Raw genomic sequence first — 54,075 nt, forward strand, 5'->3', positions numbered from 1 at the left:
TTCCTGGTGCGCTCCGGCGTCCTGACCTCGGTGCATGCCTTTGCCAGCGACCCGAGCCGCGGCGTCTTCATTCTCTGCATCCTCTTGATCTTCATCGGCGGGGCGCTGTCGCTCTTTGCCTTCCGCGCGCCCCTCCTGTCGGCCGGCGGCCTGTTTGCACCGATCTCGCGAGAGGGGGCGCTCGTCGTCAACAACCTGATCCTGACGGTTGCCTGCGGCACGGTCCTGACCGGCACGCTCTATCCGCTGGTCTTGGAGACGCTGACCGGCGACAAGATCTCCGTCGGTCCGCCCTTCTTCAACCTGACCTTCGGCCTGTTGATGGCGCCGCTCTTGATCGTCGTGCCGTTCGGGCCGCTGCTTGCCTGGAAGCGCGGCGATCTGCTCGGCGCCCTGCAGCGGCTCTATGTCGTCGCCGGTCTGGCTTTCGTCGCAGCCCTCGTCTTCTTCTATCTCGAACATGGCGGCCCGGTCATGGCCGTGCTCGGCATTGCCGCCGGCCTGTTCCTGATCTTGGGCGCTGCTGCCGACCTCTGGTATCGCGCCGGCATCGGCAAGGTGAAGGCGGATATCGCCTGGCGGCGGTTCTCCGGCCTGCCGCGCTCGGCCTTCGGCACGGCACTTGCCCATGCCGGACTTGGCGTGACAGTGCTCGGCATTGTTGCCGTCACCACCTTCCAGACCGAACATGTGGTCGAGATGAAGCAGGGCCAGTCGACCGATGCCGGCGGCTACAGCATTGTCTTCGACGGCATGCAGCCGGCCACCGGCCCCAACTATACCGAGGACCGCGGCCATTTCTCGATCCGCCGCGGCGGCGCAGAAGTTGCCGATGTCTGGTCGGCCAAGCGGCTCTATACCGCAAGGCAGATGCCGACGACGGAGGCAGGCATCCTGACCTTCGGCCTCAGCCAGCTCTATGTCTCGCTGGGGGACGCCACCCATGATGGCGGCATTGTCGTGCGCATCTGGTGGAAGCCGTTCATCCTGTGCATCTGGGGTGGGACCTTGATCATGGCCCTCGGCGGCTTCGTCTCGCTGACCGACCGGCGTCTGCGTGTCGGTGCGCCGAGCAGGAAGCCAAAGGTGAAGCCGGCGGCCCCCGCCATGGAGCCGGCGGAATGATAAGGCGTTTCCTCCTCGTCCTGGCGCTCATGCTGGCGGCCGCACCGGCCTTCGCGGTCAACCCCGACGAGATGCTCTCCGATCCCGCCCTCGAAGCCCGGGCGCGAACACTGTCTGCCGAACTGCGCTGCATGGTCTGCCAGAACCAGTCGATCGACGATTCCAATGCCGATCTCGCCAAGGACCTGCGCCTGCTGGTGCGCGAGCGCATCACCGATGGCGATAGTGACGAACAGGTGCTGAACTACATCGTCTCGCGCTACGGGGAATTCGTGCTGCTCAAACCGCGCTTCAGCCTGCGCACGCTGCTGCTCTGGGGGGTACCCGTGCTGCTGATCCTCGCAGGTGGCGTTTCGCTTATCGTCTTTGCCCGCAAGCGGGCCGGCAAACCCACCGGCAGCAAACTCACGGACGAAGAGCAGGCCAGGCTCGCCGAGCTGCTCAATCAGACACCGCGACTTTGAGGGAGGTCAAGGTCAGCTCGTCCAAGCCATCCTACTCTCATGGCACCAAATGTTTCCGGAAAGGGAGGTGCACACATGCAGGCCAAGGACATTATGACGAGCAACGTGGTTTCGATCAGCCCTGCGGCAGGGATCCGCCATGCCGTCGCAGTGATGATGCAAAACAACATCAGCGGGCTGCCTGTCGTTGACGACGAAGGGCGGATCTGCGGAATTCTGACCGAAGGCGACCTGCTGCTGCGGCGCGAGATCCGGCTTGCGCCGCGCACCGCGCGTAACGCGGAAATCACGTCCGATGTCGATCTCGACCGCTACATTCGCGGCAACGGCTGGTCTGTCAGAGATATCATGTCACGCGACGTCATCGTCGCCAGCCCCGACAGCGAGGTTTCGGATATTGCCGAAAGCCTCGAGGTCCATCGCATCAAGCGTATTCCGATCGTCGACGCCGGACGGCTCGTCGGGATCGTCAGCCGGCGCGATATCCTCGCTTTGATCGCGGACGCACCGACGCTCAGGTTGCCGCGCGAGGACGACGCGATCCTTCTGGCGGTTCGCGCACGCCTGAAATACGATCTCGGCCTGACGCCGCAAAGGATCCGCGTCTCCGTCCATAACGGGCAGATCACGCTCGAAGGAAATGTGGAGACCGATTTGCAGCGCCGCGCTGTACTGGCGCTCGTCGAGAATCTCGGATCGGGAGGCTGCCTCGATCGATTGCAGCTTGCCGCAGATTGAGATCCGGAAAAGCGGTCGCAACAGGCTTAAGCCAAAGCCACTGATCAGTCGCAGACCAAGGGCTTCCGGTCAGCCGCCGGCAGCCAATGCCTTGTCGAGTGCAGGACCGATGCCTGCCGACAGGGCCTTGTCGTCGAGTGGACCGACCTGCTTGAACAGAATGCGGCCGTCGCGGTCGATGACGAAGGTCTCCGGCACGCCGTAGACACCCCAATCGATCGCCTCCCTTCCGGTCGGATCGACCCCGATGGCAGCATAGGGGTTTCCGTTGTCGCGCAAGAAGGCGGCGGCCTCCTCGGCATTGTCCTTGTAATTGATGCCCATCAGCCTGACGCGGGGGTCCTTCGACAGCCGCATGAGCGCGGCATGTTCCTGCCGGCAGGGATTGCACCAGGACGCGAACACGTTGACTATCGCGACCTGGCCGGCAAGCCCGCCATCTTGAAGTCCGGGAGACTGTAGCCCGGCAAGCGGCGGCAGATCGATCGCGGGATGTGTCTGACCGATCAGTGCGGAAGGGAGGGCGGAGGGCGAATATCCTTCCATCGCCTCCCGATAAAGCATGCGCCCCGCGGCTCCGGCGATCGTCGCAAAGACGAGCAGCGGCACGGCGGCCAAGACATAGCGCCGCATCCAGCGAGCCTCGCGACCAGCGCGATGCCTGATCTTCGCGACCGCCTTGACCTGCCGGCGATAGGTGCGGCCGCGAAACCAGGTTGTGACGCTGATGGCGATCATGACGGAGAATGCGACCATATAGGCTGCCAACACATATTCCTGATGTGTCATTTCAATGTTCCCTTTCTGCTGCGACCCGTGCGGCCAAGCGGTGATGCGACATGAGTTTCCGCCGCCAGATTTCGTTCCTGATCGAAGCCATGTGGAGGGTGAAAAAGAGTGCCGTGAAGGCCAGGCCCATGGTCAGGAGCGGGCGAAGGAATTCGATGTCGAGAGCGGGGCCATCCAGCCTGAGCACGCTTGCCGGCTGATGCAATGTGTTCCACCAGTCGACCGAGAACTTGATGATCGGAATATTGACGAAGCCCACGAGAATGAGAACCGCCGTGACACGAGCGGCGCGCGTCGGTTCGTCGATTGCGCGGTTGATCGCCAATAGCCCGAGATACATCAGGAAAAGCACGAACATCGAGGTCAGGCGTGCGTCCCACACCCACCAGGTTCCCCACATCGGCTTGCCCCAGATCGCGCCTGTGACGAGCGACACGAAGGTAAAGGCAGCGCCGATTGGCGCAGCGGCGCGCGCGGCGACATCAGCAAGCGGATGGCGCCATACCAGGGAGCCAACGGCGTTTGCGGTCATCACCGTATAGCAGAGCATTGCCATCCATGCCGCCGGGACATGGACATACATGATCCTGACGGTCTCGCCCTGCTGGTAATCGCCATCGGAGACGAAACTTAGATAAAGGCCGATGACGAAACAGAGAGCTGTTACCATGCAAAGTCCTGGTAAGGCCCGGTCGGCCAGTTCCAGGAATCTCGCAGGCTGCGCAAGCCCGGTTATGATGTCTTTGATGTGTCCGACGTAGGTCATGGCCCGCTCTAGCGTCCATCGTCGTCAGGCCAATTGACCCGGATCAAACTGGATCAATGGTGCGCTCATGTGGCTCTTATTTTGCTTTTCTGCCATTACATTCCGAGCTCGGACCGCGGGCGCACCAGCGCCTGTCGCGACATATCGGCGAGACTTTCCGCCGCGGCAACGCTCTGGCGGAACCGCCGGGTAGTTGATCGCGATCAAAGACGGCCGCCGCGCCAGGGCCAAAAAGAAGGCATTTCAGTCCCGGAGATCTTCACCTTGAAGATTGCCGCGCACGACCGATCCGCCACTCATCCCGCCGACGCGACTGTCGGCTCCCCACAGCGGTCCGAAAGGAAAAAACGCCGTTTCAGGTCTTGTCCGGCTGCTGCCCCCGTTGCGACCACATCGGGGCTTTGCTCTTATGCGCTCTGGTTTCGCTCGTGGCTGCAGCACTGATTTCGCTTGCGCTGCCGAGAGCGGTCCGCGGGATGATCGACCACGGGTTCGGCCAGTCCGACGATGGCTTCGTCAATAGCTATTTCCTGATGCTTCTCGCTCTTGCCGTCGCGCTCGCCATAGCATGCGCGTGCCGATATTACTTCGTCACCACGTTTGGCGAGCGCATCGTCAGCGACCTGCGCGTTAAGACCTTCCGGAACGTGACACGTCTGCCGGCGCGCTTGTTTGACGCCAGCAAATCGGTCGACATCGCATCCCGGCTGACGGCGGACACCACGCAGATCAAGTCCGCATTGTCGTATCGATCAGTTCGTTTAATTCGGCTGTTATTCGACGCTCAATCATCCTTGCATTTATGGAGAAGCACTCCGCAATTGCCAGGATAGTTCCGCGATTTTCCTTCGAAGACCGATGAAAACGGCTTCTGGCGGTTTAAGCATAGCCGCGCGTCGTCGCATTCCTCGCCGATCTCGCAAGCGACGGTGCAGCGGACCTGTTCATCGACAGCTTGGATTTCTTTACAAATGCGGGAGAGAGTGCAACCGTCGTTGATCTTGTACTGAGGGCGGTCGACGTCCCGGGGTCCGCCTGGCAGGGCCGGAGCAATCTGCTGCTGTCGTAAAGAAGCTCCTGAAAGGGGAGAACTTCTGGCTGTTCGGATGTGAGCCAGCTTGACAAGCGTGCTCGTCGATGAGAACAAAGAGCGAACCAACCGGAAGGTCACCATTCATGATACGTTTCGCGCCGAAGATAGAGCAGGACGCTGCCCCAGCAATCAAAATTGCAAAGTCGAACGCCAACACACGATCCGACATCAAGCTCTCGGACACTTCCACCACGGCCGTTGAGAACGAAGCCGACAGGATAGACGGCCAGGCTGCCACGACGATATCAGGAACTGCGGTGCCTTCTGCAAAACTCCTTGAGCTATCAGCGGAACTCCCTGCGAAAGGCAGAAAGGCGGGTTCCAGGAAGCGCAAAGAGGTAACAAGCCCCAAGCCGCTCGAAGTCAGCAACCGGGGTCACGATCAAAGCGTTGGCGATTTGCTGCTCGACCTCTGACGATATGCTTCGAGTGCCAGTGCTGAAGAGCGTTCGCGCGGTCTATAATCCTCCTCGGATTTTTCAGGGCTCACGCAGCTTGCGTAGAATGACCCGCGATCAATTCCATCTTGCAAAGCTCATCGATAGTTTGGCGCCGGCGGATAAGCCGGGAGTTTTCTCCGTCCATGAGATATTCGGCAGCATGAAGCCGGCTGTTGTAGTTTGACGACATCGACGCGCCATAGGCACCCGTTCCGTGGAAAACGAGCAAGTCGCCGACCTCGGCAGGAGGGAGCGCCCGCGTCTCAACCACGCCATCCGCCCCTTGCGTGAATACGTCTCCCGATTCGCAGAGCGGGCCTGCTACGACAGTAGGACGTAGCTTAGATGGGCTGAGGCTTCGACCATCGTGGGGTAGCACCGAGATCTCGTGATAGCTGCCATAGAGGGCAGGGCGCATCAAGTCGTTGAAACCTGCGTCAACGAGGGTGAAGTGATTTCTGCCGACCTGCTTGGTGGCGCGGACCTCGGCCAGCAGCAAACCGGCTTCTGCCACAAGGAAGCGCCCCGGCTCTATCTCCAGGCGCACGGCATGGCCGAGCCTGCTTTCTGCTTGCCTGCGCACGCTGTCCCACAAGTTGAAATAATGCGCAGTATCGATCGCCCTGTCCCCGTCGCGATAGGGAACTGACAGGCCACCCCCGGCAGAAATCGCCTCGACATCGTGATCCAGATCGCTCAGGAGACCGGTCATCGCATGACAGACCCGCTCGAGATGGCCGTAATCGACGCCGGAGCCGATATGCAGGTGAAGCCCGACGAGATGCAGGCGATAGCGGCGAACCAATTCGACAGCCTGGTTAAGCTCCGCATGCCAGATGCCATGCTTGCTGTTTTCGCCACCCGTATTTGTCTTGTTGCTGTGGCCGTGGCCGAAACCCGGATTGACGCGAAGCCAGACGCGGTGACCGGGCGACAGCTCCCCGAGCTGGTGCAGCATGTCGATGGAGCCGATATTCACCTCGACCTTGTCGTTGACGACGCGGCGCAAAGTCGGGCGGTCGAAAATATCGGCGGTGTAGACGATGCCCGCTGCACCTGAGACGGTCGGGCCGGTGGAAAATCCGGCCCGCTGCGCGCGATCGATTTCGCCGAGCGACACGGAGTCCACAAGCACACCCGCCTCGCGCATGAGGGAGAGGATATGGATGTTGGAGCACGCCTTCTGCGCATAGCGGATCACGTCGAACGCGCCGAGCTGCCTTATCCGATCGCGGATCGTCGGAGCGTCGTAGACCCATAAGGGCGTCCCATGCTGGTGGGCGAGGGGGGTGAGGTCATTGGCAGAGATGATCGGCATGGCGCTGGTTGTCCGTAGATGGCAGCCCACCGAACCGAAGATCGTTTCAAGTTGGGCAATGCGGTTTTCACATGCGGGTTGACCACGAAACCGGGCATATGAAAAATATCAAATTTTCCAAACTATACTCAATTCTGATATGAGGTGGACGTGGCTGTTACCCTTCGACATATCGAGGTCTTCAGGGCTGTGATGACGACAGGCAGCGTCACGGACGCAGCCGTGATGCTGAGTACTTCCCAGCCGACGATCAGCCGGGAGCTGGCACGGTTCGAGCATCTCATCCAGATGAAGCTTTTTGAGCGCGTGCGCGGCCGCCTCCGCCCGACTGCGCACGCTCTGCAATTGCTCGAGGAAGTGCAGCGCGCCTATTTTGGGCTGGACCGGATCATCAGCACGGCGGCGGCGCTGCGCCAGTTCGAGCAGGGGCAGCTCTCCATCGTATGCCTGCCGGTTTTTTCTCAATCGCTCCTGCCGCAGACCTGCCGGCATTTCATCGACCGGTTCCCGAGCGTAGGCATCAGTATCGTTCCGCAGGAGTCGCCTCTGCTGGAGGAATGGTTATCGGCGCAACGCTATGACTTCGGACTGACGGAGGTCGATCATGCCCCCCAGGGCACGGAGGTAACTCCACTCCTGACGCTCGACGAGATTTGCGTGCTGCCGGACGCTCACCCGCTTCTTGAAAAGACCGTTCTCTCACCAGGTGATTTCGAGGGGCAATCCTTTGTCAGCCTGTCGGCGATGGATAGCTACCGGCGGCAGATCGATCAGATTTTTCGAAACGCCGTCATCATGCGGCGCATGATCATCGAGACCCATAGCGCGGCATCCGTATGTTCGATGGTGCGGGAGGGAATTGGCCTGGCCATCGTCAATCCCCTGACGGCCCTGGATTATGCCGGCCACGGCCTACATCTTCGCCGGCTGTCGTTCTCCATCCCGTTTTCGGTCAACATCGTGCGGCCGATCCATCGGCCGCAGTCGCAATTGGTCGAGGTTTTCGGGGCCGAATTGGCCCGGCAAGCAGGGCTGATCGAAAACCGGCTTGCCACCCTCATTGATCCTCGATGACCTCCTGAAGGCGCATGAGATAGCGGCGCGTTGCCGATGCCCTGTCACACGTCATCAGTTCAGCACCGGTTCGCCGGCAGTGATGCGCTGCTCGCCTTCGTCGAACAGGTGGACGCTATCATGGAGCGGAGCGATCCGCAGCACGTCGCCGGGGGCTGCTCTGATCCGCTCCCGGAAGACGCAGCTGATTGTCTGAGTACCAAGACGGGCAACCACCAATGTCTCGGACCCCGTCGGCTCGACAACGGCGGTTGTCACCTCGATGCCGTCGGGGTCGAGTGTGATGTGCTCAGGACGAATGCCGTAGGTGACGGCACCGGACGGGCGCCGCTCACTCGGCAGGATAAGCCCGTCTTCGGTCCGGAAGCCCTCATTCGTCATGTTTCCCTTGATGAAGTTCATGGCAGGGGAGCCAATGAAACCGGCCACGAAGAGGTTGTTGGGGCGGTCGTAGAGTTCGAGCGGCGAGCCCGATTGTTCGATCAGGCCGTCCTTCATCACGACGATCTTGTCTGCCATTGTCATCGCCTCGATCTGGTCGTGCGTGACATAGATCGTCGTGGTCCTCAGCCGCTGATGCAGCTCCTTGATCTCGGATCGCATCTGGACGCGGAGTTTGGCATCGAGGTTCGACAGAGGCTCGTCGAACAGAAAGACGGCGGGATCCCGAACGATCGCGCGACCCATGGCAACACGCTGCCGCTGGCCGCCCGACAGCTGCTTCGGATAGCGCTCCAGGAGCGCCTCCAGGCCGAGGATCTTGGCCGCATTGCCGACACGCTGATCAATCTCCGTCTTCGGCATACGCTTCAGTCGCAGTGAGAAACCCATATTCTTGGCGACCGTCATATGCGGGTAAAGCGCATAGTTCTGGAACACCATGGCGATGTCGCGATCCTTCGGTGCCAGCTCGTTGACGATATGCTTGCCGATCTGGATCTCGCCCGAGCTGATATCCTCAAGACCGGCGATCATTCTGAGCAGGGTGGATTTGCCGCAGCCCGAGGGGCCGACGAGGACGACGAACTCGCCGTCGCGGATATCGACCGATACGCCTTTGATGGCTTTGAACGCACCATAATCCTTGCGCGCACTATTCACTCTAACATGGGCCATTTCCGTCCTCCCAGGTCGCTATCAAAGCTTGTCCAACACGCTTCTGAGGTAGGCGAGGCCAAGGCGTTCACCCTCTTTTCTGGCCTCGAGATCCTTACCCGGCCATCCGTAGGCTGCGTCCTCGTGCTCGATCGAAAGCGTGCCGTCGAAGCCGTTAGTCCGCGCCTGACGCAGGAAGCGCGGCCAGTCGAGAAGGCCCTGACCCGGCAGCTTGTATTGCCACCAGCCCTTGCCGTGATAGCCGACCGCCTGCTGTGTGGCCGCATCGATTGCGGTGTCCTTGGCGTGGAGAATGGCGATGCGGTCCTTGACCGCGTCCATTGCGGCATAGGGATCGACGCCGATGCGGATGAGGTGCGAAGGATCGAATTCGAGACCGAAACGCCGGTCGGGTATCCGCTTGAAGAGTTCCTGCCAGCCCTTTGGCGTGGTTCCGACGAAATTGTCCTTGGGCCCTGGCCAGTTTTCGATCGCGAAGATCAGACCGCTCGACGTCGTCTTGCTGATCAACCGGTTGGTGAATTCGGCAAAATCATCGTAGTTGGTTTCGTCGTCGGCATTGTCGTTGCGTCCGGGAAAGATCACGAAGATCGGCACGCCCGCTTCGCCGATCGCTTCGGCAAATTCCTGCGTGCGGGCGCGAAGTTCGCTGCGCTTGCCGCTGTCGGCATCGAGCTGATTGCCGAAATAGGTGATCGAGGAGACGAAGAGGTTATGGTCGCGGGCAAGTGCTACGGCAGACTGCACCTTGTCCGGTGTCTTGATATGGCCGCCGACATCGATTTCGATTGCATCGAAACCGGCCGACGCTGCGAAATCCACCACTTCCTCGAGCGGCCGGTCGTTGAATGTCGATGTATAAAAACCAATCCTCATCAAATTCTCCCAGTGGCCTTGCCGGCTGTTTCAGTTGTTCAGGCGATCCATGAATTTGAGGGGCGAACGGGTGCGTTGCACAGCATCGGCGGATGCCAGCATCAGGGCCGCCCCCATCGGCATCGCCGCCGCGCCGAGCGCCGAAGCGTCCTCGCCGATCGAAGCGCGATGCAGCGAAGGCAAAGTGGTGTCTCCAGCCGTCAGATGGTCGTGAACGTAGCGTAGCAGCTCGTCGATCATACGGATCGGCAGCCGGCCGCCGATGATGATGGCGTCAGGATCGACGATCATGCCGATATGCTTGACCGCAACGGCAAGGTGCGCGCTCATTTCCTTCAGCCACTTTGACACCAGAGCTTTGCCGTGTGCATCGAGTGTCAGGAGGTCTTGAGGCACGCTTGCATGGACGCCGTGTTCTCCAAGAAACTTGTAGAGGAAAAACATCGTCACCATCTCACCGAGAAGATCGACCTTTGGAGCGGTCTTGTCCCGGTCGTCGGCAATCGGCAGCCATCCGATTTCGCCGCTCAGCGCCATGGCGCCGCGATGGCCATTGCCGTCGAGAACGAGCCCTCCGCCGAGACAGGCATTGATGGCGATATAAAAGAAACTGCGGCTTTCCGCCCCGAGGCCGTAGTCAAGCTCGGCAAGTGCTGCGGCATTGGTCTCATTTTCGATGAAGACCGGATGCTGCGTCAGGTTTTCGATTGCTGCACGCACGTCGAATTCCATCCATTCCGAATAGTCGTCGGGCATGCCGAGGAAGGGAATCTCGCCGAGCCAGTCGGGCATCGCAAGCCCAATGCCGGCCAGGTGCGCGTCGTCGATCAGGCGGCTTCGCTGGAAATGCGATATCGCATCGGCCGTCAGCTGCATGAACTCGGCCGGCCGCACGTAGCGCTTTTCGTGGTGGACGCGGGCACGCACGTTACCGACGGCATCCACAGCCACAATCGTCAGGTGATCGCGATCGATGTTGATGCCGATCGCGAAGAACGCATCGGGGTTGATCTCGAGCTCGATTGCCGGCTGGCCCCTCAGCCCATGCCGCCGGCGGGCCTCGATGATCAGGCCCTCGTCGAGCAGGCGATCGACGATCCGGGCGATCGCCGGCTTGGTGAAGCCGGTCTGCCTGGCGATCTCGGCGCGCGAAATCGGCGCCTGCCGATGGACACAACGCAGCACGACGGCTCTGTTGTGCTCGCCCGCATCCTCGACATTGGCCCCGGTCAGGTCGGAAGACAATCTGGCGCCGGTCGTCTGGTTCATGGGTCGAAATCCTCTATCAGCCACGGACACGCAAACCGACCTTACCCCTTCACCGCGCCACTGGTCATGGCGCCAAGGATCAGCCGCTGGAGCGACAGGAACGCCACGATCGCCGGTACGACGGAGATCAGGCAGGCGGCCGCAAGCAGCTGGATGGACGAGTCGGTCTGCATGCCACGGAAGTTAAAGATCCCGACGCCGATCGGCATCAGATTGTTTTGCGTGAGCAGAAGAAAAGGCACGAGGAATTGCGACCAGCCGGCAATCACGGTGATGATGAAGACCGATGCAATACCCGGCGCCGATAGCGGCAGGACGATCCGCCAGAAGACCGAGAACCGGTTGCATCCGTCGATCATCGCAGCCTCGTCGAGACTGCGCGGAATGCCGTCTATCGTGCTCTTCAGCAGCCACGTTGCGAGCGGCACACCGAGGGCAATGTAGACCATCGTCACCGCAAAATGCGTATCGAGCAGGCCGAGCCGGTTCATGTAGCGGTAGAGCGGCACCATGATGACCAGCGGCGAGATCATCTGGAACAACAAAAGCCCCATCATCGACAGACCTTTGCCCCTGAACTGGAAGCGGGAGAATGCGTAGGCTGCGGGCAGGGCGACGACCAGAACGCCGAAACCACTGAAGGCGGCAAGCTTCAGTCCGTTCCAGAGATAGATCGGGAAGTAGCTGTTGTTGAGGACGGTGACGAAATTATCGATGGTCGGATTGTGCGGGATGTAGCGCGCCACACCACGATAGATTTCACGCCTGTCACGCAAGGCCATCGACAGGAGATAGGAGAGGGGACCGGCAAAGAAGATGAACATCGCCAGCATGAAGAGATAGCTCAGGAAATCGCCGAAGCGCGTGCCGGTACGCCTGCTCATTGCTCTTCCTCCTTCGGCAAGAACGATGCGTAAATGAAGGCAAGTCCGAGGCTGATGATCAGCATCAGCACGGAGAGCACACTTCCGCCGGAAAGGTCGTAATTGCGGAAGACGATGTTGAACACATAGAGCGAGATCACTTCGGTCGCCCGCCCCGGTCCGCCGCCCGTCAATGTGATGATCGCATCGAAAGTGTTGAGCGTCATGATCGTGATGAGGATCATGTTGACGAGCATGGCTGCGCGCAGCTGGGGGAGGGTGATGAAGAGGAACTGTTGCGGGCCTGTTGCGCCGTCGACATCAGCCGCCTCATAGAGCGAGGGGTCAATCGATTTGAGGGCTGCGTACATGACCACCATCGAGAAGGCCGTGCCGCGCCAGATATTCGAGATCAGCGCCGACCACGGGGCGATCGCAGGGTCGGAAAGCCAGGCGACCGTCGGCAGGTGCATGAGCCGCAAGATGCTGTTTAGCGCCCCGTAGGGGGCTTCGGAAAACAGCATCTGCCAGATGATGCCGCCGGCAATCCCCGGTACAACCCAGGCGATGAGCGCCGTGGTGCGCAGGATCGTCGTGCCGAACAGGCCGCGTTTCTCGCCTCTGATGACGACCACGGCAACGGCTAGACCAAATATCTGCTGTCCGATGACGCTGCCGCCGACGAAGATAAGGGTCGCCCACATGATGTCGGGCAGCTGCGGCGAGCTCAGCGCATTCGATATCGTGCCGAGCGTGTAGACCGGATTGTCACCGATCAGCGTCGCATTGGTGAACGAAAGGCGGAAAACGTCGATCACAGGATAGAGGTAGAAGATGCCGATGACGATGATCACAGGCATGATCCAGGGCAACGGAGCCCCGGCAAAACGGCGCATGAACGATCTGCTGTGAGGCGGGCTGGCAACCTCGATGGCAATGGGGCTCATAGGGCTTCTCTGTCCGGGTTTGACATGACCGGCGACGCCCGTCACGGGCGCCGCCGCGATCTCAATCGTTAGAGACGCTTGTAAGCCTCCATCGTCGCGTTGAACGCGGCGTCCAGAGCCTCTTCCGGCTTCTTGGTGCCTGAGAGAACGTCACCCATCATGATCTGGATCTGGTTGGAGATTTCCGGATAGATCGGGGCGCCCGGGCGGGCCTGACCATCGACGAGAGCACCGGCAAAGGTCTTGTTGGCTTCGGTTGCGAAGACATCATATTTGTCGAAGAGCGACTTGCGCGTCGGCAGCTGCTGCTGCAGCGCGTTGGCCGGCCCCATGTAGACTTCGCGGGCAAGGTTGGCGCACATCTCCACCTTGTCCTTGTCCTTGCTGAACGAGGCGATCGTCCATCCGCCGGTGCCTGTGGAGCGCTGGTCGGCGGTCGGGCCGGGGATCGGCGAGAAGGTCCAGTTCTTGAACTCGTCCTCGTCGAGCGTGACCTTCAGCTGGGCATATTGCCAGTTGCCGCCGATGAAGAGTGCAGTCGTTCCGGCTGCCGCTGCGGCGTTGAGGTCGTCATAGTTGCCGATGGTTGTCACGCGCTTCGGCGCTGCACCGGAGTCAACGAGGTCCTTGTAGTAGTTCAGGGCTTTTAAGAACTTCTCCTTGTTTTCGCCCTCACCGAAGATCGGCTTGCCGGAATCGTCGACGAGCTTACCGCCGAGCGCCCAATAGTTGGCCAGCCAGTCGAAAGTGGACCCTTCGTAACGGCCGGCGTTGAAGAGAATACCTTCCATGCCCTGCTCAACGGAGGAGAGCCCGGCCTTTTTCAGGTCATCCCAGGTCTGCGGCGCATCGGCAATGATGGACTTGTTGCGATAGAGCACGCGAAGGTCGGTATCCCACCACCATGCACGGATCGACTGATCCTTGTCGGTAATGCCGCTGCGAATGAAGGGGAACAGGTCGGCGACCTCTTCCTTCGAGAAGTAAGGCTTGAAGTCGGCGAGCACATGGTTGACCATGAACTGCGAGAGCACGAAGGAGTCGACCGCGGCGCAATCCGGAGCGTTACCGGCCTTGGCCTGTTCCAGCATCTTGGCCTGTTCGGTACCGATATCGGCCGACATGAACTGCATCTGCAGTTTCCAGTCGGGATGCTTCTTGATGAAATCGACGAAGAGTTTCTGATAGCCTTCGGCAATTGCCGGATCGGCATTGTTGGGACTGTCGTTCGTGAGCCGGACGACCAGGGTTTTTGGCGCATCGGCAGCGCCGATCCTGTCCTTTGTCGCAAGCTCCTGGGCAAATGCGGTAGGCACTGAAAATAACATTGTGCTCAGCGCTAACGCGCTGATGAACGCTCTCTTCATGATGGGTCTCCTCCCCATTTTAAACGGATACAGCCTGGTGGTCGGTTGACCTCTCCTCATTTCCATGCTGCATTAATTAGATTAAGTTACTTTGATTTGATGTCAAGCCGCAGCTTGGGAGGATTGAGATGCCGGCGACATTCAACACAAGTTAGCGGACCGCAGTCGCATTTCCCGATCACAAAAAATCGAGCCATTTCGGGCATCCGCGATGGCACGGTGAGGTTTTGCCTCGGCTACGTGAGGTGGCCGAACCCGACATCTATGGAGGATCAGATGCGCTTACTCATTCTCGGCACTGGTGGAATGGCCAACCAGCATGCCGCAAATTTCAAGGCGATCGAAGGCGTGAGCGTGGTGGGCGGGGTCGATGTCGTACCCGAGCGGCTGGCGGCCTTTTGTTCGGAACATGGCATCCCCAACCACTTCAGTACACTTGAGGAAGCCCTTGCCTGGGGCGAGTTCGATGCCGTTGCCAATGTCACGCCCGACCGCATTCACCATCCGACGACGCTTCTGGCGATTGCAGCGGGCAAACATGTCTTCTGCGAAAAGCCGCTCGCGACCGATGCCATCAAGGCAATGGAAATGACCGATGCCATCGAAAAAGCGGGCAAGGTCGGCATGGTCAACTTCACCTATCGCAATTCTCCCGCCCTGCAGAAGGGCCGGCAGATGGTGCTTGCCGGCGAGATCGGCGAGATCAGGCATGTCGAGGCATCGCATCTGCAGAGCTGGCTTGTCGGGCGCCATTGGGGCGACTGGAAAACCGAGAGCAAATGGCTCTGGCGCCTCAGCAAGAAACATGGGTCGAACGGCGCGCTCGGCGATATCGGCATCCATATCGTCGATTTCGCGTCCTACGGTTCGGGGCTCGATGTCGCCCACGTCTTCGCGCGGCTGAAAACCTTCAACAAGGCGCCGGGAGACAAGATCGGCGAATATGATCTCGATGCGAATGACAGCTTCACGATGAATGTCGACTTCACGACCGGTGCGATCGGCACCATCCAGGCGACGCGAACGGCGGCCGGCCAGATGGATCAGCTGCGTCTCAGGGTCTATGGTGAGACGGGTTCGATCGAGATGATCTACGACACTGGAAAGTCGACGCTTCGCGCCTGCCTCGGCGAAGATGTTCACACCGCAACATGGCGCGACATCTCCTTCGATCCGGTGGAAACGAATTATCAGCGCTTCGTGCAGGCAGTCAGGGCAGGCAGAACGCAAGAACCCTCGTTCCGCAGGGCGGCGAATATCCAGAAAGTGCTCGACAAGGCGCTTGCCTCGGATGTCAGCCACACGGACGAGGCGCTTGCCTGATCCGATACTAGGACGTCAGGCGGAAACTGGTGGCAGCAGGGTGTTGAGGAAGGGCAGCAGTGCCGCCCCCAGCGCCACGCCGCCGCCGCTGAAGCTTGCCGGCTTCATCGGCGAAATCCACGGTGTCAGGAAGGGGCGCTTGGATGTGTCGCGGCGTTCGACGGAGAGCTGGTGGATCAGTGCTTCGATGACGCTTCGCGGCAGGTCGCTGCCGATCATGATGACACCAGGCGCGATAAAGCCGGCCATGGCTATGATCGGGTCGAGGAGGTGGCTTGCCGCATCGCGGATCCACTGCGTCAACTGAGGGGAAGACGGCTCTTCGCCCGAAATGAGGCGCTTGAACTCGTCATCGCTGACCAGTGCTCGCAGCGCGCCGAAACCGACCACCGCGTTCAGCCGGACATTGTCGGGGCCGGTCAGCATCTCACCGATACTGCCCGCGCGTCCGTGGACGCCCGAATAAGGAATGCCGCGAACGAGGAAGCCGGCCTGGACATCTTCGTCGATGATGATCATCGCCAGTCCGCCTTCGGGGGCAGGCGCGCCGATAGTGCGTTCGGCAAGCAGGCTTGCGGTGCACTCGTTTTCCACGTGACTGACGGGAAGCGTGGATGCCGCATCGAGCTCATCGTTTTCCTGCGTGGTCCAGTCGTTTGACCCGATCCCCAGGCCGATGATCGGCATGCCGGCATGCCGACCGATCATCTTCTGGGTGGCTGAAAGAATTGACGGCACGCGCGTTGCCGCGTCGAGGGAAAAGTATTCGCGATCGTGGACCTGGCCGCTGAGGTCGATAAGAACGGCTTCGCCCCGGCTCTGGCGAACCCTGATGCCGATCGAGAATGCCCCATCGGGGCGCAAGGCAAATTCGGTGGCGGTCGCGCTGTTGCCCGCGCCGTTGCGGCGGTGCGACGTCACCAACCCTCCCTCGCCGAGGCGGCGTAGAATATTGGTGATGCCCGGCCCGGTAAGTCCGGAATGCTGGCCAAGTTCCATACGGGTCAATGGACCGTGCCGGCGGATAGCCTCCAGAATGACGCGGATATTTCTGTCGGCGATTTCTCCCGATCGCAGACCAATTGTTTTACCCCGCGTAACGGCCGTTTCCTCTGTCTGACGTCGCCGCGGCCCGGATCGAAGATACCGCATGACCGTCTTCCCTAACCACCTCGATGCTTGTGTATCACAGGTAAAACTCTCGCAACCTATTTCTTGTGCGCTTGACTGCAAAACAAAGTTACTTAATCTAAGAGTCGCCACGCGCCTCGGTTGGAGGAGACGGGACGCGTCGCCTGCGGCCTATTTGCGCGACCAGGTTTTCTCCCCGCCCGTCACTTGCTTATTTTCCGATAGGACCCGCCATGTCTCTCACCATTGCCCAACGCCTCGATCGTCTGAAGGTCCGCACAGCCGAGCTCGCTCACTGGCGCGACAGGCAAAGCATCGCGATCGACGGCTGGACCTTCGACGGTGAGCCGATCGCCCATCATCAGGACTGGCCGCACCGCAAGGGGATGGTCCATTTCGCGGTATCGGCCACGGTGCCACGCGACTGGCCAATCGAGGAGATTCGCCTGCAGCTCGATCTCGGCGGCGAGAGCCTGATCACGCTGCACTATTCGGGCGGCCAGGCAGAGACATTCGGGCTCGACCCCTATCATCAGGAGTTCCCGATCAAGGCCAGGGAATTCTCGATTACCACTGACAGCGTCGCACGCTTTCCCTTTGGGGAGCCGAACCGGGCACCGAAGCTCAACAAGGCGCGGCTGATCTGGCTGGACGAACCGGTCCACAGGTTGCACCTCCTGTTGCGGCAGATCGGAGAGGCTGCCGACGTGCTCGAAAGCCATGAGGTCGTCCCGCACCTGATCGAGGCGGCCGAACAGTCGCTGCGCAGCCTCGACTGGCCTTCGGACACGTCAGCCTATATTTCACGCACAGCCGGTTCGGTGATGCAGCAGAAGATCTGGGAACTGCCGGAGCTTGAGGCAAACCCGGCCGGCCTTAATGAAGCGCAGAGCGCTTCGGCCGGTGCCGCCTATGATCAGCTGATCGCGCGATTGAAAGAGCTTCAGAAGCGTTTTCCGCCGAACGGTGAACTGCTGCTGACCGGCCATGCCCATATCGACCTCGCATGGCTTTGGCCCTACGGTGAGACGCGCCGGAAGATGCGCCGCACCTTCAACACCGCGCTCTCGCTGATGGAACGGTCGGACGACTTCCGGTTCAATCAATCGACCGCCCATTATTATGCGCAGATGGAAGAGGATGATCCCGAACTTCTCGAGCGGATCAAGAAGAAGGTCGCCGAGGGCAAGTGGGAAACCGTCGGCGGCATGTGGGTCGAACCCGACACCAACATGCCGACCGGTGAAAGCCTTGCGCGGCAGGTGCTCTACGGACAGCGCTATTTCGAGAAACACTTCGGCCTGCGCCACACGGTCTGCTGGCTACCGGACTGCTTCGGCTTTTCCGGGGCTCTGCCGCAGATCCTCCAGCTCGGCGGGATCGACAGTTTCTTCACGATCAAGGTGAACTGGAGCGAGACCAATCACATACCGTCCGACTTGTTCTGGTGGAAGGGGCTCGATGGAAGCAAGGTTTTGACCCATACTTTCGACAATCCTATGCATGGGTACAACGGTTTCGTGCAGCCGGATTGCTTCGTGCCGACCTGGAAGAATTTTCGCGCCAAGACACAGCATGACACATCGCTGCTCGCTGTCGGCTACGGCGATGGCGGCGGTGGCGTGACACCTGAGATGGTTGAACGCGAAGTGCAACTGCGCGACTTCCCGGCAATTCCCAGGGCACGTTGGGGCACAGTGAAGGGCTTTTACGAGGAGGCCCATCGCACTGCGGCGCAAAAGGGGCTTCCCGTCTGGGATGGCGAAATCTACCTCGAACTGCACCGCGCGACGCTGACGTCGCAAAGCGGCGTCAAGCGCAAGCACCGTCAGGCCGAGCGGGCGCTGATTACGGCGGAGACGATCGCTTCGCTCGCGTATCTCTTGGGTGCCGGCAAACCACAAAGCCTGGAAGCGGATTGGCGCGTCGTCCTGAAGAACGAATTCCACGACATCCTGCCGGGCTCGAGCATCCGCGAAGTCTATATCGACGCCGAACGGGAGCTCGATGGCGCTATCGGTAATGCCAAGGCGGAGCAGGCCAAGTCTCTGAAGACGCTATCAGCTCATCTTCCGGCAGGTGGGGTGACGGATGCGCTGATTGTGGTCAACCCGTCGCTTGCGCCGCGGCCGCTGATCGCCAAGCTTTCCGATGGGACGGTCCTGTCATCTGTTGAAATCGTCGCGCCTCTTTCCGTTGCGGTCTTTGATCGCAAGACACTCAAGCCCGCCGGTATGCTGAAAGCCGATACGCACAGCCTCGAAAACGAGCATCTGTCTGTTGTCATCGGCAAGGATGGCGCCGTTTCGAGCCTCGTTCACAAGGCAACGGGCAGGGAGGCGATCGAAGGTGCTGCAAATCAGCTCTGGGTCTATCCGGCCGATAAGCCGCGCAATTGGGATGCCTGGGACGTCGATGCCGATTATGCCGAAAAGGCTGTCCGTCTCGACAGGCCCGAGAGCATCATACTTGCCGAACAGGGACCAGATCGTGCCGCGATCCGCGTCGTTTACCGATACCGGAACTCGACCGTTACGCAGCTTTACGTGCTAACGGCCAACGCCCGCAGGCTTGATATCGAGACGACGATCGACTGGCATGACCGGCGCACCCTCCTCAGAACACTGAACCCGGTCGCCGTTCGTTCACGCACAGCCACCTTCGAATGCGCCTTCGGTATCGTCGAGCGGCAAACGCATACGAACACGTCCTGGGAACAGGCAATGTTTGAAGCTGCCGCACATCGTTTTGTCGATCTCAGCGAACCGGGCTTTGGCGTCGCTTTGCTCAACAACGCCAAATACGGGCACAGTGCACGCGGCAATGTCATCGGCATGAGCCTCGTGCGCTCACCGGTCTATCCCGATCCGCTCGCCGATGAAGGCGAGCAGAGCTTCACCTACGCGCTGATGCCGCATGAAGGCGCCTGGCATGAAGGCGACGTCCTCCAGGAAGCGATCGATCTCAATCAGCCGCTCGTCACCATTGAGGCCAGTGGCCTCTCGGCAGGCACGCTGTCGCCTCTCGGCGTTGAAGGCATACCAGTCGCCTTTTCGGGACTGAAGCCGGCGGAGGAGGGGGAAGGCCTTATCCTGCGGCTTTACGAACCGGCGGGCCGGCGCGGTCGGCTTTCGCTCGCCTTGCCCTCGGGCTGGCAGGCTTCGGGACCTCTGAACATCCTCGAAGAGCCGATCGAGCGTGCAGGCCCTGCCGACATCATGCCGTTTGAAATTCGGACCTGGAGGCTGCAGCGAAGCTAATCTCGTCAGTATCTGGAAAGTTGTCGCTACGCGTTCCGAACCCATTGTCGATCGCTATGCGGAGGGATCGCGGTGGCTAGCGTGGATCGCGGCATCGAGCGATTTAATCGTTGGATGAGAGATCCCGGGAAAAGTTTCAACATGTCGCAGTGGCCCGGCTCGCGCCGGGCCCTATCTTCCGGCTGGTCTTTCACCAGCTCCCGAGGAAACGATCATGACGGAATCCGTGAAGTCCGTACCGGCGCCCCGCGATCAGCACCTGCGCAACATGGCCAATTGCATTCGGTTTCTCTCGATGGACGCCGTCGAGAAGGCCAAGAGCGGCCACCCCGGCATGCCGATGGGCATGGCCGACATCGCTGTCGTGCTCTTTTCCGACTTCCTGAAATTCGATGCCGAAGACCCCTACTGGTTCGATCGGGACCGTTTCCTGATCTCCAACGGGCACGGCTCGATGCTGCTCTACAGCCTGCTCTATCTGACCGGTTACCGGGATATGACGATCGACCAGATCGAAAACTTTCGTCAGGTCGACAGTAAAACGGCAGGTCATCCCGAATATCGCCACGCCACCGGTATCGAGACGACCACGGGTCCGCTCGGACAGGGCATTGCCAATTCGGTTGGTTTTGCACTTGCCGAGCGCATCATGAACGCCAGGTTCGGCGACGATCTTTCAAACCACTACACCTATGTGTTCCTCGGCGACGGATGCCTGATGGAAGGCATCAGCCAGGAGGCCATATCGCTCGCGGGCCACTTGAAGCTCGGCAAGCTGATCGCGTTCTGGGACAACAATTCGATATCGATCGACGGAGCCACAAGTCTGGCGGAATCCGACGATCAGCCGGCGCGTTTCCGCGCATCGAACTGGCATGTGCAGGAGATCGATGGACACGATACCGATGCGATCCGAAACGCGATCGTCGAAGCCCAACGGATCACCGATCGCCCGTCGCTGATTGCCTGCAAAACCATCATCGGCTTCGGCTTTCCGACCCGCGCCGGCACGCAGAAAGCCCACAGTGATGCTCCGGGTGAAGAGGAGATCGCCGGCGCCCGCAAACTTCTTGACTGGAACGCACCACCCTTCGAGATCCCGTCCGACCTTTTGGATGACTGGAGGAAGATCGGCGCCAAGGGACGCAACACCCGGATGGCCTGGGCGGTTCGGGTCCAGACGGCGAAGGCGGATACCCGGGGGGAATTTGAACGCCGCATGAAAGGCGAACTGCCCTCGGACTGGACCAGAGCAATAGAGGCGGCAAAGCAGGAGCTTCTGTCTGCTGAAAAGGACCTGGCAACAAGGCAGGCGAGCGGGATTGTTCTCAACCACCTTGCTGAGACCATCCCCGAGCTCATCGGCGGATCGGCGGACCTGACACCGTCGAACAACACGAAGGCCAAATCCATGATCGAGATTGCGCCCGGTCAGTATAATGGATCCTATGTCCATTACGGCGTGCGCGAACATGGGATGGCGGCTGCCATCAACGGCATTGCCCTTCATGGTGGGCTGATCCCTTATGGCGGCACCTTCCTGACCTTTTCCGATTACGCCCGGCCGTCAATCCGGCTGGCGGCGATGATGGCGGTGCGTTCGATCTTCGTAATGACGCATGATTCGATCGGTCTCGGCGAGGATGGTCCAACCCACCAGCCTGTCGAACATCTGACGGCCCTGCGCGCCATTCCGGGTCTTGCCGTGTTCCGTCCGGGCGACCCGATTGAGACGGCCGAATGCTGGCAGGCAATCCTCGATGCTCCGCGGCAGGCAGCCTTGATCGCACTGTCCCGCCAGCCCATGCCGCTTCTGAGAAAGCAGCCGGGTTCTCTCAACCTGTCTGCAAAGGGCGGATACGTTCTGCTTGAAGCCGAGGGCGGCGCTCGCGAGCTGACGATCATGTCGACCGGATCGGAATTGCACCTCGCCGTCGAGGCAAGGGCGAAGCTCCAGACGGAAGGCGTTCCAACCGCGGTCGTCTCCATGCCGTGCCGTCTGCTGTTTGAGGCGCAGGCACCGGACTATAAGCGTGAGGTTCTCGGAGACGGAACTGCGCGTGTCGCCGTGGAAGCAGCCGTCCAGGATAGCTGGGACCGATATCTCGGGCTCGACGGCCGGTTCGTCGGCATGCACAGCTTCGGAGCGTCGGGCAAGATCGACGACGTCTACAAGAAGTTCGACATCACCACCGACGCCGTTGTGAAAGCCGCGCAAGGGGCATTGGGTCTTCGCCGTCGGTGAGTAGTTCACGGTGATCGCGGATGGCTTGCGGTCTCTAACTGCTCATGGTGCAGCCGAAGCTCCTGCGGCTGCCCTTGGTCACGCCCTCATGTGACGCGAATTCCCGCTCTAGCCGGCGCGGCGCGTGGGTTGGTAGCCCTTGCTGCCGTCGAGAAGCGTGTGCGTATAGGAATGTTCAACATTTCCGCTGAGCAAAGCCTCTCTTGAGGCGATCTCCACGAACATCCCGTCCTGCATGACGGCGACCCGATTGCACAGATGAGCAATCACAGCCATATCGTGGCTGACGAGAATGTAGGTCAGTTTTTCCCTTTCGCGCAGGTCCTTCAGCAGATTGAGGATCTCGGCCTGGATGGACACGTCGAGTGCGGATGTCGGCTCGTCGAGGAGAAGCACGCGCGGTTTCAGTATCAGGGCACGTGCGATTGCGACACGCTGGCGCTGGCCGCCCGACAACTGATGCGGAAAACGATGATAGAATGATGCGGGCAGGCCGACGTCACGTAACACATGTTCTACGCGCTCCCTGCGCCGGTCGACGCCATGGATTTCAAGGGGTTCGAGGAGCGTACGGCCGATCGTGTGACGCGGGTGAAGCGAGCCGAATGGGTCTTGGAAGACCATCTGCTGCTTGGCGAGCTGCGATTTTGAGCGATTGGCGGTGATTGCCTCTCCGTCGATCGCAATCGAGCCGTCCCATGCTTTGATCCTGCCGGCCAACGCGCCGAGAACAGTGGATTTGCCGCATCCGCTTTCCCCGACGAGGCCGAACGTCTCGCCCGCAGCGACGTCAAAGGAGACATCCTTGACCACCTGCTTGGCGGAACGACCGCTGCCGAAGGAAACGGCAAGATTTTTGACTGACATCATCATGCTCATGCCTCCGCCCAGCTCGGGTCTCGCCTCAAGATTTCAAGGCGGTCTCGAGGGTGGTCGAGGCTCGGCAGCGCCTGCAAGAGACCCCGTGTGTAGGGATGGGTTGCCTCTTCGAGCTTTGCGGCTTCAAGCTCTTCGACGATACGCCCGGCATACATGATGATCACTCGATCGCAGAAGCTCTTCACCAGGTTGAGATCGTGCGAGATAAAGATCAGCCCAATGTTGCGCTCGGCGATCAGATCGTCGAGGATCGACAGAACCTGCTGGCGCACGGTCACGTCGAGAGCCGAGGTCGGCTCGTCGGCGATGATCAGCGATGGGGAGGAAATCAGCATCATCGAGATCATGATGCGCTGTCCCATGCCGCCCGAGACTTCATGCGGATAAAGGTTGAAGACACGTTCTGGATCGCGAATGTTGACCCGTTCCAGCATGGCGAGTGTGCGTTTGTGCGCGTCGCGGCGGCCGACGCGTTCATGCAGGATGACGGTTTCAGCAATCTGCTCGCCGACCGTCATGACCGGGTTGAGCGAATATTTCGGGTCCTGCAGGATCATCGAAATGCGCCGCCCGCGGATCGAGCGCATATCGGCCTCGCTTGCGCGAACGAGATCGACGTCCTCGAAGCGCATTTCGTCGGCAACCACTTTGGCGGTCGCCGGCTGCAGCCGCATGATGGCGCGTCCCGTCGTGCTCTTTCCGGAGCCGGATTCGCCGATGATGCCGACTTTTTCGCGCCCGACATTGAATGAGACATTCTTCACGGCCGTCACGACGCCCGAAAGGGTGGGGAACTGGACCGACATGTTTTTGACCGAAAGGATGGGCTGGGATTGATCAGGCATTTCGGGGATCCATGATGTCGCGCAGGCCGTCGCCGAGCAGATTGAAGGCAAGGCTGACCACAAGGATTGCAATGCCCGGAACCGTCGTCAGCCACCAGGCATCGAGCAGATATTGCCGGCCCGACGCTGCCATCGCACCCCATTCGGGCATTGGTGGCTGGGCGCCGAGACCGAGGAAGCCGAGGCCGGCCGCCGTCAGGATGACGCTCGACATGTTGAGCGTCAGTCGGATGATGATCGAGGGAGCACAGAGCGGCACGATGTGATGGAGCAGGATGCGGCCCATGCCAGCGCCCTGCAGCTCGGCGGCGACCACGAAGTCGGCAGCGCGAAACGTCAATGTTTCGGCGCGCGCCAGGCGGGCAATTGGCGGCCAGACGGTCAGCGCAATGGCGATGACGGCATTCTCGATCCCAGGTCCGAGCGCTGCAGAAAAGGCGAGTGCGAGAACGAGGCTCGGGAAGGACAGGAAGATATCGGTGATGCGCATCAACACAACATCGACCCAGCCGCCGAGGTAGCCGGCAGTCGCACCGATCACAAAGCCGATCGGCGCCACGATGACCGTCACCAGGATGCTGATATAGAGCGTTGTGCGTGCGCCATAGACGAGACGCGAATAGACGTCGCGGCCGAACTCATCGGTTCCGAACCAGTTCGCGGCAGATGGCGGCTTAAGCGCCATCGTCAGATCCTGGTCAATGGGGTCGTAGTTGGCAAGCATCGGCGCGAAGGCGGCGACCAGCACCAGCGCAAGCACAACCAAAAAACCCACAAAAGCCAGCGGATTTGCAAGCAGGCTCAGCCACAGGACATAGGCCTTGTGGAAGCGTGCCTGCCGGGTCGAGGAAAATTCCTCGTTGATCAGCCAATTGTGGAGATCGTTGAAATAACGTGTCGCCATGATGTCACCGGGTACGCGGATCGAGGAAGCGGTAGGCGATATCGGACAGCAGGTTGATGACGATCGAAATGATGCCGATCAGGAGCACGCTGCCGAGGATCGCGTTCATGTCCGCGAAGAAGAGAGCCGAGGTCAGATATTGCCCGAGGCCGGGCCAGGCAAAGACGGTCTCGATGAGAACCGTGCCGTCCAGCAGGCCGCAATAGGCAAGGGCAACGATGGTCAAAAGCTGCACCCGGATGTTGCGGAAGGCATGGCGCCAGATGATGGCGCGCTGGCCGAGACCCTTTGCCTTCGCCGTCAGCACATATTCTTGCCGAAGCTGTTCCAGCATGAAGCTGCGGCTCATGCGGCTGAGATAGGCCGTGGCCGCATAACCGAGGATCAGGGCAGGGGCTGTGACATGCAACAAGGCATCGCGGAAAACCTCCCATTCGCCGGCAATGATCGCATCGACGAGAATGGAGTTGGTCGGCCCTTCGACAAGCCCTTCATTGTAGACGTCCAGTCGGCCGCTGCCGGGGATGAGCCCGAACTTGGCGTAAAAGACCAGGATGACGATGGTGCCGAGCCAGAAAATTGGCGTTGAATGCCCGAGCAGCCCGACGACACGCGCGAGATGATCGACCCATGTTCCCTTGCGAACAGCGGAGATGATGCCGAGCGGAATGCCGAGGCCGGCGCCGATGATCGTTGCGAGCGTCGCAAGCTCCAGTGTCGCCGGGAAGACCCGGGCAAGGTCACTTGCCACCGGGTTCTTGGTCACATGGGACTGGCCGAAATTCAGCTGGGCGACATTGCCGAGATAGGTCGCGAACTGGACATAGAGCGGCTGGTCCAGCCCCATCTCCTTGTAGACCCGCTCATAGGTCGCCTGGTCGGCCTGGTCCCCGATCACGGCAATGACTGGATCAGCCGGGACCATGCGGCCGACGACGAAGGTGATGATCAAGAGGCCGAGCAGCGTCGTCAGGATGACACTGAAAGATGTCGCCACCTTTCGCACTGCGTCGAGCACGACTGCTCCGCCGCTCGATGCGGCCCCGGATGTTTGTGAGATGCTCACGTCATTCTCCCTTGGAGGAGGTCACTCGCCCTTGGAAACCGTGTCCCAGCGCGTCAGCCATGTCGAATGGCCGATATAGCCTTTGACTTCCTTGCGAACCGCCTTCGCGTCGGTGCGCAGGAAGGAGGTGATCAACGGCGGAGACGATTCGAGATAGGCCTTGTTGATCTTCGCATAGAGATCAACCCGCTTCTGCTGATCAGTCTCGTGGGCGGCCGCAGTCACCATATCCTGAATGTCCTTCGGCACATCCCAGGCGGTGCGCCAGGCATTCAGGCCCGTCAGCTTGGCGTCGTCGGAATTATTGGCATTGGTTGCATAGGACTGGAGGATCGCGTGAGGATCCGGCAGGCGTTCACCCGATCGCGCCGAAAAGATCTCGAATTCACGCGTGCGGAACTTGCCGATATGGTCGCCGCCCTGAAGATCGAGCTTGATGCCGGCCTTTGCGGCATTGGCCTGCAGGGACTGCGCAACCTCATATTCCGGGGTGACCGGCGTTGCGTAATAGACCTTCGAGAAACCGTTCGGATAGCCGGCTTCAGTCAGCAGCTGCTTGGCCTTTTCGATGTCGAGCTTGTAGGGATTGACCTCGCTTGCACCCGGCAGGCCGGCCGGAATGATGGTCTGCTGCTTGATGCCGTAATATTTCATGACGGTGTTGGCGAGGCCGTCATAGTCGATCAGGTATCGGAAGGCTTCGCGAACCTTGGGATTGGAAAGAATCTCGTCCTTCTGGTTCAAAGCGAGGTAATAGAAGCCGAAGCCCGGCGTCTTCTGAATGCCGGCCTTGCCGCCGGACTCAACCGCTGCAAGGTCGGTGGAGGACAGACGGGTCGCGACATCGACGTCACCCGCCTCAAGCTGCAGACGCTGGCCAGAAGATTCCGGCATATGGCGGAGAACGACGCGCCGCATCTTGGGGGCGCCCTGCCAGTAATCCTTGTTAGCATCGGCGATTAGCAAGTCGTTCACGCGCCAGGTGCGCAGCGCATAAGGGCCCGAGCCGGCGTCGTTGGCCTGCAGGAACTCGCGCCCCATATCGCCGTCCTTTTCATGTTCGACGAGGAACTTGCTGTCCAGGATCGAGGTCGAGAAGCTCGCCAGCGAATAGAGGATCAGGTTGGGATTCCAGAGGCTGGGCGTCTGGAGGACCACGGTGCTGTCGTCGCTCGCCTTGATCAGATCGTCGACATTCTTGTCCGTAAAGCCCCACTGGCGAAGGTCGACGGATGGCGCGAGCCCCAACTTGACGAGACGCCGCAGCGACCACTCGACGTCCTTTGCCGTCAGCGGATTGCCGGAATGGAACTTGATGCCGGAGCGGATCTTGAATGTGAAGGTCTTGCCGTCGGGAGAGACGCTCCAGCTTTCGGCAACACCCGGAGCCGGCTTGGTAATGTTGTCGGCCGGCAGCACGATCAGCCGCTCATAGAGGTTCGCGACGATTTCAGCCGCTTCCAACTGATTGATTTCGTTTGGATCGAGGCCACGCATCGACGACATATTCGTTGCAATGACCAGCTGGTCCTTCGGGGTGGCTGCGGCCGCGGCCAACGGCATCATCAGGCTCGCGGCAACAAGCGCCGACGAGATCAATAGCCCGCGTCTTTGGATCTTCATTTTCTTCCTCCCAAGCATCTCTGCAATCACATCAGAGCGAATTTTGATATCGACATCGATCTGAAATCTGGTATATCAGATCTCACAAAACGATTTTGTCGTCAACGGGAGAATTTTCGGCCTATGGAAAATAAGATGGAGGGTGGGGCGGGCGACGACCGCATCGAAAAGATCGATCCGCGATTCCTGACGACCCTTCGTGATCATGTTCATAAGACGCTGCGGGCGGCGATCCTGTCCGGCCGCTTTCGCGCTGACGAGCGCGTCAACGAGCGCCAGCTCGCCGAGCAGCTTGGTGTTTCCACCACTCCAATCAAGGAGGCGCTCCGGCAACTCGAGACCGAAGGATTGGTTGAAACCCTGCCGCGTCGCGGGGTGCTGATCCGGTTCAACGCCGGATGGGCGGAGGAAATGATCCTTGCGCGCGCCGCGCTGGAATCGATGATCGCGCATCTCGCCGCCAAGCGGATTACCAAGGAAGAAGCCAGGAAGCTTAGCGATACGGTCGCATTGATGAAGGCGGCCACGGCCGATGGCGTTGCGGACGATCTCATTGCGCTGAATGAGACCTTTCACGAGCAGATCCACCTCGCCTCGCGCTGCCAGTACCTGTCTCGCATGATCGAGCGCCAGCAATTCTACGACGCGAGCATTCGCCGCGTCATTCATTCTGACACCAAGGAGCGCGACAAGGCTCTCGCCGAGCATACCGCCATCGCCGTCGCCATCGTCTCGAACGACAGCGACAAGGCCGAGCGGGTGATGCGTGATCACGTTGTCCGCTCCGGCGAAACCTACCTCAACATCGTATTCAGGAAGAAAGAGGACATTTGACGTGACCGTGGCAATGGACAAGATACGCAAAGCCCTGACGGGCATTTCCGGCGTTCCGGTGACCCCCTACAAGGCAGATGGCAGTATTGATCTCGCCAAGCTTTCCGCTTTGATCGCGCGCCTCGCCAGCGCCCGGGTCCACAATCTGATGGCCGCCGGCAATACGGGCGAGTTCTTCACGCTGACGATGGATGAGGTAAAGGCGGTTCACAGCGCAACGATCAAGGCCGCCGATGGCAAGGCTCTGATCAGCGCCGCTGTCGGGCGTTCGCTGACGGAAGCCAAGGAGCTCGCCCGTAACGCGATTGCCGAGGGCACCGATGCGATCATGGGTCACCACCCGATGGATCCCTTTGCAGGCCCGAGCTACCAGGCGAAATATTTCCTCGAACTTGCCGAGGCGTCCACTGTCCCTGTCATTGCCTATGTCCGCAGCGATACATTCTCCGTCGCCGATTTCCGCAAGCTTGCCCTGCATCGGAACATTGCCGGTATCAAGTTCGCTTCCGGCAACCTGATGCTGCTTGCCGAGGTGATCCGCTCGACGAAGGATGCGCCGGCGATCTGGGTCTGCGGGCTTGCCGAGGGCTGGGCACCTGCCTTCTACGCCATGGGTGCTCGCGGCTTTACCTCGGGGCTCGTCAACGTTTTCCCCGAGCGCTCGCATGCCATCCATCAGGCGCTGGAAGCCGGCGACTACGCGGCTGCCCGCGCTCTTATCGACGACATCGCCGGTTTCGAAGCGCTGCGCACCAAATATCTGAACGGCGCCAATGTCACGGTGGTCAAGGAGGCGCTCGGCATGCTCGGAACCGATGTCGGCCCTGTTCGCCTTCCCGGCGTTGAAAGTCTGACGGACGCGGAACGCGCGGAACTGCGCGCAATCGTCGACAATGTAAGCGGCAAGAACCGCGCCGCCTGAGGAAGAATGTCAATGCATATCACCGGCTTCAAGACCTACATGCAGCGCGTCGACGACCGGCCGCGACTGCTCCTGAAAATCGAGACGAGCGAAGGCATTTCCGGTTGGGGCGAGTGCTACAATCACGGCCCCGACTGGGCGCTGCCGCCGCTTTTCGACTATCTCTTCCATCAGATCGAAGGGGAGGACCCCCGCCGAGTGGAATTCCTTGTGCTGAAACTCAATCAGCAGTGCCGTTTTCCGCCGGGCGCGCTGGGGCTTGCAGCGATTTCGGCGATCGATCACGCGCTCTGGGATATCGCCGGCAAGGCCGCCGGCTTACCCGTTTACATGCTGCTTGGCGGCAACGTTCGGGATCGGGTGCGCGTCTATTGCGGTGTCTATACCGCGCCGGATCCGCGGACGGCGCAGGACCAGACCCTCGAGCTGAACGAAAAATACGGCTACACGGCTTTCAAGCTCAGCCCCTTCCGCCGCGACCTGCATGCCGGTCGCTGGGGCGAGCTTGTAAAGGAAACCGGTGACTGGTTCGCCAAAATACGCGAGATTACGCCGTCGCATTTCGAATTCGCATTCGACGCTCATGCTAAGATCTTCGAGCCCTATCAGGCGGTGCAGCTTGCTGCAGCGATTGCGCCAAGTGATCCTCTCTTCTACGAGGAGCCGATCCGGCCGGAGCACATTCCAGCATGGGCCGAGCTGAAGTCGAAAGTCTCCGTTCCGCTGGCGACGGGAGAATCTCTCTACAATCGCTTCGAATTCCTCTCCCTGTTGTCGGCCCGTGGCGCAGATATAATCCAGCCCGACATATGCGTTGTTGGCGGCGTAACAGAAATGCGCAGGATCGCAACAATCGCTGAAGCCCACTATGTAACCGTCGCGCCGCATAACCCGATGGGGCCGCTCGCGACCGCGGTCAACATCCACTTCTGCGCCGCACAGCCGAACTTCAAGGTCCTTGAGTTCAAGCCCCATGTCCACGCGCCATGGGCAGCCGATCCGTATATGCCGGTCGATGGCCATATGGAATTGCGGCCCGACCGTCCGGGTTGGGGGCTGGAAATCGATGAAAAGGCATTGCAGACGGAAGACTACATTCATTGGGAGCGGAAAATAACCCGCAAGCCGGACGGATCGACGGCTTATCCCTGATTGGTTCCGTTGAAATGACAAGCTTGCTTTAAAACGCTAGGGAAGCGCGCGCCACAGATCGTGATCGCGCTTCCGCACTGCGGGGAACATGGCCACTTTCCCGGCCCTCGATGACGCGCCAATGCTTGTGTCGTGAATTAAGCGGGAATTTGCCCCATCAGGGATAAGTCTATTTCGTCATCCGCTCTGTAAGATGTGTCCGAGAAGGTGATGGCTCGAAGCTATCGGAGAAATATTGCGTTTCATGGGCCACCAGCCCGTCGCGAAATTCCATGATGCTGACGGCGTGAGAGGGCATGCCGTCATAGGTGAGTGTGAATTCGGTGACCCAGAGATCTCCGCTGCCGATAATTCGTCGGACTGTAAACCGCTTCTTGTTTGGCTGGACGAACCGGCTTTCTTGAATGTTGTGCCTGCCGCGGATCCGCTCCCCTGATTGCGGATAATCCAGAAAGGCATCTTCGTGATAGATCTCGTGTTCGACATCGAAATCGTTTGCGTCCGAAGCCTCCCAATGGCGCTCCAATGTCTTTTGAATTGTTCGATCTTCCAAGGGGATCTCCAAGCGGCGTTTGAGGCCATCATCCTCGGGACAGCAAATAGTCGTGCTTTTCGTTGTTCGGAGGGGCGTCATGGGTGTCCCTGCCAGATACAGCTGACCGCGGATCGTTCGAAGGATACGCCTGGGGAGAACTGCCGGCAATCTGCGTCGCCGGTACATGCTGGTACACTTCAGCCGATTTTCGAAATATGCGGGACACGTCAATCCTTGAAACCGCTCTTCGTTAACAGGCGCTGCGAATGCAGCCGCAATCGAAGGAGAGTGTTTCATGACGAAGACCGACAATATTTCAATGCGGCGTGGCGTCGCCGATCGAGTAATCGCCATAGCGTTTGGTTCTCTGTTGCTCGTTCCGGCAGTCTATGCACTGCCGGTCCATGCCGCTGATCTTGCTTCGGGTGCCGCCACGAAAGCTGCGAGTGCAGACGACAGCATCCGTCCCTTCCAGATCCACGTTCCGCAGTCGCAACTCGACGACCTGCGCAGACGTATCGCCGACACCCGATGGCCAGACAAGGAGACGGTCGACGACACCTCCCAGGGTATCCAGCTGTCACAGGTCCAGGAGCTGGTTCGCTACTGGGGCACCCAGTACGACTGGCGCAAGGCCGAGACGCAACTCAACGCATTGCCGGAATTCGTCACCACGATCGACGGTGTCGACATCCAGTTCATCCATGTTCGTTCGCGCCATCCCAACGCTCTCCCTATCATTCTGACACACGGCTGGCCCGGATCGATATTTGAGTTCATCAAGACCATAGGTCCTCTCACGGACCCGACGGCTTATGGTGGCCGGCCGGAAGATGCGTTCGACGTGATCATCCCCTCGATACCAGGCTACGGATTTTCCGGGCATCCGGTAGATCAGGGCTGGGGACCGGACCGGGTCGCCCGCGCTTGGGACGTCCTGATGAAGCGGCTCGGCTATGACCACTATGTTTCTCAGGGTGGCGATCATGGTTCGGTGATCTCCGACGCTTTGGCGCGCCAGGCGCCGAAGGGTTTGCTGGCAATCCATCTCAATATGCCCGCGACGGTTCCAGGCGACCTCATGAAGGCCATCAACAGCGGAGACCCGGCCCCCGCGAGCCTGTCGTCGCCCGAGCGAGAAGCGTATGATTCCTTGAGCACCTTCTTCGGACGAAATGCTGCCTATGGCGCGATAATGGTGACCCGGCCGCAGACGATCGGCTATTCGCTTGCCGACTCGCCGTCTGGCCTGGCGTCCTGGATCTACGAGAAATTTGCCCAATGGAGCGACACTGGCGGCGTTCCCGAACGCGTTTTTTCCAAGGACGAAATGCTTGATGACATCACGCTCTATTGGCTGACGAATTCCGGCGCGTCGTCATCGCGGTTCTATTGGGAGAACAACAACAACAACTTCAGCGCAGAGGCGCAGAAGACGAAGGACATCAAAATCCCGGTTGGCATCACGGTCTTTCCGAAGGAGATCTATCGCGCACCGGAAAGCTGGGCCAAGCAGGCCTATCCCTCGCTGACATACTATCATCAGGTCGAAAAAGGCGGGCATTTTGCCGCCTGGGAGCAGCCGCAGCTCTTCGCCGAGGAAGTGAGGGCGGCTTTCAAGTCAGTACGCTGACGACGTCGAAATGGGTGGTCCTCATTCGAGGGCCACCCCAAGCCGACAAGGCGTCGCCGCCGCAAACAAAATTGATGTCCTGTCGATCGGGTCGATGACCCAGATCCGGCCGGCAGCGCCTGGAATTTTGCCGCCCCCTTCGCCGAAGATGCCATCATCAGGGAATGCCCGATGAAAATCAGCAAGGAGCTTGGCACACGTGTGCATTTCTCTTCGCACCTGTCATTCCGATGTTACGCGCCAGGGCTAGCAAGTCTCAGAACTCATCAGGGGCGCAGCCTCGATAGCGAAGGGAGACAGGATATGAATAGACGCGAATTTCTGATCACATCGTCGGCGGCTGCGGGCCTTCTGGCCCTTCCGCGCTTCGCCTCGGCCGCCGCAGGCACGATCGACCTCTACAGCGGCTCGGATTCCAATATTATCGACCTCTGGAACAACATTATCCGTCCGGCTTTCGAAAAGGCTCATCCGGACGTCACGCTGAAGGTCACCGATGCCGGCGACAATAATGGCCTGCGCGCCATAGCCGACCGTGCTCTTGCAGCACTGAAGACCAAGACCGATCCGCAGGCCGACCTCTTCGAACAGTTCGATCCGCGCCTTCCGGCCGGTGGCATCGATGCCGGCCTCTGGGTGAAGTTCTCGGCTGAGAATGTCCAGGGCTTCGACCGCGTCAATCCGCTCGCTTTCGACACGCCCTACGCGCTGCCCTATCGCGGCTCGCAGGTTCTGCTTGCCTATGACAAGACCAAGCTCGACCCGAAGGATGCGCCGAAGACCTGGGAGCAGCTGACAGCCTGGATCAAGGCCAATCCCGGCCAATTCATCTACAACCGTCCGGACAAGGGCGGCTCGGGTGGCAATTTCGTCCGCCGTGCCATCCATGAAGCCAACGGCCGCGATCCGAAGAAGTTCAAGATCGACAATTTCACTGCCGACTATGCCAGCCAGACGCTGACGCCGGCCTGGCAGATCCTCAACGATCTCGCGCCGTCGCTTTACCAGAAGGGTGCCTATACCGCCGGCAACACGCAGTCGATCCAACTGCTCGCTCAGGGCGTCGTCACCATCGCTCCGGTCTGGTCGGACCAGGTCCTGCAGGCGATCTCCCAGGGCGTTCTGCCCGAGACGACCGGCCTCGTGCAGCTCTCCGACCTCGCGCTCTGCGGCGGTTTTTCCGCCATGACGATCTTCACGAACGGCGCCAACAAGGACGCCGCCCTCAAGCTCGCAGCCTTCATGCTGACGAGCGAGATGCAGGAAGCCATCATCACCGAGATCGGCGGCTTCCCGGGCGTTTCCTGGGATCACATTTCTGAAGACCTGCGCAAGAAATATGCCGACGTCATCCCGGCGACCATCCCGACCTTCCCGGGCGGCGATTGGGAAAAGGCAATCAACGACGGCTGGTACCGCAACGTCGCTCCTGGAATCAGCCGCACCTGATGGCGGTGGATGCCGCGCAGCCTGCGGTCGCGCGCCGCGCTCAGTCTCCAGGCAGGGGGAGCCTTTACGGGCTCCTCCTCGTCGGCATGCCGGTCTTTCTGGTCGGCTGGCTGATCATCTTTCCGATCTTCTCGGCGATCACAACTACCATCTTCGTTCGCCAGTCGGACGGGACAACCGAGTTTTCGCTCGCCTCCTACCATTTCTTCTTCACTGATGGTTACAGTCTGGCCAACCTCTGGCTGACGCTGTGGACGACTTTCGTCTGCGGCCTGCTTTTGCTTGCGATCGGCCTTCCGATTGCCCTTTACCTGCGCTTTTCCGGCGGTCGCCTTGCCGCCTACGTGCAGGGCCTGGCGATCTTTCCGATGTTCGTGCCCTCGATCATCCTTTCCTATGCGCTGATCCGCACGATCGGACCGAATGGCACGGTCGACATCCTGCTCAATGCCGTCGGCCTTCCGAAGCTGCCGAGCCCCTATCTGACGCCCTGGGGACCAGTCATCGGCCTCGTCTGGGACAATCTGCCCTTGACCGTGCTGATGCTAACGGCGGGGCTCACGTCTGTTTCCAATAGCTCCATCGAGGCGGCCCGCGACGTCGGCGCAACGCCTTTCAGGGTCTTTATCTCGATCATTCTGCCGCGCATGGGCAATTCCCTGCTGGTGACCGCTTCCTTTGCCGTTCTCGGCATATTCTCAGCCTTCACGCTGCCCTATGTGCTCGGTCCCGCCTCGCCGGAGATGATGGGGCCTTTCATGCAGCGCACCTTTGCCGACATGAACGATCCGTTGAACGCCCTCACCCAGGCCGTCATCTCCTTCGGCTTCTGCCTTCTCTTCGGTATCATTTATGTCTGGTCGATCGCCCGCAATCGCGAGGGCCGATGATGCGTCAGTCGACCGCCTCGAAATTCGATTGGACAGGCTTTGCTCTTTCGCTGCTGCTCACGCTGTTCATCGCACTGCCGCTGCTGGTTGTCGCCACCTGGGCCTTCACCGAGGTCTGGCGCTATCCTTCCGTCATTCCCCAGCAGTTCGGCCTGCGTTTCTGGTCGCAGACGCTGGCGCGTAAGGATGTCTGGGATGCTCTGTTCCTCAGCCTGCGGCTGACGGCGACGGTGACGCTGCTTTCGGCAATCATCTGCCTTCCGGCCGCCTATGCTTTCGCAAGAATGCGTTTTCCCGGACGCAATATCCTGTTCCTGTCGTTCCTCGCTTCACATGCCTTTCCGAAATTCGGCCTGCTGGTGGCGATTGCCGGCATCTTCCTGCAGATGGGGCTGATCAGCACCTTCTGGGGCGTGGTGCTGATCCAGCTCGTCGGCACGCTGATGCTGATGATCTGGATCCCGGTTGCCGCCTTCCAGAATGTCGACCGGCGGATGGAGGAGGCAGCACGCGATGCCGGCGCCACGCCGCTTCGCGTCTTCTGGTCGATCACCTTGCCGCAGGCTGCGCCGACGATATCAGCGGCAGTGCTTCTAACTTTCGTCGGCACTTTCTACGAGACGGAGGGCGCCTGGCTGATCGGAGCGCCGGAAATCCGCACCATGCCGGTACTTATGATCAGCTTCATCAACAGCCAGATCGTCGTGCAATATGGTGCGGTCCTCTCCGTCATGCTGTGGGTGCCGTCCTTTGCGGCATTGATATTTGCGCGGCGCGTCGTCGGGACCGGCGCCTTCGCGCGGGGCTTCGGCGCCTGAGCGCCGGCAGAAAGGGTTTCAAGAATGGCACATCTGGCGATCGAAGGCGTTGCGAAGAGCTTCGGCCACACCTTTGCCGTCCGTGACTTCTCGCTCGAGGTCGGTGACGGCGAACTCGTCTGCCTGCTCGGCCCCTCGGGTTCCGGCAAATCGACGTTGCTTCGCATGATCGGCGGCTTCGAGCGGCCGAGCGAAGGCAGCATTCGGATCGACGCCAGGGATGTGACGAACCTGCCGCCGGAGCGGCGCCCGACCGGCATGGTCTTCCAGAGCCATGCGCTCTGGACGCATATGGATGTCTTCAACAATATCGCCTTCGGCCTGAAGCTGCGGCGCCTGCCGAAGGCCGAAATCCGCCACCGCGTCGAGGACGCTCTTGCTCTCGTCGGTCTTGCCGACTACGGACGGCGCGCAGTGACGCAGCTTTCCGGCGGCCAGCAGCAGCGCGTCGCACTTGCCCGCTCGCTTGTTCTCGAGCCGAAGATCCTGCTGCTGGACGAGCCGTTCGCCAGCCTCGACCAGCATCTGCGCGAGCGGCTGCGGGAGGAGGTCCGCGACATCCAGCAGCGGCTCGGCATCACGACATTGTTCGTCACCCACGGTCAGGACGAGGCCCTGGCGCTTGCCGACCGCATCGTCGTCATGCGCGATGGCCGCACAGAACAGGTGGCTCCGCCGAGCACAATCTATCGTGAGCCGCAGACAGCTTTCGTCGCGGGCTTCATCGGCTCGATGAATTTCGTTGAGAGCGAGATCCGCAACGGGGTCTGCACGCATCCGCTTTTCGGCTTTTCGATCCCCGTTGCGGATGGTCCGGTGACGCTGGCGATGCGCCCGGAAGCCCTGACGGTGCGCCCTGTCAGCCGGCCGGCAGACGCGACCGTCCACCGGGTCAGCGATTTCGGCACGCACAAGATTGTCGATATCGATCTTGCCGATCGTGTCCGGCTGAAGGCAATGGTTGCGCCGACCGATATGATCAGAGCCGGGATGGCCGTTACTACCAGCTGCTCCGGCTTTTTCGCCTTCCGCGACAATGCTCTGATCCACCAATCGGCAGTGGCACAAACGGCTGCAACCGTGCAGCCGCCGCTCTTTACGGCCTGACGTATCTCAGGCCTTCAGCTGAAAGCCTTCCTGCAGCCAGGGATAGAGTGCCTTGCTTGCTGCCAGGATGTCGCCTTTGCCGGTGACGGCGGCGCCTGAAAACCTCGTGACGATACCGCCCGCTTCCTCGACCATCAGTGCCGAGGCGCCGAAGTCATGGATCGACAGGCCGTCCTCGAAAAAGCCGTCCAGCCGTCCGCAGGCGACATAGGCGATCGAAAGCGCTGCCGAACCGAGACGACGCACACCGGCGGTATTGACCATAAGGCGCTTGACGGCATCGAAATAAAGCTCTTCCGAGACAGCCTTGACCTGGCCGGGGATCGGCAGGCCGGCACCGACGAGCACGTTCTGGATATCGGCAACCGCGGCGCAATGGATGCGCTCGCCGTTCAGCCAGGCACCGTCGCCGGCCTCCGCACTGAAGAGCTCGTCCTGCATGGCGTCATAGACGACGCCGGCAACGGCGCGGCCGGCCTCGGCGATCGAGATCGTCATGCCGAAATGCGGGATGCCCCAGGCAAAATTGGTCGTGCCGTCAATCGGGTCGATATAGATGACCGGTGCATCCGAGCCGGCCTGTCGGTTGCCGACCTCTTCCTCGCCCTGGATCGCATAGGCCGGGAATGCGCTCATCATCTCCTCGACGATGATCCGTTCAACCGCGACATCGATTTCCGTCTGGTAATCGCGCGGCGCCTTGTGGACCATCTCGCCGGCCGTGCGTCGTCTGAGCGCATTGCGCGCCGTCTCTCCTGCCTTGAGGGCTGTTTCGGCGAGGACGAAAAGGCGGGGCGAGGCTGTTGGTGACAGGCGCGCGGCGGTCGAAGACAAGTTCATGAAGACAATCCGTGTGATGACTGAGGATGGCGAGCGGTTCAGTGCTTCTCATTGCAAATGCGCATGATGCTTTTATGAAGCGAACGCAATGGTATGCGACCCCGCGCCGATCTCAATCGACTGCTGCTTCTCAGGTCACGCTCTCTGCCCGCTCGGCTGCGGGTGCCGCGCAGGATTCGCGAAGGATCAGGTTTGGGGAAAAGATCGTCCGCGCAGCACTTGGCGGCGTTTTGTCGGAGATCTCGCTGAGAAGCGTAGAGATCGCCTTTTGGGCCATCTCGAGCACCGGGGCGGCAACGACTGTCGGCGGTGGGTTCATGATATTTGCAAAATCGAAATCGTCTATCCCGATGACCGAGACGTCATAAGGCACTCTGAAACCCAATTCGCGCAGCGCATTCAGGACGCCGAGCGTCATCATGTTCGACAGTGCAAAAATCGCGGTCGGCGGATCCGGCTCGCGCATGCGCCTGATCGTGCTGTCATGGGCGAGCGCCTGGTCGAAACGCCCCTCGAGCAGCAGACCTGGATCAACCGACAGGTCATGGGCGGCATGGGCTTGCATATAGCCGGCAAGACGATCTTCACCGGTGATGATGTTGTTGCGCCCGACGGTAACGGCGATCCGTTTGTGACCAAGGCCGATCAGATGCTCCGTGGCGATGCGGCCGGCGGCGATATTGTCGAGCTTGATGACGTCATAGGGCAAGCCCTCGATGAAGCTGTCGAGCAGGATCGTCGGCACATGGATCTTGTCGACCATGCGGGCGCCATGCTCGGCATCCGAGCGTGTCGGAATAATGATGAGCCCTTCGACGCGCTGCATGCGCATCATGGTCAGGATCTGCTGCTCGCGATCATGGTCCTCGCTCGTCGAATAGACCGCCGCCATGTAACCAGCATTGAGGCAGGCGGACTCGACGACCTTGGCAACCTTGGCAAAATGCGGGTTGGTGATATCGGGCAATATCAGGCCGATCAGCCGCGACTGGCCCATGCGCAGGCTGCGCGCGCCGGCATGCGGGATATATCCGATGTCGCGAACGGCGGCTTCGACCTTGGCAATCACCTCGTCGCTCACAGGGGCTGAGCGGTTGAGCGCGGCCGATGCCGTCGATATGGCGACACCCGCCCGTTTTGCCACGTCCTTGATGGTGGCCATGCATCCTCCCCAGCGCTTTTTGTCGGACCCTCTTGCCACGAGGGCGTTCTGATGCTCTTATACGAAACGTTTCGACTAAGCAAATGACGCCACGCTGGACCGGGGAAGAGCTGGATCCGCGATATTTCAGTAAAAGCATACGAAACGTTTCGACCGGTGGAGGCCGGATAGATGGGAACGCGCCGGAGGAGGCGCACAGGGAGGATCACATGCATGAGTTCTCGCGGCGTTCGCTGCTGATTTCGTCTGCCGCTCTTGCCGTCGGCGCAAGTGTCGGCCGCGCCTTTGCGCAATCGGATGTCACGGCGACCCTGAAGATGCAGGGCTTCGGCGGCGACGCCGAACTATCGGCCATGACCAACGCCATTGCGCGTTTCAACAAGAAATATCCCAACGTCAAGGTCGAGCTTTCCGTCGATCCGATTTCGACTGGCTGGGGCGACTATGTCACCAAGGTCTTCAGCCAGTTCAATTCCGGCCAGCAGGCCGATGTCTACGGCACGGCGATCGAGACCTTCCAGAGCTTTTCGTCGCGCTCTCTCTTCCTGCCGCTCAACGATTTCGTGGCCGCCAACCCGGGCTTTTCCGACTTCGCGCCGAGCCTCTTCAAGCAGTCGAGCTACAAGGGGGATATCAACTATATCCCGATCGGCTGGAACAACATCATGATCAACTACAATAGGGATCTGTTCGACAAGGCCGGGATTGCCTATCCGAAGGACGGCAAATGGACCTGGGACGAATTCCGCGATGTCGCCAAGAAGCTGACGGTCAAGGATGCGTCGGGCAATGTCACCCAGTTCGGTTATGAGGTGCCGAACCAGAACTTCTTCGTCCAGCCATGGTTCTTCTCGAATGGCACCGGCGCCATCAACGACGAGTGGACGGCATCCAACATGCTCGACCCCAAGGTCGCCGAAAGCCTGCAGTTCCTCCATGACCTCATCCATGTCGACGGCGTCTCGCCGATCCCCGGCAAGGATATGATGGACAACCAGTTCATGGCCGGCCAGGTGGCGATGATCAGTCGTGGCCACTGGATCGTCCAGAGCGCCAAGAACAACAAGCTCAACATGGATGTCGCCATTCCACCGAGCAAGGTAACCGACACGACCGTGATCGGCTTCGGCGGTTACGCTGTCGCCAAGGCGAGCAAAGAGCCCGATCTTGCCAAGGCGCTGATCCTCGAGCTGACAAGCGAGGAGACGCAGAAAGAGGAGGGCGAAAAGGGTGGTGGCGTTCCCGGCCGCAAGTCGGCCGCCGAGACCCCGGGGTTCTTGAGCTTCCCGCCGAGTGCCGCGCTCTATTACCAGACGCTGCCGAACACCAAGGCCGTGCCGTCTCCTGCCAATTTCCAGGAGGTCGAGAAGATCTTCATCCGCTACTACACGGCGATGATGGCCGGCGAGGTCTCGATCGCCGACGGCGTAAAGCAGGCAGATACCGAGCTCAACGCCTCCTTCGAGCGGTTGAAGAAGCGCATGGGCGGCTGATCGATCTAGGGTTCTCACGATCGTCCTCCCGCCGTCGCGGCCGGATGGCAGATTGCCATTGAGGCATCTGCCATTCCGGGCGCGGCGGATGACAAACCATGTCCGCCATTCGAGCAGATGCCATGACCGCCACCTTCGAAAGACACCAGCCTTCACAGCTACGCCGCGCGCAGGCAGCGACCGGCTATCTCTTCGTGCTGCCGGCAACGGTGCTTTACCTGACCTTCGTCATCGCGCCTGTGATCGTCACCACGATCCTCGCCTTTGCCTATTACGATCCGATGCTCGGTTCGCAATGGGTCGGCTTCGACAACTTCATCCGCTTCTTCACCGATCAGCGCTCGCTTCGGATCCTCTGGAACACGCTGCGCTTCGCGCTCTTTGCCGTCACTTTCAACGTTTCGATCGGGCTTTTACTGGCGCTGGCGCTAAACCGCGCCATGCCAGGCTGGCTGCTTTATTTCTTCAGGCTCGCCTTCTTCCTGCCCGTCATCATCGCTGCCGCCTTCGTCTCGATTGTCTGGACCTACTTCTACGGCGATGATCTCGGCGTCATCAATTATTACCTGCGGCTGATCGGCCTCCCGGGCGTACGCTGGCTCACCGATGCCGGCCAGGCGATGACCTCGATCATCATCATGGACGTCTGGAAGAATACCGGCTTCTTCATGATCATCTTCATCGCAGCCCTCCAGGGCGTGCCGAAGAACATCCTGGAGGCGGCGGTGATGGACGGGACACCCGCCTGGCGCCAGTTCTTCCGCATCACGCTGCCCTATATCTCGCCGGTCGTCTTCTTCTGCATCGTCTACGCCTCGATCGGCGCGCTGCAGGTGTTCGAATCGATCGTCATCCTGACGCAGGGCGGTCCGGGCGATGCCACGCGCTCGCTGTCGATCCAGATCGTCGAGGAGGGTTTCGGCAGCTTCCAGATCGGCTATGCCGCCTCGATTTCCGTCGTCATGACCGTGATCATCCTCATCATTACCGCTATCCAGCAGATCCTCTCGCGCAAGTGGGTGCAGCAATGAACACTATGATGCAGACACGCGCGGCCCGGCGCTGGATCGACTGGGCGATCATCGCCACCATGGTGGTGATGGCGATCGGCATGCTGCTGCCCTTCCTCTGGCTGTTTTCGATGTCGTTCCGGCCGGTTTCGGATGCCTACAAGCTGCCGCCAAGCTTCCTGCCGCCGAATTTCGACCTCACCAACTACCGGCAGGTGCTGGCCTCGCGCGTGCCGTTCCTGGAAATCTACTTCAACTCGGTCATGATCGCCGTCATCGTCACCGTCGGCCAGATGGTGACCTGCACGCTTGCGGCCTTCGCCTTCGCCAGACTGAACTTCCGCGGACGCGATACATTGTTCTTCATCCTGCTCATCGGACTGATGTTTCCGGCCCAGGTGACGATCCTGCCGATCTATCTCGGCTATGCGCGCCTCGGCCTGCTCGACAAGCCGATCGGGCTGGCGCTTATGTATCTCACCTCGAGTTTCGGCATCTTCCTGGTGCGGCAATTCATGCTCAGCCAGCCGAAGGCGCTGGAGGAAGCGGCGCTGATGGATGGCGCCGGCTATTTCAAGATCTTCTGGCGGATCTCGCTACCGCAGCTTCGCCCGGCACTCTCGGCCCTCGGCATCATCACCTTCACCCAGACCTGGAACTATTATTTCCAGGCCAAGGTGCTTTTGAGCTCGAATGAATCGCTGACGCTGCCGGTCGCGATGGACGTGCTGCGCGGCTACATGGCCTCCGGCAATCTCTCGGTGGTGATGGCGGCGATGAGCATGTCGATCCTGCCCGTCGTTCTCCTCTTTCTCCTCGCCCAGAAATTCGTGATCGAAGGCATCACGATGAGCGGCATCAAGAATTAACATCAGGGATATTGATTTCATGTGGGATGATCTCGCCTCCATCGAACCTCGCTTTGCCTATAAAGGCGAGCGCACGCGCCATATTGCCTTTCCGCTCGGCGGCATCGGCTCCGGCGGCCTGTCGATCTCCGGCAGCGGCCGGCTGATCGATTGGTCGATCCGCAACCGGCCGGCGCTTCAGGGCTATAACGGCTACTCGCATTTTGCCATCAAGGCCGAGAAGGGTGGGGAACTCGTCGATGCCCGCGTGCTCAACGGCCCCTATGATCTGAACCCTTCCGGCGCGCCGGGCCTGCGCAAGATGTTCGACGGTTTTGGCCATGGCGCCAACCGCCAGACGCTGGTCGGCGTGCCGCATTTCCATGAGGTCGATTTCTACGGGCGTTTCCCGATCGCCGATCTCGTCTTTAACGATCAGCGTTTCCCCGGCGGCGTCAGGCTGACGACGCTGAGCCCTTTCATTCCCCACAACGACCGCGATTCCTCGATGCCGGTTGCGATGTTCGAATTCGATGTTGTCAACGATACCGCGGACGAACTGACCTATACGCTTGCCGGCACGCTCGGCAATTACGGCTCGAACAGCGGCATCCACACGTTCAGACAGGAAGGTGGAATCAGCAGCCTGCATCTGACCTCGTCCGACACGACACTGCCGGCGACGCAGCGCGGCGATCTGACGATCGCAACAGACGCCGATGATGTCGAGCATACCGACCATCATTATCGCGGCCAGTGGTTCGACGATCTTTCGGTCTACTGGAAAGAGTTTGCAAGGCCCGGTCGTCTGCCGAAGCGACACTACGATGAACCGCGCACGTCGCGGCACATGGGCCTGCAGCCGGAACACGGCACGCTCGGCGCCCGTTTCGTCCTGGCACCCGGAGCGCGCAAGAAGGTGCGCTTCGTCATCACCTGGAATTTCCCGCAAGGCGATGTCTATTGGGCCCATCGCGACAAGCCTGATGGAGCCATTCCCGATCGGCCAACGCCGAGCTGGACGAACTATTATGCGACGCAATGGGTGGATTCGACCGCAAGCGCTACTGAAGCCCTGACGCGCTGGGACGCATTGCACTTGCAAACCGCGGCCTTCCGCAACGGACTTTTCGAAACGACGCTTCCGGCAGAAGTCAAGGACGCGGCGAGCGCGACGCTGGCGCTGCTGCGCACCGCGACCTGCATCCGGCTGGAGAATGGCGAACTCTGGGCCTGGGAAGGCCAACATACCCAGGATGGCTCCTGCGAGGGCACCTGCACCCATGTCTGGAATTACCAGCAGGCGGTCTCGCATCTTTTCCCTGCCATCGAGCGGACGCTGCGCGAGACCGAATTCAGCTACAACCAGTTGCCGACCGGCGGGCTGACTTTCCGCCAGAAGCTGCCGCTCGGCTCAGGTTTCGATATTATCGGCCCCTGCGCCGACGGGCATTTCGGCGCGGTCATCAAGACCTATAGAGACTGGAAGCTTTGCGGCGATACCGAGTGGCTGCGCCGCTACTGGCCGAATGTCAAACGAGCCATCGAATATGCCTGGTCGCCCGAAAACCCTGACCGCTGGGATCCCGATCAGACCGGCATTCTCTCAGGCCGCCAGCACCAGACCCTCGACATGGAGCTGTTCGGGCCGAACTCGTGGCTGGGCTCCATGTATGTGGCGGCCCTTCTCGGCGTTTCAGAAATGGCGGCGGTCCTCGGCGACACGGAGCTGTCGGAAAAGACGGCGCGCATGGGCAAAGCCGGGGCGGCCTATATCAATTCCGAACTCTTCAATGGCCGTTGGTTCATCCAGAAGATCGATCTCTCCGATAAGGACGTGCTGACACCCTTCGATGTCGGCCGCGCCGCCGGCGTTCTCGCCGATGGTTTCATGGAAACCTATTGGTCGGAGGAATTCAAGGAGCTCAAATACCAGATGGGCGAGGGCTGCATCTCCGATCAGATCCTTGGCCAATGGCATGCGGAGGTCGCCGGGATCGGCGGGTTCCTCGATGCCGACAAGGTCAGGATCGCGCTGAAATCGGTGCACAGAAACAATTTCCGCCCGACGCTGGAGGATCACTTCAATCCCTGCCGCAACTATGCCTATGAAGACGAGGCAGGGCTTTTGATTGCAACCTATCCCGAAGGCATTCGCCAGCCGATGGTGGCTGCCCCCTATGCCGAAGAGGTCTGGACCGGCATCGAATATATGGCCGCCTCGCATCTCATCATGCATGGTCTCATCGAGGAGGGCATGGATATTGTCTGCGGCGCCCGCAACCGCCATGACGGTTCGCGCCGCAACCCCTGGAACGATATCGAATGCGGCTCCTATTACGCACGCTCGATGTCGGCCTGGCAGTTGGTCAACGCCTTCTCGGGGCTCAGTGCCGATTTCGTCTCTGGCACGCTTGCCTTCGCACCGAAAGTGCAAGGCGACTATCGTCTATTTTGGTCAGCCGGCAGCGCATTCGGCACATTGACCCGCAAGGGTAATGGTCTCACGCTCGCCGTGCTCGGAGGCAGCCTCAACGCCACTGAAATCTCGGTGGACGGGTTGAAGCATCGCCTTGCCGGGAAGACTCTCATCGAAGCGGGCCAGTCGATTGAACTTAAGACGGTGGCATAATGGCCGGCATTGAACTCAAGGCAGTCCGCAAGACCTTTCAAAGTCTCGAAGTCATACACGGCATTGACCTAGCCATCGCCGACGGTTCGTTCACCGTCTTTGTCGGGCCGTCCGGCTGCGGCAAGTCGACCCTCTTACGCATGATGGCGGGGCTGGAGGAAGTAACCTCAGGGGAAATCCGTATCGACGGCCAGCGCTGCGACCATCTTCTGCCGTCTGCGCGCGGCATGGCGATGGTCTTCCAGTCCTATGCGCTTTATCCGCACATGAATGTCGAGCAGAACCTCAAATTCGGCCTGGAGAACCAGAAGCTTGCCAGGCAGGAGATCGCCGCCCGCGTCGCCAAGGCGGCCAATATTCTGCAGATCGAGCACCTGATGACCCGTCGCCCGAGCCAACTTTCCGGCGGTCAGAGCCAGCGTGTTGCGATCGGCCGCGCCATCGTCAAGGAGCCGAAGGCCTTTCTCTTCGACGAGCCGCTCTCCAATCTCGATGCCGAACTGCGTGTGAAGATGCGTGGCGAACTGATCAGCCTGCATCGGCGGCTGAAGTCGACGATGGTCTACGTCACGCATGATCAGGTCGAGGCAATGACCATGGCCGACCAGATCGTCGTGCTCAACGAAGGCCGCATCGAACAGGTCGGCCCGCCGATCGAGCTTTATGCGCGCCCGGCTAACCTTTTCGTCGCCCGCTTTCTTGGAGCCCCGCCCATGAACCTTCTCGCGGGCCGGATCGCGCGCATTGGTGACATGATGGGCGTTTCGCTTGAGGACGGCACCCATATTCCCTTGCCCGGTCGCCAGGTCGATCTACCCGATGGCGCCTCGGTCACGTTCGGCATAAGGCCCGAACATTGCGAAATCGGAGAGGGCAGCATGCAGATCGTGGTCGGCGACACCGAAGTCCTCGGTTCGGAAACGATCATCCATGCCGGGACGGCGACCGGGAATGGCTTCACCGTGGCACTGCGTGGCATCAGCCGGGCAGCCGCCGGCGAGCGGATCCCGATCGTCATACGAGAGCCTTTCGTTCATCTGTTCAACGAGGCTGGCATGACGATCGGTTCTGGCAGTGATTGGCGCGATGCCTATCTGAACTAGATCAGGCTTCAATCGGCTTCTACAACCTGCCGGCCGGGGTCGAAGCCGTCGGTAGGATTTCTATCTACTGTAGCATCCGACCTCACCGAGACAGGAAATTCGAGACCGTCAGGTCCACGAGTTCGTCTCCCCGGCCGTTCATCACCGCGCGAATGGCCCAGAGACCGAAACCCTTCACCTGCGCTGCTTCGATCCTGGGCGGCATCGACAATTCCTGCGTATTGGTAACGACGTCGAGCAGTGCCGGGCCGGGATGCGCGAGGATTTCCCTGATGGCACCGTCGAGTTCGGCGGGATCCTCCACGCGAACGCCGTGGACGCCGGCTGCGCGGGCAACTGCTGCAAAATCCGGATTCTTGAGTTCGGTGCCGGTCTCAAGGAAGCCCGAAGCCTTCATTTCCATAGCCACAAATCCGAGAACGGAATTGTTGAAGACAACGACCTTCACCGGCAGATTCTGCTGAACGAGCGTCAGGAAGTCACCCATCAACATGGCAAAGCCGCCATCGCCGGACATGCTGATGATCTGGCGCTCCTTGTATGTTGCCTGTGCCCCTATTGCCTGAGGAAGGGCGTTGGCCATCGACCCGTGAACCAGGGATCCGATCAGGCGACGCTTTCCGTTCATCTTCAGGTAGCGTGCAGCCCAGATCGTGGGGGTCCCGACATCGAAGGTGAAGACGGCGTCGTCGGAGGCATGTTCGCTCAGAAGGCGTGCCACATATTGCGGATGAATCTTGCCGCCTTCTCTGCCGGTGGCGAGGTCGTCGAGGCCTTCACGCGCCTTCTTATAGGCGGCAAGGCAAGCATCCAGGTGATCCCTGTCCGTTCGCTCCGTCAGCTTCGGCAGCGTTGCCGCCAGTGTCGATTTGACGTCGCCGACGATTGCGAGATCCAGCGAGGCCCTGCGGCCAAGATTTTCCGGTCGAATGTCCACCTGCACGATCTTGGCGTCGGCTGGGTAGAACTGCCGATATGGGAAATCGGTGCCGAGCATAAGAAGCGTGTCACACTCCAGCATGGCTTTGTAACCCGAAGAGAAGCCGATCAGACCGGTCATGCCGACATCGAAGGGATTGTCCCACTCGACATGTTCCTTGCCGCCGAGCGCGTGGACGATGGGCGCCTTGAGCCGATCCGCAAAGGCGATCAATTCGTCATGCGCCCCTTCGCAGCCGCGTCCGCACAGAAGGGTGACTTTCGAGCTGTTGTTGAGCAGCTCCGACAATCGATCGATCTGATCGTTCGCCGGCACGACGTTCGGCTGGGACAGCGTGAGTGCGGCCGGTGTCGAAATCTTCGCCGTGAAATCGCTCAATGCCACGTCGCCGGAAATGACCACGACGGCAACGCCACGCTTTCCGATAGCCGTGCGAATGGCCGTTTCGATGACTGCCGGCAATTGTTCCGGATGGCTGACAAGTTCGCAATAGTGGCTGCATTCCCGGAATAGCTGGTCGGGATGCGTTTCCTGGAAATAGCCTCTGCCGATTTCGGCCGAAGGTATTTGCGCGGCAATGGCCAGGACGGGGACCCGCGAGCGATGGCAGTCGAACAGGCCGTTGATGAGGTGGAGGTTGCCCGGGCCGCAGCTTCCGGCGCACACGGCCAGTTCGCCACTGAGATGGGCTTCGGCCCCCGCCGCGAAGGCTGCCGTTTCTTCATGACGGGTATGGACCCACTCGATGTCGCCTCTTTTTCGAAGCGCTTCCGTAAGCCCGTTCAGGCTGTCTCCGACTACGCCATATATCCGCTTGACCCCGGCCGAATGCAGCACCTCTGTCAGGACATCAGCTACTTTGGACTTCATCGAAAGACTCCCGGGCTTTGGGTTTCAGGTGGATGGTAAAAGGAAGCTAGGCCTCGCTCTACGCTTCTCAACCCGGAGAATTATCAGAGTGGCGGAGACACCAAACTGGACCTTGGTGTAGGTGCCGGCAGAGAAGAAGCCCGTTTGCCTGATATCCCAGGACGCTGCCTATCAGCCGAGAGCATAGGGTCGCTCCGCGCTCTCCATTGGCGTCCTTCTTCTGCCGTGACCTATGCTTCCACCCGCTCCCGCTCTTTCATCGCTTCTGCGACAAGTTTCATGAAGCGCGGATGCCGGCGCAGGTTGTCCAGGTCGGAATCATGTGTGAACCATTTGATGTGGTAGACCGAACTGCGTGGCAGCAAGCCCTCCAGGATATCGATCGCCCGTTCCACGTGGCCGAGTACAGAGCGGACGCAGGCGAGATTATATTGGGCGACGATATCATCGGGATCGATGGCGCTCGCCCGTGCGGCCCAATCGCAGGCCCGCGCCGCATCACCGAGATGGGCAAGGGCAAGCGCGCCGCGATGGGCGGGGCCGGAATTTTCCGGGTTCTGATTGAGCGCCCGCTCGGCTCTTTCAATGCCTATGCGCGCCCAGCTTTCCTTGTCCACCGTTCGTCCGAGAGAATGGTACGAGGACATCAGATGGATCGGCGAAACATAGTCGTCGGGGCGGATTTCGGCGGCGCGGCTAAAGTAATGCACCGCTTCGGCGAAATTCCCGCGCATGAAGAAGATGCGGGCATAGTGGAAATTTGCTTCATAGAGGTTGGGATCGAGTGCCAGCGCGCGTTCGAAGGATGCCGTGGCCTCGTCGTCCTCGCCGTTCTGATGCAGCGCCAGGCCGCGGGAGGCATGGGCCTCGGCGAGGTCGGGATCGAGTTCCAGGGCTTTGGCGCTCATTGCGAGGATGCGCTCTAGGGGCACGTCGTCGGGCGCCCAGTCGCGGATCGCAGCATCGCAATCGGCGATGCCGGCATAGGCGCGGCCATAGTCCGGATCGAGCTCGACGGCCTTGTAGAACATGCGCCGGGCAAGCTGCAGATAGGATTTGGTCCAGGTATGGGAGAGCTGCCTTCCTCTTAGGTAATAGGTATAGGCTTCGACATTGGCCGTCGGCTCGGCGGCGATCGCCTTGCGTTCCTCCGGCAGCAGCCGCACCTTCAGCTGGCCGACGATCGCATTGGTGATCTCGTCCTGGATGGCGAAGATATCGGTGAGGTCGCGGTCATAGCGTTCGGCCCAGAGATGGTCGCCGTTCGTGGTATCGATCAGCTGGCCGGAGATGCGTACCCGCGTACCGACAATGCGCACACTGCCTTCCAGCATATAACGCACGCCAAGCTCCTGGGCGACCTGCTTCACCTTCACCGATGTGCCCTTATAGGTGAAGACGGTGTTGCGCGGCACCACATGCAGGCTGGAGACCTTGGAAAGATCGGTGATGATATCCTCGGTGATGCCGTCGGAGAAGTAATCCTGATCGGCATCGCCGCTCATATTGGTGAAGGGCAGGACGGCGATGAAGCAGGTGTTGCGGTTCTGCGCGACGAGGCGGGCAGAACTCGGCTTCTCGAAGGAAACTGTGTAAACCTGCACCGGCTGCCGGATGTTTTTGAACACGTGTTCACCTAAAAAATCGAAGCCGAGATTGAGGCGTGAACCGACCTGATCCCGCACGATTGCCGACACGGCAATGCCGCCGACCGGAGCAATGCCTTCCAGGCGCGCAGCAAGGTTGACACCATCGCCGAAAATATCGTCATTTTCGACGACGACATCGCCGAGATTGATGCCGATGCGGAATTCGACCCGCTCGTCCTTCGGCACGTTTTCGTTGCGCACGGCCATGCTGCGCTGGATTTCTGCGGCGCAGGCGACCGCATTCACGACGCTCTGAAACTCGGCCAGGATGCCGTCGCCCGTCAGTTTGACGATACGGCCCTTGTAATCGGATATGCGGATGTCGACCAGTTCGCAGCGATGGCGGTTCAAAGCCTGCAGCGTGCCCGTCTCGTCCATGCCCATGAGCCGGCTGTAGCCAACCACATCGGCAGCGAGGATGGCACTCAATCGCCGCTCCATGACCCTCTCCATGGATTGTCTCATGTCAGTTTCTCGCTTTTTCCAGATTTTGACCGCGCTAGGGCTCCCTCCCTTGCAACCGATATCTTTCGATTCGGCGTGCTGTCACGGCGGCGCAGAGCCTATATCGTTACGGCGCAGCATCAATACTCCGAACGGGCGAAGATTGCGCCAAACGATAGCTCTTTCGGATGGGAAAGACCCCGGACGTGCTGAGGTGCTCAATTTTGAGGCTGTGCATCGATTTTGGAATGCGTCTCGGAGGAAGGGTTCGGGCACAGCGCGCTTGAACCGGCCCTGAGACATCGTCTTGTGGCCTGTTCCTTGCCTCTGAGAGCTTGCGAGGTCRCCGTCATCAAAAGCCGTGCTCCATCGAAGCGCGGTTCGATTTGTATAGGCCGCCGTCGGTTGCCAGGCAGGTTATGTTTCGCGATCCCATTCGCCGCGGAAGAGCGACAGAATGTTCTGCCAAGAGGAGTTGGCAATCGAGAGCGGCTGGATTGTCAGTTTCTGCGTGTGCAAGGCAGCGAGCTTGGCGTGGTGTGCCAGTAGCCGTCCGTGATGCGAAGCAGATCCGACGATCGTACCGCTTGTCGCCTCGCGAAAGGCAAGTGGCGCTTCTTCGCAAAAGTCCGTTTGCCTAAAGGATGCAGCCTGTAGGTCGAAAGGGGTAGGATATACTCGTCCACTTTTCGACTATAATCGGAGGTCCGCGTATCGAACGATCCTCATAGATTGATCCTGGCAATTTCGCGAGAGGGCACACCATGTATCGCAACGCTCGCCGGTGGGCTCCGCGCTCACTTATGATGGATTCGTGGGTTCCCCGGTGGCTGGCCGTCGGCGGAAAGGCAAGGCCGCGCAAGGACGCCGATCGGCCCGAGGATAGTGCTCAACTTGCTACATCTGCGCAGATAGCGGGTGGAAGCAAGGGGGGTGCCCTTGTCGGCAGCCCCGACAACAACTTTGCGCTCAGCGGACATGATAGCGAACCGAGAACGGAAACGGTCGGCGAAGCAGACGGTCGGGGCGATATCGACCAAGTGTCCCCATCCCTGGCCGAGGCTTTCGCAGCGGCGCGCGAAACGGGTGTTGGAGGCGGAAATTCTGCCGCGTCGGTACTGTCGGCCCATAATCCGGTTTTTGCACCTTTCGAGCGGAACGCGAACGGCGCTGCATTCGGGTCTGCGTCGTCCCTTTATCGCAGCTATGCCGGCATTGGCACCATGGGCAGCGATCCCCTGGCTCCCTATCTGCCGCAGAGCCCCGCACCGATGGCATCAGGGCAAGGTTCTGCCGCTGCAGCGGGTGCGCGCACTCACTCCGGCAAGGTGGTCATTCTCGAATCGAGCCCGTCAGCAGAGGCGGCTGCGCACCACGGTGGATCGAATTCATTGGCGTTTGGCATGCCCTTTGGTGTCTGCGGATGTGGCTACTTTACGTCCCCCACGCGGATTCTCGATTGGGCCCATGGCGGCGCCATGCTTCAACAGGATGGTCAATTGCCGGGGACCAGGCTGACCGAAGGGCCGGACTATGCAGCAACGATCAAGCGGGCCATCGGTGCCTCAGTCAGCGACCCGCTTCTTGATCGTGACTTATCTCCGCTCTCGGGCTGGCGCGGAACCGCAAAGTTGACGGGCTCGACGAACTTGAACGGATCGTTGCCCGGCGGCGGAGAAATGGGAACGGCAACCGGCACCAAGGGCGTCGGCAGCCTTTCCGGCTCGGTCACCACACCACCGATCGCGCAGCGGTCTTTAACGACGCAAAGTCTAGCGGCCACAGCGGCAGCGACCCCCGCCAACAAGGTCGTGGCGGAAAACCTGCTGCCGGGCAATCCGGAGAGCGAGTGGGGCATCGATGGCGCCGGCAGCTCCAATATCGAGGGATTTGCGACAGACATCAGTGTCGACAACGGCAAGACGGTCAGCTTCAAGATTGATACGGATTCCAACAATTACCGGATCGATATCTACCGCCTCGGCTATTATGGCGGCATGGGCGCGCGCAAGGTCACGACGATTCAGCACACCGGCGTGCAGAATCAACCCAATCCGTTGCGCAATGCCACGACCGGCACCGTGGATGCCGGCAACTGGGCCGTGTCGGCCTCGTGGACCGTACCTGAAGATGCTGTCTCAGGCGTTTATATCGCCAAGCTCGTGCGGCAGGATGGTACCTTCGGCGAAAATCAGATTCCGTTCATCGTGCGTGACGATGACAGCCACAGCGATATCGTTTTCCAGACCGCTGACGAGACCTGGCAAGCCTACAACGGCTGGGGTGGCGCAAACTTCTACGGCGGCAATGGTCCGGCGACGGGGCAGGGCGCTGGTCGCGCCTATGCTGTCAGTTACAACAGGCCGATTGCGACCCGCGGCGGGGTTGGCACCTATGCCGGTCCGCAGGACTATCTGTTCGGCGCCGAATATGCAGGCATCTACTGGCTGGAGCAGAACGGCTATGATGTTTCGTACCTGTCGGGTGTCGACGTCGACCGCTATGGCAGCCTGCTGCTCAACCATAAGACCTATGTTGATGCCGGGCATGACGAATACTGGTCTGGACAGCAGAGGACGAATGTCGAAGCCGCACGCGATGCGGGCGTCAACCTGATGTTCTGGAGCGGTAACGAGGTCTATTGGCGCACCCGTTGGGGCAATGCTTATAGTGCCGACGGCACGCCTTATCGCACCCTTATTTCCTACAAGGAGACATGGTCGCCCGGTGCCAGCATCGACCCTTCCAACGAATGGACGGGCACATTCCGCGATCCGCGTCTCAGCCCACCGGCTATCGGCGGCGGAAACCCGGAAAACTCACTGACCGGCCAACTGTTCAAGGTCGATGATGTCGGTAGCAATCTCGGCGCGATCACTGTCGGATATGATGATGCCAACCTGCGCTTCTGGCGCAATACCAGCGTTGCCAATCTCCAGCCTGGCCAGACGGCAACGCTGACCAAGAACTATCTTGGTTACGAGTGGGACGAAGCGACCGATAATGGCTTCGATCCGGCTGGTCTCGTCAAGCTGTCTTCGACGACGCTTCCGGTCAGCACCTACTTGCTCGATTACGGAAACACGACCGGCAACGCGACCGCGACCCATAATCTGACGCTTTATCGTGCACCGAGCGGTGCACTGGTGTTTGGCGCCGGTACTGTCTACTGGACATGGGGCTTAAGCAACAATCACGATAATGAGGCGACCCCGACCGATCCTCGCGTGCAGCAGGCAATGGTCAATTTGCTGGCCGACATGGGCATTCAGCCTGGGACGCTGCAATCCGGGCTCGTCGCCACGGCCGGCTCCACGGATCATGTTGCACCGACTTCCATCATCACGGCGCCATCAACGGCGACCGTTGGCTCCACAGTCACGATTACGGGTACCGCCACCGACACGGGCGGCGGGGTCATTGCCGGCGTCGAGGTCTCGACCGACAATGGGGCGAGCTGGCATCCGGCGACAGGCGATGAGAACTGGACCTATACCTGGTCGCCGCAGATCGCGGGCAATTACACGATCCGCTCACGGGCCGTCGACGACAGCATCAATCTTGAAGCACCCTCGGCAGGACGCACGGTCACCGTGACCGGCGCGAGCTTTTACTCTCTCTTTGGCGCGGCGACACCGGCGGTTGTCAACACCGACGATACGTCAGCCGTCGAGCTCGGGGTCAAATTCCAGACCTCCGTGGCAGGGACCGTTACCGGTATTCGTTTCTACAAGGGCAGCCAGGACACGGGCACGCATACCGGCTCACTGTGGTCGAGCACGGGTACGCGGATTGCGACCCTCACCTTCACGAACGAGACTGCCAGCGGCTGGCAGACTGCCTATTTCACCAGCCCGGTGACGTTGACGGCCGGACAGACCTACACGGCGTCTTACCATACGAATACCGGCCACTATTCGACAACCGCCAGCTACTTCGTCTCCAATGTGACGAGCGGCCCCCTGACGGCTCCAGCCAGTGGCAATGGCGTATACACCTATGGCAGCGCCAGCCTGTATCCCACGAGCACCTTCGAGTCGACGAACTATTGGGTCGATGTGATGTTCACCACGCCGAGCTCGAACACGACACCGACGGCGGTTGCCGATGCGGGTGACGCGACCGAGAAGGGTGGTGTTGCCAATGGTTCGGGTGGTGTGGTTGCGAGCGGCAATGTGCTGACCAACGACACCGATCCGGATGCCGGTGACACCAAGACGGTC

44 protein-coding genes are annotated in these 54,075 nt (G+C 60.2%); 23 read left to right on the forward strand and 21 right to left on the reverse strand.

The window, feature by feature from the left end; genetic code table 11:
• The 3 genes from AC1DM5_RS32230 to AC1DM5_RS32240 form a co-directional block, all read left to right on the forward strand.
• On the forward strand, positions 1-1,125 hold a 1,125-nt coding region (locus AC1DM5_RS32230), incomplete at its 5' end, for a heme lyase CcmF/NrfE family subunit (RefSeq protein ID WP_477976591.1).
• Complete coding sequence (locus tag AC1DM5_RS32235; protein ID WP_477976593.1) at positions 1,122-1,589, forward strand: cytochrome c-type biogenesis protein; 468 nt, start codon at positions 1,122-1,124, stop codon at positions 1,587-1,589. The genes AC1DM5_RS32230 and AC1DM5_RS32235, both read left to right, overlap by 4 nt.
• A gap of 75 nt (positions 1,590-1,664) precedes the next feature.
• Complete coding sequence (locus tag AC1DM5_RS32240; protein ID WP_477976595.1) at positions 1,665-2,327, forward strand: CBS domain-containing protein; 663 nt, start codon at positions 1,665-1,667, stop codon at positions 2,325-2,327.
• 69 nt (positions 2,328-2,396) lie between these two features.
• Here the strand turns inward: AC1DM5_RS32240 and AC1DM5_RS32245 are convergent, their stop codons facing one another.
• A complete protein-coding gene (locus AC1DM5_RS32245; RefSeq protein WP_477822936.1) occupies positions 2,397-3,116 on the reverse strand; it encodes a DsbE family thiol:disulfide interchange protein in 720 nt (239 codons plus the stop codon).
• Between the two features lies 1 nt (position 3,117).
• Complete coding sequence (locus AC1DM5_RS32250; protein ID WP_477976597.1) at positions 3,118-3,882, reverse strand: heme ABC transporter permease; 765 nt, start codon at positions 3,880-3,882, stop codon at positions 3,118-3,120.
• Positions 3,883-4,310: 428 nt separating this feature from the next.
• Here AC1DM5_RS32250 and AC1DM5_RS32255 point away from each other — a divergent pair, with 428 nt between their 5' ends.
• Together AC1DM5_RS32255 and AC1DM5_RS32260 are read left to right on the forward strand one after the other, a co-directional pair.
• Positions 4,311-4,715 carry an ABC transporter transmembrane domain-containing protein gene (locus AC1DM5_RS32255; RefSeq protein WP_477822937.1) on the forward strand — a complete coding sequence of 135 codons (405 nt, stop codon included), beginning with the start codon at positions 4,311-4,313 and terminating at the stop codon, positions 4,713-4,715.
• A gap of 343 nt (positions 4,716-5,058) precedes the next feature.
• Positions 5,059-5,391 carry a hypothetical protein gene (locus AC1DM5_RS32260; protein WP_477822938.1) on the forward strand — a complete coding sequence of 111 codons (333 nt, stop codon included), beginning with the start codon at positions 5,059-5,061 and terminating at the stop codon, positions 5,389-5,391.
• A 70-nt stretch (positions 5,392-5,461) separates the two neighbouring features.
• Here the strand turns inward: AC1DM5_RS32260 and lysA are convergent, their stop codons facing one another.
• Positions 5,462-6,733 carry a diaminopimelate decarboxylase gene (gene lysA, locus AC1DM5_RS32265; RefSeq protein WP_477822939.1) on the reverse strand — a complete coding sequence of 424 codons (1,272 nt, stop codon included), beginning with the start codon at positions 6,731-6,733 and terminating at the stop codon, positions 5,462-5,464.
• A gap of 192 nt (positions 6,734-6,925) precedes the next feature.
• On the opposite strand from lysA, the gene AC1DM5_RS32270 reads away from it, so the two are divergent.
• Positions 6,926-7,807: a LysR family transcriptional regulator gene (locus AC1DM5_RS32270; protein WP_477822940.1), complete on the forward strand. Its 882-nt coding sequence runs from the start codon at positions 6,926-6,928 to the stop codon at positions 7,805-7,807.
• 54 nt (positions 7,808-7,861) lie between these two features.
• Here AC1DM5_RS32270 and AC1DM5_RS32275 read toward each other — a convergent pair whose 3' ends face one another.
• The 6 genes from AC1DM5_RS32275 to AC1DM5_RS32300 all read right to left on the reverse strand — a co-directional run bounded on the left by AC1DM5_RS32275 (position 7,862) and on the right by AC1DM5_RS32300 (position 14,245).
• On the reverse strand, positions 7,862-8,923 hold the full coding sequence (locus tag AC1DM5_RS32275; RefSeq protein ID WP_477822941.1) for an ABC transporter ATP-binding protein: 1,062 nt from the start codon (positions 8,921-8,923) through the stop codon (positions 7,862-7,864).
• Positions 8,924-8,944: 21 nt separating this feature from the next.
• On the reverse strand, positions 8,945-9,799 hold the full coding sequence (locus tag AC1DM5_RS32280; protein WP_477822942.1) for a sugar phosphate isomerase/epimerase family protein: 855 nt from the start codon (positions 9,797-9,799) through the stop codon (positions 8,945-8,947).
• Positions 9,800-9,829: 30 nt separating this feature from the next.
• A complete protein-coding gene (locus tag AC1DM5_RS32285; RefSeq protein ID WP_477822943.1) occupies positions 9,830-11,068 on the reverse strand; it encodes an ROK family transcriptional regulator in 1,239 nt (412 codons plus the stop codon).
• Between the two features lie 41 nt (positions 11,069-11,109).
• The gene (locus tag AC1DM5_RS32290) at positions 11,110-11,952 is read right to left on the reverse strand and encodes a carbohydrate ABC transporter permease (RefSeq protein ID WP_113321265.1); all 843 of its coding nucleotides are present in this window, start codon (positions 11,950-11,952) and stop codon (positions 11,110-11,112) included.
• Positions 11,949-12,878, reverse strand: coding sequence for a carbohydrate ABC transporter permease (locus AC1DM5_RS32295; RefSeq protein WP_477822944.1), 930 nt, complete (start codon positions 12,876-12,878; stop codon positions 11,949-11,951). Before AC1DM5_RS32295 ends, AC1DM5_RS32290 begins: the two co-directional genes overlap by 4 nt.
• Positions 12,879-12,946: 68 nt before the next feature.
• Positions 12,947-14,245 carry an extracellular solute-binding protein gene (locus tag AC1DM5_RS32300; protein ID WP_477976599.1) on the reverse strand — a complete coding sequence of 433 codons (1,299 nt, stop codon included), beginning with the start codon at positions 14,243-14,245 and terminating at the stop codon, positions 12,947-12,949.
• A 276-nt stretch (positions 14,246-14,521) separates the two neighbouring features.
• Here AC1DM5_RS32300 and AC1DM5_RS32305 point away from each other — a divergent pair, with 276 nt between their 5' ends.
• Complete coding sequence (locus AC1DM5_RS32305) at positions 14,522-15,568, forward strand: Gfo/Idh/MocA family protein (protein WP_477822946.1); 1,047 nt, start codon at positions 14,522-14,524, stop codon at positions 15,566-15,568.
• 15 nt (positions 15,569-15,583) lie between these two features.
• Here AC1DM5_RS32305 and AC1DM5_RS32310 read toward each other — a convergent pair whose 3' ends face one another.
• Positions 15,584-16,720 (reverse strand): ROK family protein, encoded by a 1,137-nt coding sequence (locus AC1DM5_RS32310; RefSeq protein WP_477822947.1) that lies wholly within the window; start codon positions 16,718-16,720, stop codon positions 15,584-15,586.
• A 212-nt stretch (positions 16,721-16,932) separates the two neighbouring features.
• Between AC1DM5_RS32310 and AC1DM5_RS32315 the strand changes: the two genes are divergently transcribed.
• Both AC1DM5_RS32315 and tkt read left to right on the forward strand, forming a co-directional pair.
• On the forward strand, positions 16,933-19,959 hold the full coding sequence (locus tag AC1DM5_RS32315) for an alpha-mannosidase (protein ID WP_477822948.1): 3,027 nt from the start codon (positions 16,933-16,935) through the stop codon (positions 19,957-19,959).
• Positions 19,960-20,173: 214 nt separating this feature from the next.
• The gene (tkt, locus tag AC1DM5_RS32320; protein WP_477976601.1) at positions 20,174-22,204 is read left to right on the forward strand and encodes a transketolase; all 2,031 of its coding nucleotides are present in this window, start codon (positions 20,174-20,176) and stop codon (positions 22,202-22,204) included.
• Positions 22,205-22,312: 108 nt separating this feature from the next.
• On the opposite strand, the gene AC1DM5_RS32325 is transcribed toward tkt, so the two are convergent.
• Genes AC1DM5_RS32325 through AC1DM5_RS32345 form a run of 5 tightly spaced genes read right to left on the reverse strand, consistent with a single transcriptional unit; the run spans position 22,313 to position 27,521 of the window.
• The gene (locus AC1DM5_RS32325; RefSeq protein ID WP_477822950.1) at positions 22,313-23,077 is read right to left on the reverse strand and encodes an ABC transporter ATP-binding protein; all 765 of its coding nucleotides are present in this window, start codon (positions 23,075-23,077) and stop codon (positions 22,313-22,315) included.
• Positions 23,078-23,079: 2 nt separating this feature from the next.
• The gene (locus AC1DM5_RS32330) at positions 23,080-23,928 is read right to left on the reverse strand and encodes an ABC transporter ATP-binding protein (RefSeq protein ID WP_477976603.1); all 849 of its coding nucleotides are present in this window, start codon (positions 23,926-23,928) and stop codon (positions 23,080-23,082) included.
• Positions 23,921-24,832 carry an ABC transporter permease gene (locus AC1DM5_RS32335; protein ID WP_477822952.1) on the reverse strand — a complete coding sequence of 304 codons (912 nt, stop codon included), beginning with the start codon at positions 24,830-24,832 and terminating at the stop codon, positions 23,921-23,923. Before AC1DM5_RS32335 ends, AC1DM5_RS32330 begins: the two co-directional genes overlap by 8 nt.
• 4 nt (positions 24,833-24,836) lie before the next feature.
• Positions 24,837-25,898 (reverse strand): ABC transporter permease, encoded by a 1,062-nt coding sequence (locus tag AC1DM5_RS32340; RefSeq protein ID WP_477822953.1) that lies wholly within the window; start codon positions 25,896-25,898, stop codon positions 24,837-24,839.
• A 21-nt stretch (positions 25,899-25,919) separates the two neighbouring features.
• Complete coding sequence (locus AC1DM5_RS32345) at positions 25,920-27,521, reverse strand: ABC transporter substrate-binding protein (RefSeq protein ID WP_477822954.1); 1,602 nt, start codon at positions 27,519-27,521, stop codon at positions 25,920-25,922.
• A 123-nt stretch (positions 27,522-27,644) separates the two neighbouring features.
• On the opposite strand from AC1DM5_RS32345, the gene AC1DM5_RS32350 reads away from it, so the two are divergent.
• From AC1DM5_RS32350 to AC1DM5_RS32360, 3 genes are read left to right on the forward strand one after another with little or no spacing between them, the layout of a single operon-like run.
• Entirely contained in the window at positions 27,645-28,355 is a 711-nt protein-coding gene (locus AC1DM5_RS32350; protein ID WP_477822955.1) for a GntR family transcriptional regulator, read from the forward strand.
• 13 nt (positions 28,356-28,368) lie between these two features.
• Complete coding sequence (locus AC1DM5_RS32355) at positions 28,369-29,277, forward strand: dihydrodipicolinate synthase family protein (RefSeq protein ID WP_477822973.1); 909 nt, start codon at positions 28,369-28,371, stop codon at positions 29,275-29,277.
• A gap of 12 nt (positions 29,278-29,289) precedes the next feature.
• Positions 29,290-30,429: a mandelate racemase/muconate lactonizing enzyme family protein gene (locus tag AC1DM5_RS32360; RefSeq protein ID WP_477822956.1), complete on the forward strand. Its 1,140-nt coding sequence runs from the start codon at positions 29,290-29,292 to the stop codon at positions 30,427-30,429.
• 169 nt (positions 30,430-30,598) lie between these two features.
• Here AC1DM5_RS32360 and AC1DM5_RS32365 read toward each other — a convergent pair whose 3' ends face one another.
• Positions 30,599-30,982, reverse strand: a complete 384-nt coding sequence (locus AC1DM5_RS32365) for a nuclear transport factor 2 family protein (RefSeq protein WP_477822957.1) — start codon at positions 30,980-30,982, stop codon at positions 30,599-30,601.
• Between the two features lie 277 nt (positions 30,983-31,259).
• On the opposite strand from AC1DM5_RS32365, the gene AC1DM5_RS32370 reads away from it, so the two are divergent.
• On the forward strand, positions 31,260-32,597 hold the full coding sequence (locus tag AC1DM5_RS32370) for an epoxide hydrolase family protein (RefSeq protein ID WP_477976605.1): 1,338 nt from the start codon (positions 31,260-31,262) through the stop codon (positions 32,595-32,597).
• A 21-nt stretch (positions 32,598-32,618) separates the two neighbouring features.
• Here AC1DM5_RS32370 and AC1DM5_RS32375 read toward each other — a convergent pair whose 3' ends face one another.
• Positions 32,619-32,816: a hypothetical protein gene (locus AC1DM5_RS32375; protein WP_477822959.1), complete on the reverse strand. Its 198-nt coding sequence runs from the start codon at positions 32,814-32,816 to the stop codon at positions 32,619-32,621.
• Positions 32,817-32,900: 84 nt separating this feature from the next.
• Between AC1DM5_RS32375 and AC1DM5_RS32380 the strand changes: the two genes are divergently transcribed.
• From AC1DM5_RS32380 to AC1DM5_RS32395, 4 genes are read left to right on the forward strand one after another with little or no spacing between them, the layout of a single operon-like run.
• Positions 32,901-34,046, forward strand: coding sequence for an extracellular solute-binding protein (locus AC1DM5_RS32380; protein WP_477822960.1), 1,146 nt, complete (start codon positions 32,901-32,903; stop codon positions 34,044-34,046).
• Entirely contained in the window at positions 34,046-34,936 is an 891-nt protein-coding gene (locus AC1DM5_RS32385; RefSeq protein WP_477822961.1) for an ABC transporter permease, read from the forward strand. The genes AC1DM5_RS32380 and AC1DM5_RS32385 overlap by 1 nt, the downstream gene beginning before the upstream one ends.
• Entirely contained in the window at positions 34,933-35,754 is an 822-nt protein-coding gene (locus AC1DM5_RS32390) for an ABC transporter permease (protein ID WP_477822962.1), read from the forward strand. Before AC1DM5_RS32385 ends, AC1DM5_RS32390 begins: the two co-directional genes overlap by 4 nt.
• 24 nt (positions 35,755-35,778) lie before the next feature.
• The gene (locus tag AC1DM5_RS32395; protein WP_477976607.1) at positions 35,779-36,861 is read left to right on the forward strand and encodes an ABC transporter ATP-binding protein; all 1,083 of its coding nucleotides are present in this window, start codon (positions 35,779-35,781) and stop codon (positions 36,859-36,861) included.
• 6 nt (positions 36,862-36,867) lie between these two features.
• Here the strand turns inward: AC1DM5_RS32395 and AC1DM5_RS32400 are convergent, their stop codons facing one another.
• Positions 36,868-37,701, reverse strand: a complete 834-nt coding sequence (locus tag AC1DM5_RS32400) for an inositol monophosphatase family protein (protein ID WP_477976609.1) — start codon at positions 37,699-37,701, stop codon at positions 36,868-36,870.
• Positions 37,702-37,831: 130 nt separating this feature from the next.
• Positions 37,832-38,863, reverse strand: coding sequence for a LacI family DNA-binding transcriptional regulator (locus AC1DM5_RS32405; protein ID WP_477976611.1), 1,032 nt, complete (start codon positions 38,861-38,863; stop codon positions 37,832-37,834).
• A 209-nt stretch (positions 38,864-39,072) separates the two neighbouring features.
• Between AC1DM5_RS32405 and AC1DM5_RS32410 the strand changes: the two genes are divergently transcribed.
• The 5 genes from AC1DM5_RS32410 to AC1DM5_RS32430 all read left to right on the forward strand — a co-directional run bounded on the left by AC1DM5_RS32410 (position 39,073) and on the right by AC1DM5_RS32430 (position 45,949).
• Complete coding sequence (locus tag AC1DM5_RS32410; RefSeq protein ID WP_477976613.1) at positions 39,073-40,356, forward strand: ABC transporter substrate-binding protein; 1,284 nt, start codon at positions 39,073-39,075, stop codon at positions 40,354-40,356.
• A 98-nt stretch (positions 40,357-40,454) separates the two neighbouring features.
• The gene (locus AC1DM5_RS32415; RefSeq protein ID WP_477822967.1) at positions 40,455-41,387 is read left to right on the forward strand and encodes a carbohydrate ABC transporter permease; all 933 of its coding nucleotides are present in this window, start codon (positions 40,455-40,457) and stop codon (positions 41,385-41,387) included.
• Complete coding sequence (locus tag AC1DM5_RS32420; RefSeq protein ID WP_477976615.1) at positions 41,384-42,235, forward strand: carbohydrate ABC transporter permease; 852 nt, start codon at positions 41,384-41,386, stop codon at positions 42,233-42,235. The genes AC1DM5_RS32415 and AC1DM5_RS32420 overlap by 4 nt, the downstream gene beginning before the upstream one ends.
• Before the next feature lie 19 nt (positions 42,236-42,254).
• The gene (locus AC1DM5_RS32425) at positions 42,255-44,846 is read left to right on the forward strand and encodes a GH116 family glycosyl-hydrolase (protein ID WP_477976617.1); all 2,592 of its coding nucleotides are present in this window, start codon (positions 42,255-42,257) and stop codon (positions 44,844-44,846) included.
• Positions 44,846-45,949, forward strand: a complete 1,104-nt coding sequence (locus AC1DM5_RS32430) for an ABC transporter ATP-binding protein (RefSeq protein WP_477822969.1) — start codon at positions 44,846-44,848, stop codon at positions 45,947-45,949. The genes AC1DM5_RS32425 and AC1DM5_RS32430 overlap by 1 nt, the downstream gene beginning before the upstream one ends.
• Before the next feature lie 82 nt (positions 45,950-46,031).
• Here AC1DM5_RS32430 and poxB read toward each other — a convergent pair whose 3' ends face one another.
• Both poxB and AC1DM5_RS32440 read right to left on the reverse strand, forming a co-directional pair.
• Positions 46,032-47,759 carry a ubiquinone-dependent pyruvate dehydrogenase gene (gene poxB, locus AC1DM5_RS32435; RefSeq protein ID WP_477976619.1) on the reverse strand — a complete coding sequence of 576 codons (1,728 nt, stop codon included), beginning with the start codon at positions 47,757-47,759 and terminating at the stop codon, positions 46,032-46,034.
• A gap of 230 nt (positions 47,760-47,989) precedes the next feature.
• Positions 47,990-49,849, reverse strand: coding sequence for a TPR end-of-group domain-containing protein (locus tag AC1DM5_RS32440; protein ID WP_477822971.1), 1,860 nt, complete (start codon positions 49,847-49,849; stop codon positions 47,990-47,992).
• A gap of 767 nt (positions 49,850-50,616) precedes the next feature.
• On the opposite strand from AC1DM5_RS32440, the gene AC1DM5_RS32445 reads away from it, so the two are divergent.
• A partial coding sequence (locus AC1DM5_RS32445; protein WP_477976621.1) for a N,N-dimethylformamidase beta subunit family domain-containing protein occupies positions 50,617-54,075 on the forward strand: 3,459 nt, incomplete at its 3' end.

This window comes from Rhizobium sp. 01T437, assembly GCF_056398505.1.

What these genes read in the sequence shown, in the direction of transcription:
- AC1DM5_RS32235 (WP_477976593.1), top strand. Translation starts at nt 1,122, where the DNA reads ATGATAAGGCGTTTCCTCCTCGTCCTGGCGCTCATGCTGGCGGCCGCA.
- AC1DM5_RS32240 (WP_477976595.1), top strand. Translation starts at nt 1,665, where the DNA reads ATGCAGGCCAAGGACATTATGACGAGCAACGTGGTTTCGATCAGCCCT.
- AC1DM5_RS32245 (WP_477822936.1), bottom strand. Translation starts at nt 3,116, where the DNA reads ATGACACATCAGGAATATGTGTTGGCAGCCTATATGGTCGCATTCTCC.
- AC1DM5_RS32250 (WP_477976597.1), bottom strand. Translation starts at nt 3,882, where the DNA reads ATGACCTACGTCGGACACATCAAAGACATCATAACCGGGCTTGCGCAG.
- AC1DM5_RS32260 (WP_477822938.1), top strand. Translation starts at nt 5,059, where the DNA reads ATGATACGTTTCGCGCCGAAGATAGAGCAGGACGCTGCCCCAGCAATC.
- lysA (WP_477822939.1), bottom strand. Translation starts at nt 6,733, where the DNA reads ATGCCGATCATCTCTGCCAATGACCTCACCCCCCTCGCCCACCAGCAT.
- AC1DM5_RS32270 (WP_477822940.1), top strand. Translation starts at nt 6,926, where the DNA reads ATGACGACAGGCAGCGTCACGGACGCAGCCGTGATGCTGAGTACTTCC.
- AC1DM5_RS32275 (WP_477822941.1), bottom strand. Translation starts at nt 8,923, where the DNA reads ATGGCCCATGTTAGAGTGAATAGTGCGCGCAAGGATTATGGTGCGTTC.
- AC1DM5_RS32280 (WP_477822942.1), bottom strand. Translation starts at nt 9,799, where the DNA reads ATGAGGATTGGTTTTTATACATCGACATTCAACGACCGGCCGCTCGAG.
- AC1DM5_RS32285 (WP_477822943.1), bottom strand. Translation starts at nt 11,068, where the DNA reads ATGAACCAGACGACCGGCGCCAGATTGTCTTCCGACCTGACCGGGGCC.
- AC1DM5_RS32290 (WP_113321265.1), bottom strand. Translation starts at nt 11,952, where the DNA reads ATGAGCAGGCGTACCGGCACGCGCTTCGGCGATTTCCTGAGCTATCTC.
- AC1DM5_RS32295 (WP_477822944.1), bottom strand. Translation starts at nt 12,878, where the DNA reads ATGAGCCCCATTGCCATCGAGGTTGCCAGCCCGCCTCACAGCAGATCG.
- AC1DM5_RS32300 (WP_477976599.1), bottom strand. Translation starts at nt 14,245, where the DNA reads ATGAAGAGAGCGTTCATCAGCGCGTTAGCGCTGAGCACAATGTTATTT.
- AC1DM5_RS32305 (WP_477822946.1), top strand. Translation starts at nt 14,522, where the DNA reads ATGCGCTTACTCATTCTCGGCACTGGTGGAATGGCCAACCAGCATGCC.
- AC1DM5_RS32310 (WP_477822947.1), bottom strand. Translation starts at nt 16,720, where the DNA reads ATGCGGTATCTTCGATCCGGGCCGCGGCGACGTCAGACAGAGGAAACG.
- AC1DM5_RS32315 (WP_477822948.1), top strand. Translation starts at nt 16,933, where the DNA reads ATGTCTCTCACCATTGCCCAACGCCTCGATCGTCTGAAGGTCCGCACA.
- tkt (WP_477976601.1), top strand. Translation starts at nt 20,174, where the DNA reads ATGACGGAATCCGTGAAGTCCGTACCGGCGCCCCGCGATCAGCACCTG.
- AC1DM5_RS32325 (WP_477822950.1), bottom strand. Translation starts at nt 23,077, where the DNA reads ATGATGATGTCAGTCAAAAATCTTGCCGTTTCCTTCGGCAGCGGTCGT.
- AC1DM5_RS32330 (WP_477976603.1), bottom strand. Translation starts at nt 23,928, where the DNA reads ATGCCTGATCAATCCCAGCCCATCCTTTCGGTCAAAAACATGTCGGTC.
- AC1DM5_RS32335 (WP_477822952.1), bottom strand. Translation starts at nt 24,832, where the DNA reads ATGGCGACACGTTATTTCAACGATCTCCACAATTGGCTGATCAACGAG.
- AC1DM5_RS32345 (WP_477822954.1), bottom strand. Translation starts at nt 27,521, where the DNA reads ATGAAGATCCAAAGACGCGGGCTATTGATCTCGTCGGCGCTTGTTGCC.
- AC1DM5_RS32350 (WP_477822955.1), top strand. Translation starts at nt 27,645, where the DNA reads ATGGAAAATAAGATGGAGGGTGGGGCGGGCGACGACCGCATCGAAAAG.
- AC1DM5_RS32355 (WP_477822973.1), top strand. Translation starts at nt 28,369, where the DNA reads ATGGACAAGATACGCAAAGCCCTGACGGGCATTTCCGGCGTTCCGGTG.
- AC1DM5_RS32360 (WP_477822956.1), top strand. Translation starts at nt 29,290, where the DNA reads ATGCATATCACCGGCTTCAAGACCTACATGCAGCGCGTCGACGACCGG.
- AC1DM5_RS32370 (WP_477976605.1), top strand. Translation starts at nt 31,260, where the DNA reads ATGACGAAGACCGACAATATTTCAATGCGGCGTGGCGTCGCCGATCGA.
- AC1DM5_RS32380 (WP_477822960.1), top strand. Translation starts at nt 32,901, where the DNA reads ATGAATAGACGCGAATTTCTGATCACATCGTCGGCGGCTGCGGGCCTT.
- AC1DM5_RS32385 (WP_477822961.1), top strand. Translation starts at nt 34,046, where the DNA reads ATGGCGGTGGATGCCGCGCAGCCTGCGGTCGCGCGCCGCGCTCAGTCT.
- AC1DM5_RS32390 (WP_477822962.1), top strand. Translation starts at nt 34,933, where the DNA reads ATGATGCGTCAGTCGACCGCCTCGAAATTCGATTGGACAGGCTTTGCT.
- AC1DM5_RS32395 (WP_477976607.1), top strand. Translation starts at nt 35,779, where the DNA reads ATGGCACATCTGGCGATCGAAGGCGTTGCGAAGAGCTTCGGCCACACC.
- AC1DM5_RS32400 (WP_477976609.1), bottom strand. Translation starts at nt 37,701, where the DNA reads ATGAACTTGTCTTCGACCGCCGCGCGCCTGTCACCAACAGCCTCGCCC.
- AC1DM5_RS32405 (WP_477976611.1), bottom strand. Translation starts at nt 38,863, where the DNA reads ATGGCCACCATCAAGGACGTGGCAAAACGGGCGGGTGTCGCCATATCG.
- AC1DM5_RS32410 (WP_477976613.1), top strand. Translation starts at nt 39,073, where the DNA reads ATGCATGAGTTCTCGCGGCGTTCGCTGCTGATTTCGTCTGCCGCTCTT.
- AC1DM5_RS32415 (WP_477822967.1), top strand. Translation starts at nt 40,455, where the DNA reads ATGTCCGCCATTCGAGCAGATGCCATGACCGCCACCTTCGAAAGACAC.
- AC1DM5_RS32420 (WP_477976615.1), top strand. Translation starts at nt 41,384, where the DNA reads ATGAACACTATGATGCAGACACGCGCGGCCCGGCGCTGGATCGACTGG.
- AC1DM5_RS32425 (WP_477976617.1), top strand. Translation starts at nt 42,255, where the DNA reads ATGTGGGATGATCTCGCCTCCATCGAACCTCGCTTTGCCTATAAAGGC.
- AC1DM5_RS32430 (WP_477822969.1), top strand. Translation starts at nt 44,846, where the DNA reads ATGGCCGGCATTGAACTCAAGGCAGTCCGCAAGACCTTTCAAAGTCTC.
- poxB (WP_477976619.1), bottom strand. Translation starts at nt 47,759, where the DNA reads ATGAAGTCCAAAGTAGCTGATGTCCTGACAGAGGTGCTGCATTCGGCC.
- AC1DM5_RS32440 (WP_477822971.1), bottom strand. Translation starts at nt 49,849, where the DNA reads ATGGAGCGGCGATTGAGTGCCATCCTCGCTGCCGATGTGGTTGGCTAC.